Annotated in this window: 53 protein-coding genes (2 of these 53 running past the window's edge); 19 read left to right on the top strand and 34 right to left on the bottom strand. The window is 32.2% G+C overall.

What is annotated here, in order from left to right:
- A protein-coding gene (yjbM, locus tag DFR54_RS08940) for a GTP diphosphokinase (protein ID WP_206172101.1) crosses the window boundary here: on the bottom strand, nucleotides 1-371 show its 5' portion. The gene continues 301 nt to the left of window position 1, outside the view; only the first 371 of its 672 coding nucleotides appear in the window; it begins with the start codon at nucleotides 369-371; the stop codon falls past the left edge of the window.
- Nucleotides 372-512: 141 nt separating this feature from the next.
- On the opposite strand from yjbM, the gene DFR54_RS08945 reads away from it, so the two are divergent.
- Nucleotides 513-1,109 (top strand): CYTH domain-containing protein, encoded by a 597-nt coding sequence (locus DFR54_RS08945; RefSeq protein WP_114289919.1) that lies wholly within the window; start codon nucleotides 513-515, stop codon nucleotides 1,107-1,109.
- A 94-nt stretch (nucleotides 1,110-1,203) separates the two neighbouring features.
- Nucleotides 1,204-1,815, top strand: coding sequence for a DsbA family protein (locus tag DFR54_RS08950; RefSeq protein ID WP_086341171.1), 612 nt, complete (start codon nucleotides 1,204-1,206; stop codon nucleotides 1,813-1,815).
- A gap of 50 nt (nucleotides 1,816-1,865) precedes the next feature.
- On the opposite strand, the gene pepF is transcribed toward DFR54_RS08950, so the two are convergent.
- Both pepF and DFR54_RS08960 read right to left on the bottom strand, forming a co-directional pair.
- Nucleotides 1,866-3,677, bottom strand: a complete 1,812-nt coding sequence (pepF, locus tag DFR54_RS08955) for an oligoendopeptidase F (RefSeq protein ID WP_114289920.1) — start codon at nucleotides 3,675-3,677, stop codon at nucleotides 1,866-1,868.
- 25 nt (nucleotides 3,678-3,702) lie between these two features.
- Nucleotides 3,703-4,839: a competence protein CoiA gene (locus DFR54_RS08960; protein WP_114289921.1), complete on the bottom strand. Its 1,137-nt coding sequence runs from the start codon at nucleotides 4,837-4,839 to the stop codon at nucleotides 3,703-3,705.
- A gap of 103 nt (nucleotides 4,840-4,942) precedes the next feature.
- On the opposite strand from DFR54_RS08960, the gene queG reads away from it, so the two are divergent.
- On the top strand, nucleotides 4,943-6,088 hold the full coding sequence (gene queG / locus DFR54_RS08965; RefSeq protein WP_114289922.1) for a tRNA epoxyqueuosine(34) reductase QueG: 1,146 nt from the start codon (nucleotides 4,943-4,945) through the stop codon (nucleotides 6,086-6,088).
- Between the two features lie 52 nt (nucleotides 6,089-6,140).
- Here the strand turns inward: queG and DFR54_RS08970 are convergent, their stop codons facing one another.
- Nucleotides 6,141-8,078, bottom strand: coding sequence for an ABC-F family ATP-binding cassette domain-containing protein (locus DFR54_RS08970; protein WP_114289923.1), 1,938 nt, complete (start codon nucleotides 8,076-8,078; stop codon nucleotides 6,141-6,143).
- A 187-nt stretch (nucleotides 8,079-8,265) separates the two neighbouring features.
- Here DFR54_RS08970 and DFR54_RS08975 point away from each other — a divergent pair, with 187 nt between their 5' ends.
- The gene (locus DFR54_RS08975) at nucleotides 8,266-8,910 is read left to right on the top strand and encodes a redox-sensing transcriptional repressor Rex (protein ID WP_086341164.1); all 645 of its coding nucleotides are present in this window, start codon (nucleotides 8,266-8,268) and stop codon (nucleotides 8,908-8,910) included.
- A 43-nt stretch (nucleotides 8,911-8,953) separates the two neighbouring features.
- On the opposite strand, the gene DFR54_RS08980 is transcribed toward DFR54_RS08975, so the two are convergent.
- On the bottom strand, nucleotides 8,954-9,598 hold the full coding sequence (locus tag DFR54_RS08980) for a CPBP family intramembrane glutamic endopeptidase (RefSeq protein WP_114289924.1): 645 nt from the start codon (nucleotides 9,596-9,598) through the stop codon (nucleotides 8,954-8,956).
- A 172-nt stretch (nucleotides 9,599-9,770) separates the two neighbouring features.
- On the opposite strand from DFR54_RS08980, the gene groES reads away from it, so the two are divergent.
- Together groES and groL are read left to right on the top strand one after the other, a co-directional pair.
- A complete protein-coding gene (gene groES / locus DFR54_RS08985; RefSeq protein WP_086341162.1) occupies nucleotides 9,771-10,055 on the top strand; it encodes a co-chaperone GroES in 285 nt (94 codons plus the stop codon).
- Between the two features lie 23 nt (nucleotides 10,056-10,078).
- Entirely contained in the window at nucleotides 10,079-11,704 is a 1,626-nt protein-coding gene (gene groL / locus DFR54_RS08990) for a chaperonin GroEL (protein ID WP_114289925.1), read from the top strand.
- A gap of 85 nt (nucleotides 11,705-11,789) precedes the next feature.
- Here the strand turns inward: groL and DFR54_RS08995 are convergent, their stop codons facing one another.
- From DFR54_RS08995 to DFR54_RS09005, 3 genes are read right to left on the bottom strand one after another with little or no spacing between them, the layout of a single operon-like run.
- Entirely contained in the window at nucleotides 11,790-12,290 is a 501-nt protein-coding gene (locus tag DFR54_RS08995) for a nucleotidyltransferase (RefSeq protein ID WP_114289926.1), read from the bottom strand.
- Nucleotides 12,291-12,306: 16 nt separating this feature from the next.
- Nucleotides 12,307-13,170, bottom strand: a complete 864-nt coding sequence (gene aac(6'), locus DFR54_RS09000; RefSeq protein ID WP_114289927.1) for an aminoglycoside 6'-N-acetyltransferase — start codon at nucleotides 13,168-13,170, stop codon at nucleotides 12,307-12,309.
- Entirely contained in the window at nucleotides 13,171-13,539 is a 369-nt protein-coding gene (locus DFR54_RS09005) for a MerR family transcriptional regulator (protein ID WP_114289928.1), read from the bottom strand. It lies immediately after the preceding gene.
- Nucleotides 13,540-14,020: 481 nt separating this feature from the next.
- On the opposite strand from DFR54_RS09005, the gene DFR54_RS09010 reads away from it, so the two are divergent.
- The 3 genes from DFR54_RS09010 to DFR54_RS09020 all read left to right on the top strand — a co-directional run bounded on the left by DFR54_RS09010 (nucleotide 14,021) and on the right by DFR54_RS09020 (nucleotide 15,771).
- A complete protein-coding gene (locus DFR54_RS09010) occupies nucleotides 14,021-14,554 on the top strand; it encodes an HdeD family acid-resistance protein (RefSeq protein WP_242542836.1) in 534 nt (177 codons plus the stop codon).
- 59 nt (nucleotides 14,555-14,613) lie between these two features.
- Nucleotides 14,614-15,075, top strand: coding sequence for a Dps family protein (locus DFR54_RS09015; RefSeq protein WP_114289929.1), 462 nt, complete (start codon nucleotides 14,614-14,616; stop codon nucleotides 15,073-15,075).
- A 105-nt stretch (nucleotides 15,076-15,180) separates the two neighbouring features.
- Complete coding sequence (locus DFR54_RS09020) at nucleotides 15,181-15,771, top strand: type 1 glutamine amidotransferase family protein (RefSeq protein WP_114289930.1); 591 nt, start codon at nucleotides 15,181-15,183, stop codon at nucleotides 15,769-15,771.
- Nucleotides 15,772-15,815: 44 nt separating this feature from the next.
- Here the strand turns inward: DFR54_RS09020 and DFR54_RS09025 are convergent, their stop codons facing one another.
- From DFR54_RS09025 to DFR54_RS09045, 4 genes are all read right to left on the bottom strand, one after another.
- Nucleotides 15,816-16,667 (bottom strand): DUF368 domain-containing protein, encoded by an 852-nt coding sequence (locus tag DFR54_RS09025; RefSeq protein WP_114289931.1) that lies wholly within the window; start codon nucleotides 16,665-16,667, stop codon nucleotides 15,816-15,818.
- Nucleotides 16,668-16,732: 65 nt separating this feature from the next.
- On the bottom strand, nucleotides 16,733-18,013 hold the full coding sequence (locus tag DFR54_RS09030; RefSeq protein WP_170126947.1) for a S41 family peptidase: 1,281 nt from the start codon (nucleotides 18,011-18,013) through the stop codon (nucleotides 16,733-16,735).
- A gap of 10 nt (nucleotides 18,014-18,023) precedes the next feature.
- Entirely contained in the window at nucleotides 18,024-18,464 is a 441-nt protein-coding gene (locus tag DFR54_RS09035; protein WP_114289933.1) for an NUDIX hydrolase, read from the bottom strand.
- Nucleotides 18,465-18,807: 343 nt separating this feature from the next.
- The gene (locus tag DFR54_RS09045) at nucleotides 18,808-19,581 is read right to left on the bottom strand and encodes an AraC family transcriptional regulator (RefSeq protein ID WP_114289935.1); all 774 of its coding nucleotides are present in this window, start codon (nucleotides 19,579-19,581) and stop codon (nucleotides 18,808-18,810) included.
- Between the two features lie 242 nt (nucleotides 19,582-19,823).
- Here DFR54_RS09045 and adhE point away from each other — a divergent pair, with 242 nt between their 5' ends.
- Nucleotides 19,824-22,409 carry a bifunctional acetaldehyde-CoA/alcohol dehydrogenase gene (gene adhE, locus DFR54_RS09050; protein ID WP_114289936.1) on the top strand — a complete coding sequence of 862 codons (2,586 nt, stop codon included), beginning with the start codon at nucleotides 19,824-19,826 and terminating at the stop codon, nucleotides 22,407-22,409.
- A gap of 52 nt (nucleotides 22,410-22,461) precedes the next feature.
- Here adhE and DFR54_RS09055 read toward each other — a convergent pair whose 3' ends face one another.
- The 5 genes from DFR54_RS09055 to DFR54_RS09075 form a co-directional block, all read right to left on the bottom strand.
- Entirely contained in the window at nucleotides 22,462-23,793 is a 1,332-nt protein-coding gene (locus DFR54_RS09055; protein WP_114289937.1) for a GntP family permease, read from the bottom strand.
- A 110-nt stretch (nucleotides 23,794-23,903) separates the two neighbouring features.
- Nucleotides 23,904-24,683, bottom strand: coding sequence for a 3-hydroxybutyrate dehydrogenase (locus DFR54_RS09060; RefSeq protein ID WP_086341149.1), 780 nt, complete (start codon nucleotides 24,681-24,683; stop codon nucleotides 23,904-23,906).
- A 22-nt stretch (nucleotides 24,684-24,705) separates the two neighbouring features.
- Nucleotides 24,706-25,365 carry a 3-oxoacid CoA-transferase subunit B gene (locus DFR54_RS09065; RefSeq protein WP_114289938.1) on the bottom strand — a complete coding sequence of 220 codons (660 nt, stop codon included), beginning with the start codon at nucleotides 25,363-25,365 and terminating at the stop codon, nucleotides 24,706-24,708.
- Between the two features lie 2 nt (nucleotides 25,366-25,367).
- A complete protein-coding gene (locus DFR54_RS09070) occupies nucleotides 25,368-26,021 on the bottom strand; it encodes a CoA transferase subunit A (RefSeq protein ID WP_114289939.1) in 654 nt (217 codons plus the stop codon).
- A 24-nt stretch (nucleotides 26,022-26,045) separates the two neighbouring features.
- Nucleotides 26,046-27,236, bottom strand: coding sequence for an acetyl-CoA C-acetyltransferase (locus DFR54_RS09075; RefSeq protein WP_114289940.1), 1,191 nt, complete (start codon nucleotides 27,234-27,236; stop codon nucleotides 26,046-26,048).
- A gap of 242 nt (nucleotides 27,237-27,478) precedes the next feature.
- Here DFR54_RS09075 and DFR54_RS09080 point away from each other — a divergent pair, with 242 nt between their 5' ends.
- The 4 genes from DFR54_RS09080 (at nucleotide 27,479) to DFR54_RS09095 (ending at nucleotide 31,814) form a co-directional block, all read left to right on the top strand.
- A complete protein-coding gene (locus DFR54_RS09080) occupies nucleotides 27,479-28,405 on the top strand; it encodes a LysR family transcriptional regulator (RefSeq protein ID WP_114289941.1) in 927 nt (308 codons plus the stop codon).
- Nucleotides 28,406-28,597: 192 nt separating this feature from the next.
- A complete protein-coding gene (locus DFR54_RS09085; protein WP_206172103.1) occupies nucleotides 28,598-29,041 on the top strand; it encodes a MaoC family dehydratase in 444 nt (147 codons plus the stop codon).
- 1 nt (nucleotide 29,042) lies between these two features.
- Nucleotides 29,043-30,236 carry an enoyl-ACP reductase FabV gene (fabV, locus tag DFR54_RS09090; RefSeq protein WP_114289942.1) on the top strand — a complete coding sequence of 398 codons (1,194 nt, stop codon included), beginning with the start codon at nucleotides 29,043-29,045 and terminating at the stop codon, nucleotides 30,234-30,236.
- Between the two features lie 21 nt (nucleotides 30,237-30,257).
- Complete coding sequence (locus tag DFR54_RS09095) at nucleotides 30,258-31,814, top strand: acyl CoA:acetate/3-ketoacid CoA transferase (RefSeq protein ID WP_114289943.1); 1,557 nt, start codon at nucleotides 30,258-30,260, stop codon at nucleotides 31,812-31,814.
- A gap of 110 nt (nucleotides 31,815-31,924) precedes the next feature.
- Here DFR54_RS09095 and DFR54_RS09100 read toward each other — a convergent pair whose 3' ends face one another.
- On the bottom strand, nucleotides 31,925-32,818 hold the full coding sequence (locus tag DFR54_RS09100) for a LysR family transcriptional regulator (RefSeq protein WP_114289944.1): 894 nt from the start codon (nucleotides 32,816-32,818) through the stop codon (nucleotides 31,925-31,927).
- 38 nt (nucleotides 32,819-32,856) lie between these two features.
- On the opposite strand from DFR54_RS09100, the gene DFR54_RS09105 reads away from it, so the two are divergent.
- The 3 genes from DFR54_RS09105 (at nucleotide 32,857) to DFR54_RS09115 (ending at nucleotide 35,094) form a co-directional block, all read left to right on the top strand.
- Nucleotides 32,857-33,546: an AAA family ATPase gene (locus DFR54_RS09105; protein WP_114289945.1), complete on the top strand. Its 690-nt coding sequence runs from the start codon at nucleotides 32,857-32,859 to the stop codon at nucleotides 33,544-33,546.
- Between the two features lie 104 nt (nucleotides 33,547-33,650).
- The gene (locus tag DFR54_RS09110; RefSeq protein ID WP_170126948.1) at nucleotides 33,651-34,070 is read left to right on the top strand and encodes a GNAT family N-acetyltransferase; all 420 of its coding nucleotides are present in this window, start codon (nucleotides 33,651-33,653) and stop codon (nucleotides 34,068-34,070) included.
- Between the two features lie 109 nt (nucleotides 34,071-34,179).
- The gene (locus tag DFR54_RS09115) at nucleotides 34,180-35,094 is read left to right on the top strand and encodes a hypothetical protein (protein ID WP_114289947.1); all 915 of its coding nucleotides are present in this window, start codon (nucleotides 34,180-34,182) and stop codon (nucleotides 35,092-35,094) included.
- A 35-nt stretch (nucleotides 35,095-35,129) separates the two neighbouring features.
- On the opposite strand, the gene DFR54_RS09120 is transcribed toward DFR54_RS09115, so the two are convergent.
- From DFR54_RS09120 to DFR54_RS09190, 15 genes are all read right to left on the bottom strand, one after another.
- Nucleotides 35,130-36,086, bottom strand: coding sequence for a DHH family phosphoesterase (locus DFR54_RS09120; protein WP_086341138.1), 957 nt, complete (start codon nucleotides 36,084-36,086; stop codon nucleotides 35,130-35,132).
- Nucleotides 36,087-36,100: 14 nt separating this feature from the next.
- On the bottom strand, nucleotides 36,101-37,426 hold the full coding sequence (locus DFR54_RS09125; RefSeq protein WP_114289948.1) for a DRTGG domain-containing protein: 1,326 nt from the start codon (nucleotides 37,424-37,426) through the stop codon (nucleotides 36,101-36,103).
- Nucleotides 37,427-37,652: 226 nt separating this feature from the next.
- Entirely contained in the window at nucleotides 37,653-39,065 is a 1,413-nt protein-coding gene (locus DFR54_RS09130) for an MFS transporter (RefSeq protein WP_114289949.1), read from the bottom strand.
- 73 nt (nucleotides 39,066-39,138) lie between these two features.
- A complete protein-coding gene (locus DFR54_RS09135; protein WP_114289950.1) occupies nucleotides 39,139-40,812 on the bottom strand; it encodes a ribonuclease J in 1,674 nt (557 codons plus the stop codon).
- 13 nt (nucleotides 40,813-40,825) lie between these two features.
- Nucleotides 40,826-41,716, bottom strand: a complete 891-nt coding sequence (gene dapA / locus DFR54_RS09140; RefSeq protein ID WP_086341134.1) for a 4-hydroxy-tetrahydrodipicolinate synthase — start codon at nucleotides 41,714-41,716, stop codon at nucleotides 40,826-40,828.
- 11 nt (nucleotides 41,717-41,727) lie between these two features.
- A complete protein-coding gene (locus DFR54_RS09145; RefSeq protein WP_114289951.1) occupies nucleotides 41,728-42,780 on the bottom strand; it encodes an aspartate-semialdehyde dehydrogenase in 1,053 nt (350 codons plus the stop codon).
- 160 nt (nucleotides 42,781-42,940) lie between these two features.
- Nucleotides 42,941-43,429: an ECF transporter S component gene (locus DFR54_RS09150; protein ID WP_114289952.1), complete on the bottom strand. Its 489-nt coding sequence runs from the start codon at nucleotides 43,427-43,429 to the stop codon at nucleotides 42,941-42,943.
- A gap of 137 nt (nucleotides 43,430-43,566) precedes the next feature.
- Nucleotides 43,567-45,282 (bottom strand): ABC transporter ATP-binding protein, encoded by a 1,716-nt coding sequence (locus DFR54_RS09155; protein ID WP_114289953.1) that lies wholly within the window; start codon nucleotides 45,280-45,282, stop codon nucleotides 43,567-43,569.
- A gap of 44 nt (nucleotides 45,283-45,326) precedes the next feature.
- Nucleotides 45,327-48,536, bottom strand: a complete 3,210-nt coding sequence (locus tag DFR54_RS09160) for a DEAD/DEAH box helicase (protein ID WP_114289954.1) — start codon at nucleotides 48,534-48,536, stop codon at nucleotides 45,327-45,329.
- An 11-nt stretch (nucleotides 48,537-48,547) separates the two neighbouring features.
- Nucleotides 48,548-51,676: an AAA family ATPase gene (locus DFR54_RS09165; RefSeq protein ID WP_114289955.1), complete on the bottom strand. Its 3,129-nt coding sequence runs from the start codon at nucleotides 51,674-51,676 to the stop codon at nucleotides 48,548-48,550.
- A 12-nt stretch (nucleotides 51,677-51,688) separates the two neighbouring features.
- On the bottom strand, nucleotides 51,689-52,822 hold the full coding sequence (locus tag DFR54_RS09170) for an exonuclease SbcCD subunit D (protein WP_114289956.1): 1,134 nt from the start codon (nucleotides 52,820-52,822) through the stop codon (nucleotides 51,689-51,691).
- Between the two features lie 125 nt (nucleotides 52,823-52,947).
- Complete coding sequence (locus tag DFR54_RS09175) at nucleotides 52,948-53,559, bottom strand: TetR/AcrR family transcriptional regulator (RefSeq protein ID WP_114289957.1); 612 nt, start codon at nucleotides 53,557-53,559, stop codon at nucleotides 52,948-52,950.
- On the bottom strand, nucleotides 53,559-54,368 hold the full coding sequence (locus DFR54_RS09180) for an ABC transporter permease subunit (RefSeq protein ID WP_114289958.1): 810 nt from the start codon (nucleotides 54,366-54,368) through the stop codon (nucleotides 53,559-53,561). The genes DFR54_RS09175 and DFR54_RS09180 overlap by 1 nt, the downstream gene beginning before the upstream one ends.
- Nucleotides 54,369-54,380: 12 nt before the next feature.
- Nucleotides 54,381-55,259 (bottom strand): ABC transporter ATP-binding protein, encoded by an 879-nt coding sequence (locus tag DFR54_RS09185; RefSeq protein WP_346243195.1) that lies wholly within the window; start codon nucleotides 55,257-55,259, stop codon nucleotides 54,381-54,383.
- Between the two features lie 160 nt (nucleotides 55,260-55,419).
- Nucleotides 55,420-56,049 carry a lysophospholipid acyltransferase family protein gene (locus DFR54_RS09190; RefSeq protein ID WP_086341116.1) on the bottom strand — a complete coding sequence of 210 codons (630 nt, stop codon included), beginning with the start codon at nucleotides 56,047-56,049 and terminating at the stop codon, nucleotides 55,420-55,422.
- A gap of 128 nt (nucleotides 56,050-56,177) precedes the next feature.
- On the opposite strand from DFR54_RS09190, the gene DFR54_RS09195 reads away from it, so the two are divergent.
- Both DFR54_RS09195 and DFR54_RS09200 read left to right on the top strand, forming a co-directional pair.
- Complete coding sequence (locus tag DFR54_RS09195) at nucleotides 56,178-56,921, top strand: tRNA1(Val) (adenine(37)-N6)-methyltransferase (RefSeq protein ID WP_114289960.1); 744 nt, start codon at nucleotides 56,178-56,180, stop codon at nucleotides 56,919-56,921.
- Complete coding sequence (locus DFR54_RS09200) at nucleotides 56,911-57,189, top strand: GIY-YIG nuclease family protein (protein WP_114289961.1); 279 nt, start codon at nucleotides 56,911-56,913, stop codon at nucleotides 57,187-57,189. Before DFR54_RS09195 ends, DFR54_RS09200 begins: the two co-directional genes overlap by 11 nt.
- A 21-nt stretch (nucleotides 57,190-57,210) precedes the next feature.
- On the opposite strand, the gene DFR54_RS09205 is transcribed toward DFR54_RS09200, so the two are convergent.
- Nucleotides 57,211-57,671 carry the 3' portion of a class I SAM-dependent DNA methyltransferase gene (locus tag DFR54_RS09205; RefSeq protein WP_114289962.1) on the bottom strand. Its footprint extends 280 nt past the window's final position, so the window shows 461 of its 741 coding nt (coding positions 281-741); its start codon lies off the right edge, out of view — the gene reads right to left on this strand; its stop codon occupies nucleotides 57,211-57,213.

Consider the following 57,671-nt stretch of genomic DNA (forward strand, 5'->3'; position numbering starts at 1 on the left):
ATGACTACGTGATAAGAGCGATAACCACTTGCCTTTTTATTTTCAATATAATCTCTTTCATGAATTACCTTAAAGTCTTTGCGTTTTCTTAATAAGCCAACAACTTCATAGATATCTTCAACAAACTGGCACATAATCCTGATACCTGCAATGTCTTGAAGATCTGTTTCTAATCTCTCAGCTTCAATATGCCTTAATTTTGATTTTAACATAATACTATCTTCAGTTTTAACACGACCAGTTACAAATTCAATTGGCGTGTGTAGGTTATTTTCTTTATATTGTTGTCTAATACTTTTTAGTTTTACTTTTAATTCTGAAACAGCTTGTTCATATGGGGCTAAAAACAATTTCCATTCATTTTCTATCATTTTCTCTCCACACCCTTATTCTTAAACATACATCGCTTATTTTATCATAAATGACAGCAAAAAGTTAGTAACTAAAGGCAGTTACTAAAAAATTGAGTTTCAGAAAGAAAGATAGTAGACTAACTCTACTGAGGTGATTTTATGGCAAAGGAACTTGAGATTGAATATAAGAATCTCTTAACTAAACTGGAATACCAAAATTTACTAGAAATAACTAATTTAACTAAAGAAAATATTCATGAGCAAACTAATATTTATTTCGATACAAAGAACGGAATACTAAAAGAAAAAAGACAAGGTTTGCGAATTAGATTATTACCACAAAAAATCGAATTCACTTTAAAAGTACCACAAAAAAACAGCTATACCTATTTAGAAATAACTGACATTTTAAATGTTTTTGATTTAGATAAATCATTAGAGGAACAAATAGATTCATCAAAAAGTGAAGTGTTAAATTATTTAGCCAATGAAAATATCCTTGTTACTGATTTAAAGGAAATTGGTTCATTAACCACTAAAAGAGCAGAAAAAAAATTAGACCAAAATACTCTTCTTGTATTAGATGAAAGTCATTATTATGGTGTCACAGATTATGAACTTGAAATGGAAGTCCTTGATTCGACAATAGGTCAAAAGACTTTTGAAAATTTTTTAGCAGAAAATAACATTCCAGTTAGACCTGCTAAAAAGAAAATTGCTAGAATGTTTGAAAGAAAACAGCAAATTGCTGAATAGTAACTTTCACAAGCGTTTCTCTTTCTCTTTTTACTAATATTTGATAGATTATAGATGATCGTATGGAATAAGTGTGTGGTTAGGAGGCGTTAAGATGATTGAAATATACCTTTTTGTTAATCCCTTAGATGAATCTAGTTTAAAAAGCGAGAAAAAATTTCTAGAAATCATTAAACATGAAAAAGAAAAGATACATTTCAAAGTAATTCCACTACTCAATCCAAGAGTCCTTCAAAATTACATACTACGTCAGAATCTACCCATTCATGACCTAGATAATAGAAATAAACTATTTAACTCTATCTATTCTGCCTGTCTAGATTACAAAGCAGCACAGCTTCAAGGCAAACGTTTAGGCAGAGAATTTTTAATTGAGCTTCAAACACGAGTTGGTTGTCAAAAACAAACCTACTCTAAATATCTTGTTAGATCCATTTTAAATGATTTAGGTGCCGATATGTCTTTATTTTTAAATGACCGTTCCTCTAACCTTATCATTGATTTCTTCAAACTAGATCAACAAGTAGCTAATGAAATGGGAATTGAAGATTTTTCAGATGCAGTTATTTTTAACTATAATTGCGAACGTGATTTTGGTGTTCTCATTGAAGCAGATACACCTGATGACATTATTCGAGATTTATTTAAAACAGATTGTATTGAAGGTAGACTCTCTAAAAACAGTGATCTTTTTCATTTATACTGAACATAACAAACAAAAGAGCCTGTAACTTCTGTTACAGGCTCTTTTATTTGTTAAAATGTTTCTACTAATGCTTCTAATTCGTTTAATCTTTCTTCAAAGACTTTCATCGCATCTTCAATATAAGCAGCTTGTGTCATATCAACACCAGCTTTTTTCATCACTTCAATTGGGTAATCACTACTTCCTGCTTTTAAGAATCCTAAATAGTTTTCTAAAGCATTTTCCTCACCCTTAAGAATTTTATCTGCTAAAGCTGCAGCTGCAGAGAATCCTGTTGAGTATTGGAAGACATAGTAATTGTAATAGAAATGAGGAATACGACTCCACTCATAAGCAATTTCTGGGTCTTTTTCAACTGAAGGGCCATAATATTTAGCATTTAGGCCAGCATAATACTCACTTAAGAATTCACTTGTTAGAGGAGTGCCTTTAGCATCTTCTGTGTGAATGAAATGTTCAAATTCAGCAAATTGAGTTTGTCTAAAGATTGTTCCTTTGAATCCATCTAAATAGTGGTTTAAGACAAAGGCACGGACTTTAGGATCTGTTTCTGTTTTTAATAAATACTCAGTTAATAAGTTTTCATTTGTTGTTGAAGCAATCTCTGCAAGGAAAATTGAATAATCACCATACACATAAGGTTGTGTTTTACGTGTGTAATAACTATGAACACTATGTCCCATCTCATGAACTAATGTATACAGATGATTTAAACTATCATGCCAGTTTAAAAGAATATAAGGTTTTGTGTCGTAACTTCCAGATGAGTAGGCACCACTACGTTTTCCTTTATTTTCAACGACGTCAATCCAGCGATCTGCATAGGCTTCCTTAACAATTTCAATATACTCTTCACCAAGTGGCTCTAATCCTTTAAGAGAAATTTCTTTTGCTTCCTCATAAGAATGTTTAATTGGAGCATCTCCTAAAACTGGTGTATACATATCGTACATATGTAAGGTATCAACATTAAGTAATTTTTTACGTAAAGCCACATAACGATGTAATAATGGTAAGTTTTTATCAACTACATCAAGTAATGTATCATAAACTGATTCTGGAATATGGTTAGCACTTAAAGCTGCTTCACGAGCTGAAGAGAAGTTTCTAACTTTAGCATTAAAGTTATGTTTTTTAACATTAGCTGTTAAAGTACTTGCAAAAGTATTTCTAAATTGTTCATACACACTGTACATTCCTTTAAAGGCTGCTTCTCTAACTTCACGGTTAGTACTTTCCATTAATTGGCCGTATAAACCATGTGATAGCTCAACATCATGACCATTTTCATCTTTAACAATTGGGAATTTTAAATCCGCATTGTTTAAAACTGAGAATGTATCACTTGAAGCTGATAACACTTCACTAGCATTAGCTAATAATTCTTCTTCTTTCGCTGATAAAACGTGTGCTCTTTCATCAGTCATTTGTTTAACAAAATAACGATAAACTTCTAAGTCTTTATTTTCAGCAAAGTAACCATCAATTTCTTCATCTGATAAAGTTAAAACTTCTGGTTGGAACCAAGCTAGGGCTGCTCCTGATTGAGCCGCTAAACTACTTGCTCTTGCATATAGACCTTGATAAGTTGTGTTACTTGTATCTTGGTCATTTTTTAAATGTGAATACACATAAATTTTTTCAACTTCACGGTAAACACTTAATAAATAGTCGATTGCTTTCAAGAAGCTATCTGCTCCATTTTTTAGTGTTCCTTGATAGCTTGGTGCTTCTTCTAATTTTTTTGTTAAAGCTTCAAAAGCCGTATCAAAAGCTGCATCACTTTCAAAAATTGGTGTTAAGTCCCATGTTTCTTTTTCTGTTAAATCTGAACGATTTGGTAATTGTTTTGTTTCACTCATTAATTCATAACTCCCCTCTCATAATTTACTTACTTATCATAACATATTTTAAGGGTAACCATAAAATTTCCCACTTTACTTCTTTAGTAGGTTTTTCATTAATTAAATGATAAATTGATTTTTTATCTTTTTTTATTATTTTTTGTTCTTCTAAAACAAAACAATATAAAGACAAACAATAACCAAGTAACCTAGTAGTTTTAATCAAAGAAAACTCTTCAAAGTCGTAGTCACTCACCACATAACTCAATATATCATTAGCACTTCCAGATTTATACTTCAAAAAATAATCATACACTAAAAAACGTAAAATCAGCTCCTTTTCAAATAAAACCGGCGTCAAAAAACTAGGTAAAAAGCACATCTTATTCATATTTCTGAGATTTTGTCCTTTTGAGTAGAAAAATGACTGTAACTCCATAGTTTTTGGCAGCTTTTGATTTAACTGACGATTCCATTTACATCGTTGCTCATAATAATTACTCGCAGGATTCGTTTGCATTTTTGCCTTTACTTCTTTTTGTGCAGCATTCAATATGTTTAAAATACTTAATTGATTTAAATCAAATTCTTCTTTCTCAAAAAGTAGTTCAGATGAAGCATAGATAATAAAATAATCTAAATATATTTTACGATTCTCAACAGAACATTCCCACATATAAAATCCTTTCGACTCTGAAAAATAAATAAATTGTTTTTGTAGAGCCGATAACTTATTTTTTAAATGAAACTTTTCTCCTAACAACCAGATAACTTGATACCCATTATTTAAATAAGACTCCGTTCTCTCTTTAAATCGTTCAAGACTAAGAGCGCTACACTGAAATTCAATGGCAATTTTTTCTTGAATTAGCACATCTGGCCGTTGGTTTAATTCAGGTAAAAAAGCTTCCACTTCATATTCAATACCATATTTGTCACAATTATTAGCTATTAATTCTTTTCCTTTTAGATGTTCTTCTGATTCATTTTCCGAAAACAAATCACAAGTTTCACGGGTTTTATGAGCAAAATGCGATCTATTAACTTTCCCACTTTTGATAATAACTTGAGAGTGGCAACCTGGACAAAACCATTTTTCCTTTTTAGCTTTTTTTATTTCTTCTGAAGTAAGTTTAGAAATAAAGCATTTTTCTTTTAGATCATTTTCAGCAACTAACATAATTCCCCTCCTTAACTAAAATATTCGTGAGAATTTAAAAGTTACTTGAATTTTTTTTAGAACTCCGTAATACTTAAAGAAAAAGATAAGGAGGTAGATTTAGATGTATGAGACGTTAAAACAACAAATCATCACAGCTAGTAAGGACATCGGAATTGATAAAATCGGCTTCACAACTGCTGAGCCCTTTGACCATTTAAAGGAAAGCTTACTAGAGCAAAAAGAAAATAATCATACAACAGGGTTTGAACATCAAAATATTGACGAAAGATTATACCCAGAATTAATTTTTGATAAACCAAAATCAATCATCTCTATTGCCTTAGCTTATCCATCTCGTATGAACACTCGTCCAGAAAAAATCAGAGGTGAAAAAAGAGGGAAATTTGCTCGTGCCTCTTGGGGAGTTGACTACCATAATATTTTAAAAGATCGCATGGAAAAATTAATTGAAGCCATTAAAGAGTTAAGTCTTGATAATCCAGATTTGACATTTAAGCCAATGGTAGATACAGGTGAATTAATTGATGTTGTTGTTGCTCAAAGAGCTGGCCTTGGTTTTATTGGTAAAAATGGCTTATTGATCACTGAAGAGTTTGGCTCTTATGTGTATCTTGGAGAGATTATTACTAATATTCCTTTTGAAGCAGACACCCCAATCGAAAATCAGTGTGGGACTTGCACCAAATGTATTGACCAATGCCCAACCTCTGCCTTACTTGGTGACGGGAGAATGAATGGTCAACTTTGTCTGTCCTATCAAACCCAAACAAAGGGGATGATGCCCGAAGAATTTAGACCTAAAATTAGAACGATTATTTATGGTTGTGATATCTGCCAAGAAGTCTGTCCTTTTAACAAAGGTAAAAATTCTCACTTTCATGAAGAAATGGAACCTGATCCAGAAGTCGTTCAACCACTATTAAAACCTTTATTAACTATCTCAAATAAAGAATTTAAAGAAAAATTCGGTTACTTAGCTGGCTCTTGGCGTGGTAAAAAACCGATTCAACGAAATGCGATTATCGCTCTAGCTAACGCTCGTGATAAAACAAGTGTCCCAAATATTTTAAGATGCTTAGATGAAGACCCTCGTCCTGTTATTCGTGGCACTGCTGCTTGGGCACTAGGCATACTAGGAAAAGGCAACGAAGAAGTTTTACTTTTCTTAGAAGAACATCTTGAAAAAGAAAGTGATGAAGAAGTCATCACTGAATTAGAAAAATCGATAATTAATATAAAAGAATAGATTGTACTCTAAAAAAACTGTGAACTAAGTTAAAATCTTAGTTCACAGTTTTTTAATATTCTTCTAAAGCAAGTGACGCTTCTTCCCATTCTTCAAGTAATTCTTCTTGTCTAGCAAATTTTTGATTAAGCGTGTCATTTAATTGTTGCAAAACTTGATGGTCTTCTAGATTTTCTGGAAGTCCCATCTCTTCTTGTAATGTTTCAATAGACTCTTCTAATTCATGCATTTCTTTTTCAAGAGTTTCTACTTGTCTCATTAACGTACGTTCTTCTCGTTGTTTTTGTTTATCCATCTCGAAGTTTTTCTTCGTATCTGTTTTGATTTCTGAAACTACTTCTTCTTTTTCATCAAGTAACTCTTTTAACTGCTCTTCTTCTAGCTTTTTCTCTAAATAATAATCATAGTTTCCATGATAGAGCTTACTACCCTCTTCAGATAACTCTAAAACACTTGTTGCGATACGATTAATAAAATAGCGGTCATGAGAAACAAATAAAATAGTTCCTTCATAATCTATTAGGGCATTTTCTAACACCTCTTTACTATCAATATCCAAGTGGTTAGTTGGCTCATCTAGAATTAAGAAGTTATCTTGATTCATAGATAGTTTTGCTAATGCCACACGAGCTTTTTCTCCCCCGCTTAATAAAGGAATTGTCTTTTTAACATCTTCCCCTGAGAATAAGAAACTTCCTAAAATAGTTCTGATTTCTTTTTCTGGCGTCGTTCGATGTTCTGACCATAATTCTTCTAATACAGTTTGCTGAGAGTTTAATTTAGCTTGTTCTTGGTCGTAATAACCAATAGAAACATGATGTCCAATTTTTTTATCTCCTTTAATAAAAGGAATATCATCAATAATTGATTTTAATAAAGTTGATTTACCAACTCCATTAGGTCCAACTAAAGCAATAGCTTCTTGTTTTCTAATTTGAAAATCCACTGGCTCACATAAAATAGTTTCATTGTATCCAATAGCGGCACTATTTACTTCTAAAACTTCACGACCTGATTCTCTTTCAATACCAAATAAGAAATGAGCTGATTTTTCATCTCCTTGAGGACGTTCAATTCTATCCATCTTCTCAAGTTGTTTTCTACGACTTTGTGCTCTTTTAGTTGTAGACGCTCGGACTAAATTTTTTGCTACAAAATCTTCTAATTTATTAATCTCTACTTGTTGTTTCTCGAATTCTTTCCATTCTCTTTCAAGACGTTCTGCTTTTTGCTCTAGGTAGCGACTATAATTTCCTTTATAACGACTCATTTTTTGACGGCTAATCTCATAAACTTCTTGAACAATTTTATCTAAAAAGTAACGGTCATGAGAAACCATTAAAAGGGCCCCACGGTAATTTTGTAAATAATTTTCTAACCAACTTAAGGTTTCAATGTCCAAGTGGTTAGTCGGCTCATCTAGCACTAATAAGTCTGGTTTTTCAAGTAATAACTTAGCTAAAGCAAGACGTGTTTTTTGTCCTCCTGATAAGTTACTAATTTGGTGATCAAAATAAGTTTCATCAAATCTAAAGCCATGAAGGACTGACTTAATCTCTGATTCATAACCATAACCATTTAATTCATTAAACTCATGTTGCAAGCGGTCGTATTCATCTAAAACTTGCTCATATTGTTTTTCATTATTTTGAATTTCTTCATTTGAAATTTGTTCTTCTAAAAATCTTAATCGTTTTTCCATTTTTTGAATAGACTCAAAAACTGTTAGCATTTCTTCCCAAATTGTTTTAGAAGATTCTAATCCTGTATGTTGGTCTAAATAACCAATTGTTAAATCTTTTGTTTTAGAGATAGTTCCTAAGTCTGCTTCTTCTAACCCTACTAATATTTTAAAAAAAGTTGATTTACCAGTACCATTACGGCCAACTAAAGCAATTCGACTTCTATCTTGTATTTCCATGTGCATATTTTCAAATAACACATCATCTCCAAATAGACGGGCTACTTGGTTTGCTTGTAATAAAATCATAAGCTTCTCCACCTTTAATATACTGAGCCTAGTTTATCATATTATATAGTTATTTATAAAGTTCAATTGTGATTATCATAGGCTTTCCTAAGCTAATAAATTGCAATTCAAACGTTCTAAAGGTATTCTATGTAAAGTGAAGTTTATAACAATGAAACATTATTTATATATAAGTGAGGGAAATAAAATGAAAGAAACTAACATTCCAAAGGCTACTGCAAAACGCCTACCATTATACTACCGCTATTTAAAATTCCTATTTGACTCAGGAAAGAAAAAAGTCTCTTCTACAGAACTAAGTGAAGCTGTGAAAGTTGATAGTGCTACTATCCGTCGTGACTTCTCATATTTTGGAGAATTAGGTAAAAGAGGTTACGGGTATGATGTGGAAAGCTTAATGAATTTCTTTGCTAAAACATTAAATGAAGACGAATTAACAAACGTTGCCTTAATCGGTGTTGGTAACATGGGACGCGCTTTAGTAAACTACCGCTTCCACCAAAGTGATAGCATTCGCATTAGCGCTGCTTTTGATGTCAAAGAAGATATTGTAGGACGCATTATTGATGGTGTACCTGTTTATTCTTCTGACGAATTAGTTAAACAAATCAAAGAACAACATATCGAAGTTGCTATTTTAACTGTACCAAATGAATTTGCTCAAGAAAATGCAGACCGCTTAGTAGAAGCAGGTATTAAAGGTATTATGAACTTTACTCCTGTTCGATTAAATGTTCCAAAACACGTTCAAATTCAAAACGTTGACTTAACAAATGAAATGCAAACATTAATCTACTTCTTATCTCATTACAAAGAAGACGATAACGAATAAAAAACTAGTGTGCTAAGTATCAAAACTTAACACACTAGTTTTTTTATTTAATAAATACTAATTGCAGAATGACAACAAAAGAGTTCATTCCTGCATGAGCAATAATAGCTGTTAAAAGCGAGCCGGTTTTCTTATAAACTAAAAAGAATAAAAACCCTAGACTTCCGTATCTTAAATAGTGACCGTCATTGTGAATAGCTGCAAAAAGAAACGAACTAATAATAGCTGATACCCAAATATTTAATTTTTGATTTAAGAAATTAATAATACTAAACCGAAAAACAAATTCTTCCATGATTGGGCCGCCAATCATGACAGCAAGCATGAAAAAAGGTGAATTTCTAATAATCGCTGCAATATTTTGCGTATTTTCAGATTCCATCGGCATTTTGAAAACAAAAACTTCTATTCCTACAACAATCATTTGTAGAAAAAAACTTCCAACAATAGCAATCAACCCTAAGCTAATAATCAGACCATAATCATCTTTTTTTTCTGATAATGTATTTGACTTATTGGTTTTTACATTAATAGCAGTCAAAATAATAGCACCTAAAATATACATCACAGCTGTTAAATTAGCTAACATAGTATTAGGAATAAATGGTAATTTTGAAAAGAATGCTGGACTCATTAACACACATGCATAAGCAAAAACTGTCCACAAAGTATTTTTATTAATTGACATATCATACCTCCTGATAAATTTGTCTCTTTTATGATAACATAGAAAAAAGATTTCATTAGCATAATTCTTGCAAAAGAGAAAAAAAATAGGTATGATGATGAAGTAGGTTAGCACTCAATAACAAAGAGTGCTAACAATTAACTTTATTCTTTATTTTATGGAGGGATATCAATTGTTAAAACCATTAGGAGATCGTGTCATTATTGAAGTTCAAGAGGAAGTAGAACAAACTGCAGGAAGCTTCTTGCTAACGTCTGCTTCAAAAGAAAAATCTCAAACAGGATCAATTATTGCTGTTGGAGAAGGTCGTTTCTTACCAAATGGAGAAAGAATTTCTCTAGAAGTTGAAGTTGGCCAAACAGTTATGTTTGAGAAGTACGCAGGACAAGAAGTTAAATACGATGGTAAAGATTACCTAATCGTGCACGAAAAAGATATTATCGCAATTGTTCAATAAAAAATCTATGAGGTGAAAGAATTATGACTAAAGATATTAAATTTTCTGAAGACGCACGTAGTTCTATGATGCGTGGTGTTGATACATTAGCTGATATTGTTAAAGTAACATTAGGACCTAAAGGACGTAACGTTGTTTTAGACAAATCATTTGGTTCACCACTAATTACTAATGATGGTGTGACTATTGCTAAAGAAGTTGAATTAGAAGACCGTTTTGAAAATATGGGAGCTCAATTAGTAGCTGAAGTTGCTTCAAAAACAAACGATATCGCTGGTGATGGTACAACTACTGCTACTGTTTTAACACAAGCAATCGTTCGTGAAGGACTTAAAAATGTTACTGCTGGTGCAAATCCAATCGGTATTCGTCGCGGGATTGAATTAGCAACTAAAAAAGCTGTTGAAGAATTACACGCTTTATCTAAACAAGTAGATTCTAAAGAAGCGATTGCTCAAGTTGCTGCTGTTTCATCTGGTAGTGACACAATCGGTGAATTAATTTCTGAGGCTATGGACAAAGTTGGTAACGACGGTGTTATCACTATTGAAGAATCTAAAGGAATTGAAACTGAATTAGATGTTGTAGAAGGTATGCAATTTGATCGTGGTTACTTATCTCAATACATGGTAACTGACAACGATAAAATGGAAGCTGTCTTAGACAATCCTTACCTTTTAATTACAGATAAAAAAATCTCAAACATCCAAGACATTTTACCTTTATTAGAACAAATTTTACAAGAAGGTAAACCATTATTAATTATTGCTGACGATGTTGATGGAGAAGCTTTACCTACATTAGTCTTAAACAAAATCCGCGGAACATTTAATGTTGCTGCTGTTAAAGCTCCAGGCTTTGGTGATCGTCGTAAAGAAATGTTACAAGACATTGCTACGTTAACTGGCGCTACAGTGATTACTGAAGATTTAGGTTTAGACTTAAAAGACACAACAATTGAAGCTTTAGGTACTGCAAGTAAAGTTGTTATTGATAAAGATAACACTGTTATTGTTGAAGGTGGCGGAAATAAAGAAGCTATCGAAAACCGTGTTTCATTAATCCGTTCTCAAATTGCTGAAACAACTTCTGATTTTGATCGTGAAAAACTACAGGAACGTTTAGCTAAATTAGCTGGCGGAGTTGCCGTGGTTAAAGTGGGAGCTGCTACAGAAACTGAGCTTAAAGAATTAAAATTACGTATTGAAGATGCACTTAACGCTACACGTGCTGCTGTTGAGGAAGGTATTGTCCCTGGTGGTGGTACTGCATTTGTTAACGTCTTACCAAAATTTGCTGAAATTGATGCTACTGGTGACGAAGCTACTGGTGTGAAAATTGTTTTACGCGCTTTAGAAGAACCTGTTCGTCAAATTGCTGAAAACGCTGGTTTAGAAGGCTCTGTTATTGTTGATAAATTAAAACAAGCTCAACCAGGAGTTGGTTACAACGCGAAAACCGATGAGTGGGTAAACATGATTGATGCTGGTATTGTTGATCCAACTAAAGTAACTCGTTCTGCTCTACAAAATGCAGCAAGCGTTTCTGCTTTATTATTAACAACAGAAGGTGTTATTGCTGACAAACCAAGTAATGATGCACCTATGATGCCAGGAATGGACCCATCAATGATGGGCGGTATGATGTAATTTCTTTAAAAGACTTATATTGATATAAAAGAAACCACATGAGATTTTTGTTCTCATGTGGTTTTTTGATGTAAGTCTATTTTTCTTACTGTGCTCTTAATTGTTTTATCAAATATTCTACCTTCTCTAAATCCTTATGATTATTGTTATCTGCTCTATAACTATCTTTACTCGAAGCTATATAAATTTTAAGATATGCTTCTATAGACGGCGTTAAAAATTTTGTTCCTTCTAATTTATTTACTTCTAATTCATCTAAAGAAACACCTGCAAAACTAGGTAAAGTATCAATCACACCAAATTCCACAGAGATATTATTTTTCGAAAATTCATGTTCATGTAAATCTATTAAGTTATAATCCATCTCTTTCATTACTTGTAAGACAGTTTCCCAATCATCAATTCTTTCATCATCTGGAGCTTCCCAACCTCTTGAATCACCTGGTACATGTATATCAATATCTCTTGAATCCCAATTTTTTTGAGTAACAAATTCAAGCCCTAATGATCCCATAAGTAAAGGAGTTATTCCTTTTTGATTTAATTTCTTCGTTATTTTTAAAAATTCATTTAATTTATTATTCATGTTAATAACCTCATTTTCAACCTATTTCCTTAACAAAATGAATATTACGACTGACTTCTCTAAATCCAATCTGTTGATGAAGTAAATAACTTTCTACATTCTCTAACTCGCAGTCACTAGCAAATTCCTCGCAATTTTTACTTTTAGCCCACTCTTCCCCTTTTATAACTAATGCCTTAGCAATTCCTTTTCTACGATAAGGGCACTCAACAAAAACGCCTTCTAAATAACCACAAGGACTATTTTTCACTCCCTCAACATAATCATTTCGAATTTCAAATTGTGCAAATCCCACAACTTCTTGATTATCTAGAGAAAGATAAATCATTGACTGACTGTTATTATATAACTCTTTAAATTCTGTTTCTAATTCTTCATAAGAACTATTTAAATAAACATTTTGGGCTAATTTTATTAAATCAGCTAAATGATTTAATTGGAATTCCTGAATCATATTTTCTTGTTTCTTTGCCCTTTTTCGGATTTCTTCACTTATAATTTCTTGAATAGATGGATAAGTGTAAGATTCAGGTTCTCCTTCCAAAAAGATAACCTCTTCCATTTCATGTTCTAGTTGATTTGAAAATTCTTTAATATCAGCTAAAAATACTTGCCCGTAATCCTCAATCCCCTCTTTTTCAATTCCTAAAATAAATAAGGGTTCAATCGTAAATTTTGTTGCTCCTGTTTCTTCCATTAATTCTCTTTTAGCGCATTCTTCAATGGTTTCGTTATTCTCTCTATGACCACCAGGGATTTCATAAGTCTTTCTATCTTTATGCCTAACATATACATTTTTATTTTGATATGTTGAAACAATCATCCCAATAATTATGTCCTCATCTTCAATCTCACCTATCTCATAAATCGTCATTTTCATCTAGTTAGCTTCCTCTCTATAAAGTAGCTCTTTCAACTGTTTATTCACTTGTTTAAGCGCTATCTTTTCTTGATTTAATCTTTCAATCTCAGATTCAACTCTAATTAACTCAGTATCAATCAAATCAACATTAGCTTCCCATTGTTTCCTTGTCCCACAATGTTCTTTATTTTCTTTAATTAGTTTTATCACTTTAATCGATAATCCCATATCTCTTAATTGTCTGATATTTTTAAAATCACATTCCTCTAATTCTGTAAAACAATATTTTTTATTAACCTTTTCAGGAGATAATAATTTTTCATCTATGTAATATCTAACTGTTTCTTTTGTAGTATCTTGCTCAGTAACAAATTGTCCCATATCCATATATTATTCTCCTATCTACTTGCCGTGTGGTATACAACACATGATTTAATACTAGTATACCAAAGAAGGAGTGATTTATTTTATGAAAATTCTACTATTCATTTTGTCTATAACTTACGCACTACTCATGTTTGCTGCTGCTATCAAATTAATTTCGGTTCATCAACACCCTCTAGTTTTCTCCTGTAATATAATCGGTTGCCTGACTTTATTATTTTATGTATTTGATTATCATCTTTTGTACATCGGCATCTTACTTCTTTTTATTTCAGCACTTTTAAACGGTTATTATATTTTAAACAGCATTACCATTTCTCATGTTATGATTCGATTAATATTTTCCATCTTCATGATTTACCTAAATAATGTCATTCATTAAACTAAGGTCTAATTTAATATCTATTAATTAGTAACTTATTCCAGTTATCATTAGTTTTTTCAAAATATGAGTGTTAAAATTAAGATAAGGAATAAGAAAGGAATGAAAGATATGTCAGCTTATCACGAAAAGAAGTTTGATTGGAGTTCATTTATCATCGGTATTTTAATGACTGGGGTCGCCCTTTTCTCTTTCAGAACGCCAATTACAAATTTAGCAGCAATTGTAATAGTTTTTGCATTTTCGGCTATTGTTAAAGGTATCATACAACTAATTGGTCACAGTCAATTAAAACACTTTACTTATTATCAGTCTAAACGCTTAGTTTTTCTTGGTGTCATTAACATTATCATCGGTATTTTCTTATTATTTAATATGACTAGCAGCATTGTTGCCTTACCCTTTGTTTTTTCTATTTGGTTTATTATTGAATCTGTTGGTGAGTTGCTACTTGCTAGTATCTACCGAGATATTTCAAAAAGTTATTTCTGGTTAATGATTATTTCTAGTGCACTTAGTATTATTCTTGGCTTTATTTTATTATCTGAGCCACTTATTGCTGCCTTAAGTATTTCTTGGCTAGTAGGAACTTACTTTTTAATTGCCGGAATTCTTTATATTGTGAGATCTTTTTAAAATTTTTTCAAATGTGTTATACTAAAATAAGAACAACATTCAATAAAGGAGAGGATACAATGAATCAAGAGCAAACAAAAGCAGTATTGAATCAATTAGTGGCAGATTTAGTCCAATTTTCAACAGTTATTCATCAAACACATTGGTACATGCGTGGGCCAGGATTTTTAACCTTACATCCTAGAATGGACGAGTATATGGAAGAAATAGATGGCCAACTTGATGAGGTTGCTGAGCGCTTAATTACAATCGGTGGTGCGCCTTTTTCAACCTTAAAAGAGTTTAGTGAAAACACAAAAATTCCAGATACAACGGGAACTTTTGACAAAACTATGGCAGAACATCTTGAAAATTTAGTAACAGGTTTCCGTTATCTACGAGATCTTTATTCAACTGGTATTAAAACTGCTGGTAGTGAAGATGACCAAGTAACTGAAGATATGCTTATTGAATTTAAAGGTGCTGTTGAGAAAAACATTTGGATGCTTCAAGCAGAGCTAAACAAAGCTCCTAACCTTTGATTTATTAACCTGACTAATTAAATTTAGTCAGGTTTTATTATTTCTTATCTAGAACATACGTTCTTTTTTGTGATATAATTAAGTACAATAGAAGGAGTGTACGAGATGAAAACAGCAATTTTATTTTTAGTAAATGAGTATGCAGATTGGGAAGGAGCTTACCTTTCAAGTATTTTAAACACGAGCAAAGAATGGGAAGTTAAGACAGCATCTATTGAAAAACAAGTAACTTCAATTGGAGGGTTCAAGACGACTGTAGATTATTTAATTGATGAATTATCAGAAAAAATAGATACTTTCATTTTAATTGGTGGCAATAATTGGCAAATTTCTAATGATACCTTATTAGAAAAAGTAACAACCTTTTTAAATAGCAATTTGATCGTTGGTGCTATTTGTGGAGCTGTGGATTATCTAGCTAAAAATGGTTTGTTAACACCTTACAAACATACTGGAAATGCTCTGTTTTTCTGGCAAGAATATGAAAAATATACAACTCTTGAAAACTTTTTAGAAGTTCAATGTGTTAGTGATAAAAACTTAGTTACAGCTAACGGGACAGCGGCTATTGATTTCACAGAAGCTTTACTTGAAAAATTAAACTTCGAAACAGAAAAAGTTCGTCACAGAGAAATCGGATTACAACGTCTTGGTTACTATGATTACGTAGAAAAATTTGGAAATCCGTTTCATTAATAAAAAATCTCTATTTTAGTTTTTAAGCTAAAATAGAGATTTTTTTATTTATATTTTTCTTCCAACTGACTCATCCATGAACCTAAAAGTGCTCCTAAAACGAGCATAACAAAACACATACCATATTGAAGGATTCCAAAATCAGTATAATCTTTTGGAATAATCATAAGCGTTGAAGAAAAAACAACACCTAATATAAAATGAAATAATTTTGAATAGGCAATGCCAAAAATATAATCCATGACTTTTGATAGTCCTAAAACAATAATAATCGCACCCACACTAAGTGGTAAAATAACGCTGAAATCAATCGTTTTAATACCATCAGACATGGCTTTATACATGCCCATATAAACTAAAAAATTTGATGGACTTAATCCTGGTACAATAAGTCCTAAACCAATTAATCCACCAGCAATCATCCAAGTCCAAGTATTTTGAACAACTTGACCATTAAATAAAGATTCTCCATAAACTAAAAAAATAAAAGATAAAATAAAGGTTACTCCCATAATCACCTTGTCTACATCGTTCCGACCCTTTTTCCCTGCTTCTTTCCATAAAGAAGGCAGTGTACCAACAATACAACCAACAAAAAACCACAAAATAATCGTTTCATATTTTCCAAGTAAAAAACTAACTCCAAAAGAAAGTAAAAAGACTCCTGTCACACCACCTAAACCAATAGGTAAAAAATAAAGCACATTCTCTTTAAAGTTTTTTGTAATATGAGCTAAAAAGGAAATAATTCGTTCATAAATCCCAAAAATCGCTGCTAGCACTCCACCACTAACTCCTGGTAAGATAAATCCTGAACCAATAAACATTCCCTTAATAAATCGTAATAACCAATCTTTGTTGTTTGTTTTGTTCATAATCGTCTCCTTAAAATTCATTCAAACTTTATAATAACTGATATTATTTTAAAAACGCAAAAAATATACTCAGTTTAATCAATTATTTATGACAGAGCAAAATTCAACACTGAATCAACATTATTTATTTTATCTTCCAATTTTTCTTGTATAAATACATCTGGCTTTATACCAATATTATGATGTATCTTCCCATTCGGGTACTCCACCCTTTTAGCCGTTATCATAAACATACCACCAGTTTTAAGCTTAATCCAAGCAGGTTGTCCTGTTGAGCCTGCTGTGTTTTCTCCAATCAAAAGTGCTCTTTTATTACTATCAAAATTAATAATGAAATTTTCTGCTGAGGAATATGTCATTCGATTTTGTAATATTTTAACTTTCACTAGTTTTAAAAGTCCTTGATACTGTTTAAAGTTGCTTTTTTCAATAGTTACTTCTAAGTATTGATGTTTTAAAACTTCATAGAATTCTTTATATTCTTTTTTAGCTGTGTCATCCTTTATGTTATATAAATTCATTGTAGCAGAAGCCACTCTTTCACTATTTATTACTTGGTGATACGCTTTTTCCATTTCGATAGCTTCATCAATAAATCCTTGATAAATCGCATCTGCAAAACCAGAATTACCACCTAGATTATTTCTAAGATCAAATATAATTTCTTCTGCTTTTAAATAGTCTTTTGCATATTTATAAAAATTAGTTACTACTTCTTCTGTCATAAAATGATTAATTTTGACAAGTATTTTTTTATTTATTTTAGCTATTAATATTTCCTCAGAGTCATGTAATATTTTAGCTTCTTTAGGTAATTGCTTAATATAAGTTGACTTTCCCTCATACTTTTTATCTATTAATTTGAATTCATTTTTTGAATTATCAATAAACTCAAGATCTAATATGTCCTCCTCGATTAAAAAAGAAGTTTCACTTTGTAGTAAATTAATAGAGAACTCTCTATTAGATCTCCAGCCATATGTTATACAAAGGTCCCTGAACTCTGTATCACTAAAATTATTCAACTTCTTAATTGGCTTAAATAAATACTCTTGATACTTATCCTCACATTCAACAATAACTAAGTTATCTTCAATAATAGCCAATTTAAAAGGAAAATAGGTGAATGTTTCTTTTATTTTCTCTGGCAGATAAACTAATGTATGTCCGTCATTTAATAAGCTGCTCAACTTCATTAATTTCTTGTAAAAATTATTTAAATCTATGTTTCCACTCACTTTTAAGACTAAATTAGTTATTTCCTTATCCCATTCTTTTAGTAACTCATCTTCCCAATAAGGAAATAAATTTAATACATAATGATTGATTTTTAAAATATCTGAAATTTGATTTTCTACCTCTTTCATCAGCATTACCTCAATCCTTATTCACAAAATGTTTTAACTGATTATCTTTTAACTGAACTATTTCATTTAAAACAACTGGTTTTAAGTTATTTACCTCATTTTCTTTTTCCCAATGAACGTTTACTTTTTCCAAGCATTTTATTTTCTGACTAGGCTCTTTTAAAGTCAATTCATAGACAAAAATAATCTGCTGATAAGGTTTATTTTCATACGTAAAAAAATTCTCAACTATAGCCACTAAACGATTAACTTCAACATCTAAATTCGTTTCTTCTTTAAATTCTCTAATCACTGCTTCTTCAGATGTTTCACCAATTTTAATAGCTCCACCACTTAATGTTTGAGTGCCATCTACTTCTGTTGAAACAAGTAAATCACCTTGATGTCTTAATAAACCACAGGCTCTCACATCAAACTTCGACAAGCCTAATTCAACTCTTATATCTGTCATGTCTATACCTCCTTAAGGACAATAATATTTTTTTACCGATATGAAATGAGAGAATTAGTAAGCTTAAAAGAAGTGCTCCTTTAAAAAAGTTTACCCAAAAAACTAAATAAGGAGCAGCTATTAGCCAAACAACTAATAATAATAATATAACCACACATTGATGGCGAAATTTCATTTTACGGATTAAAATCCATGTCATAAACCCTTCTCTAAGCTGTCTTGTAGCTAAATATTCTTTATATAGTCTCATATTAAAAACTTCTCTCCTTTCAATCTAATATCCCTTAAGTTTATCATATAACTAAAAAAGAGATAAATTGATTTAACAATTCATCTCAATAAATTAAACTTTAGCATAAAAAGTTGTCGCAATATAATCACCTTTATAGGTTTGGCGATACTGATTTGGACTAATACTCGTTTGTTTTTTAAAGATTCGACTAAAATATGCTGGGTCAGTATAGCCGACTTCTTCACTTATTTCACCTAAAGAAAGTGATGTTTCTCGAAGTCTTTTCTTTGCCTGTTCTACTCTGTACTGAGTCAAATAAGCAACATAAGTCATCCCTACTTCTTTTTTAAACAACTGACACAGATAAGCTTTATTTAAGTGCATAAAGTTAGCTAAGTCATCTAGGTTCATCTCTGTATGGAAATGGTTATGAATATATTCAATCATCGGTAAAATCGTTTCATTATTCGTTTGACTATCTTTTCCTACTCGGTGCTCTAGTAAAGAAACTTGATTTAAAGAAATAATGGCACGATGAATACTCGTTAAAGCTTCCTCTTCCTTAAGAGGTTTGACTAAATAATCAATAGCACCCATTCGCATAACTTGTTGAATATTCTGAAAACTTTCCTTCTCATCAAAGAATATACATCTTAGATTGGGATGCATAGCTTTTAATTCTTTAATAATGGCATAAGGATTGTCGTCATTTAAGTTTAAATCAATTAGCAATATTTCAGGTTCATGGTTTTTCCCAACCGCAATTGCTTCCTTGTAATTAATAGCATCAGGAAGTTGAATGACATTAACAAAATACCTTAAAAATAATCTATCTAGAGTTCCATTTAACTCCACATCCTGCGTGATCTTTAATACATGACACATAGTACCCCTACTTTCTTCGCTTCAAACTTCACAAACTAAAGAAACAGACCTAATAACATGTAATTTACATACGTTTATTATAGCATAAATCATACTCCTTTAACCTTATTTATTAAGCAAAACCTTAATTTTATCCAAATATAGTCAAAAAAAGTCCTAACTCTTATTTTGTGAAAAATGATACTGTTAATGTGTAATAAGAAATGAACAACACAATCAAAATATTATTTAGGAGGATTATAATGAGTAAAGAAAATGCTAAAAAAGAAGTCGTCCAAGATGTGATTGATCAACTGATCCAAAAAGCTCACGTCGCCTTAGAAAAAATGGAAACGCTTAACCAAGAACAAGTTGATAAAATTGTTTATGAAATTAGTTTAGCGGCTATTGACCAACATATGCCATTAGCTAAGCTAGCTGTTGAGGAAACAGGTCGTGGTGTTTATGAAGACAAAGCGATAAAAAATATGTTTGCCTCAGAAAGTATTTGGAATAATATTAAACATAATAAAACAGTTGGCGTAATTAACGAAGATAAACAAACTGGTATTGTAGAAATTGCAGCTCCAATTGGAGTACTTTGCGGAGTAACTCCTACAACTAATCCAACATCAACAACTATTTTTAAAGCGATGATTGCTTTAAAAACTCGTAACCCAATCATCTTCGCTTTTCACCCGGCAGCACAAAAATCTTCTGCTGAAGCAGCTCGTGTAGTACGTGATGCAGCGATTAAAGCTGGCGCTCCTGTTGATTGTATTCAGTGGGTAGAAGAGCCTTCTCTTGAAGCAACTAGTTCTTTAATGAATCATGAGGGAATTGCCTCTGTTTTAGCAACTGGTGGTTCAGGCATGGTGAAAGCTGCCTACTCAACTGGGAAGCCAGCGATTGGGGTAGGACCAGGAAACACACCTGCTTATATTGAAAAAACAGCAAAAATCAAACGAGCTGTTAATGACTTAATTGTCTCTAAAACTTTTGATAATGGAATGATTTGTGCCTCTGAACAAGGCATCATCGTTGATAAAGAAATTTATGATGAAGTTAAAAAAGAATTCCAGGCTCATCAAGTTTATATCTGTTCAGGTAAAGAAAAAGATTTAATCGAAAACTATGTGATGAATGAAAGTAAAACAGCAGTCAATCCTGAAGTCGTTGGAAAACCTGCTACTGAAATCGCTGAAAAAGCGGGACTTAAAGTGCCAGCCGGAACAAAAATGATTATTGTCGAACTTGCTGGTACTGGAAAAGAACATCCCCTATCTCTTGAAAAATTATCTCCTGTACTTGCTATGGTTAAATCGAATTCTCATGCAGAAGCCTTTAAACTAGCTGAACAAATGCTTGAAACAGGTCTTGGTCATACAGCATGTATCCATACAGAAGATGAAGACTTACAAATTGCTTATGCTTTAAAAATGAAAGCTTGTCGTATCTTAGTTAATACACCAACTTCTCAAGGTGGTATTGGGGATATCTATAACGAAATGATTCCGTCATTAACTCTTGGTTGTGGTTCATACGGTAAAAACTCAATTTCTCAAAACGTAACAACAGTTAATTTATTAAACTACAAAACATTAGCAAAAAGGAGAACTAATATGCAGTGGTTTAGATTACCAAATAGAATCTTCTTTGAAAAGAATTCAATCCAATACTTACAAGTGATGGAAGATATTGAAAGAGCCTTTATCGTTTGCGACCCTGGTATGGTACAACTTGGTTATGCTGATTTAATTATTGAAGAACTTAGAAAACGTAACAACAAAGTTCATTTTGAAATCTTCTCAGAAGTTGAACCTAACCCTTCAACAAATACGGTTTATAAAGGAACTGAACAAATTGTTAACTTTAAACCTGATACGATTATCGCTTTAGGTGGTGGTTCTGCAATTGATGCGGCTAAAGGAATGTGGTTATTCTACGAACATCCAGAAACTGAATTCTTCGGGGCTAAACAAAAATTCTTAGACATTAGAAAACGAATTTACAAATTCCCTAAAGCTGAAAAATCTCGCTTAGTTTGTGTACCAACAACTTCTGGTACTGGTGCTGAAGTGACACCATTTGCAGTTATTACAGATAGTGAAACACATGTGAAGTATCCACTAGCAGACTATGCTTTAACACCTGATGTTGCGATTATTGACCCACAATTTGTTTTATCAGTACCTAAATCAATTTCTGCTGATACTGGAATGGATGTTTTAACTCACGCTCTAGAATCATATGTCTCAGTTATGGCAAGTGATTATACAAGAGGCTTAAGTATGGAGGCTATTAAATTAGTTTTTGCTAACCTAAGAAATTCAGTAAACAACCAAGATCCTATTGCTCGCGAAAAAATGCATAACGCATCAGCTATTGCTGGTATGGCTTTTGCTAATGCTTTCCTAGGAATTTGTCACTCAGTTGCTCATAAAATCGGTGGTGAGTACAACATTCCACATGGCCGTACAAATGCGATTCTATTACCGCATATCATTAGATATAATGCGAAAGACCCACAAAAACATGCTATCTTCCCTAAATACGATTACTTTAGAGCCCATGAAGATTATGCTCAAATCGCAAAAGATTTAGGTTTTAAAGGAAATACGACAGAAGAATTAGTGGATAGTTTAGTAACTGAAATTATTAAACTTGGTAAAGATGTTGGTATTGATATGAGCCTGAAAGCTCAAGGTGTAACTCAAGAAGTTCTTAATAATACAGTTGACCGTATGGCAGAGTTAGCTTATGAAGACCAATGTACAACAGCTAATCCAAAAGAACCACTAATCAGTGAATTAAAACAAATTATCATTGATGCGTATACAGGAGTGTAACCAAAAAAGAATGGGCTGTGACATACTTATGTCACAGCCCATTCTTTTATTTTTAAAACATTAAACCTGTCACAATAATGATTACTTCTGCAATTAAAGTTCCTACTGATACAGTGATAAATGTTTGTTTGAAAGCATTCTTATGATTTAATCCTGTTAAAGCTAAGAACGTTAAGAAGACACCACTTTGCGGAACAATTGTTAAAATATTCGAAGCAACTGCTGCTACTCTATGAATCATTTCAGGATCTACACCTTTATCAAGATAGAATTGAGCAAAGTTTGGCATAACAATTCCTAACGCTCCTGATGATGAACCTGTAATAGCTGACATTGATGACGTTAAAACAGTTAAACTAATTAATGGATTTCCTGGAATATTTAAAATTAAATCAGAGAAGAATTTAAATCCTGGTGCAACCATAACAACTGCTCCAAAAGCAACAGCAGAAGCTGTAGCAAAGATTGGTGCAATCGAGCCTGATGCACCTAGATTAAAGGCTTTAATTTTTTCAGGAATAAATCCTCTAAATAAAATAACCGCTAAAATAATCGCTGCTAGTAAAGCAATATAGATAATGTTTTTCTTCAAGAAATCACCTCCAAAAATACTACCTGATAAAGCTAATACAATAAGTAGTAACAATGGAGAAATACTTGGTAAAAAGTTTGGTAATTCTTTTTCTTCAATAACTTCTTCTGTCACTGTAACATAAGTTGAATAAGTTTCGCCTTTAGCAATACTTTTATCTAAACAACGTTTCATATAAAACAAACCAAAAGCCACACAACCAATTGAACCTAAAATACTAGGAATAGCTGCTGCTGTTAGAGAGGTATTCAAATATTGAATTGGAATAACATTTTGGATTGCAGGTGTTCCTGGTAAAATAGTCATAGTAAAGGTTGCAATCCCTAACCAAAGTGGCACTTGAATTAAGTTCCATGATAGATCCATTTTTTTGAATAAGCTACGTGCTAAAGGAAGTACCGCAAACATAACAACAAATAAGCTAATACCACCGTAAGTTAAAATCGCACTTACTGCAAAAATCGCAACTAATACTTTATAAGGGCTATCATAACCTACTTTTTTCAAAATATAATCTGCTATTGAAGTCGTTGCCCCACTCATCTCCATTAGTTTAGCTAAGATTGAACCTAATAAGAAAATAGCAAAATAATTTAAAATATAAGTCGATAAGGCACCCATGTATTGATTAGCTTCTTTTCCTAATAAAGAAGTCACTGGGTCCATTTGGTTAAATAAAATAACAATTGCAGTTGCAAGCGGTGCTGCGATAATAATATTAATTTCTTTTAACGAAAAATAAATAATCGCTACAACACCAAGTAAAACACCAATTGAGCCGATAATTTCCATAATCATTTTCCCCTTAATTGAAAAACAAAGGACACAAGTTTATTACCAGTTATTCAAATGAGAATATTAAGCAATTATTCCTATGTCCCTTATTTATTCAAATCTCTTTCTTATTGAGCTGTATATCCACCATCTAATAGACAAGCTTGACCAGTAATTCCTTTAGCTTTATCACTAGCTAAGAATGATACGTAGTCTGCAATTTCTTGAACATCGATTAAACGTTTTTGAGGTACTAATGGGTATAATACTTCTTCCAATACGTTTTCTAGTGGAATATTACGAGTTTTTGATAAGTCGTCAAATTGACCTCTTACTAAAGGTGTATCAACATAACCAGGACAAACAGCATTAACAGTGATACCTGAGTCTGCAGCTTCTAAAGCAGCAACTTTTGTTAAACCAATTAAACCATGTTTAGCTGAGTTATAAGCTGATTTACCAGCAAAACCAATCACACCATTAATTGAAGCCATGTTAATAACACGTCCATGTTTTTGAGCTTTCATTGTTGGGAAGGCACGTTTAATAGCAATAAATGGTGCTACTAACATGACTTTTAACATAAACTCAAATTTTTCAGTTGGGAAATCTTCAATCATTGATACATGTTGTAAACCAGCGTTATTAACTAAAATATCAATACGACCGTATTTTTCAACAACTGAATCAATTGCAGAGTTGATAGCTTCTTCACTTGTTACATCACAAACAACACCAAATGCTTCGTAACCTTCTTTAGTGTAACCAGCTACAACTTCATCTAATTTTTCTTTATTAATATCTGAAAAGGCTACTGCTTTTCCTTCTTTTAAGAAAGTTTCACCGATTTGTTTACCAATACCACTTGCTGCTCCTGTTACGAAAACTACTTCTTTTGAAAATGTCATTTTAAAATCCCCCATATATTTTTTATTTTGTTTTATTAATTAAGGTTGCTTCTGTTGCTGCTTGAACTTCTTCAAAGGTATAATCTGGATGTATCTCAATCGCACATAATCCTTCTTCTTGGTATTCAAAAACACCCATCTCAGTAACTACTAAACTAATAACATTTTTAGCTGTCAATGGCAATGAACACTCATTTAAAATTTTGTGTTTTCCTTTATTTGTGTGCTCCATTGCAACAATTACTTTTTTAGCTCCAACTAATAAATCCATAGCTCCACCCATACCAGGAACCATTTTTCCAGGTATTAAGTAGTTAGCAATACTTCCATGTTGATCGACTTGAAGTGCTCCTAAAACAGTAGCCGCAACGTGTCCTCCTCTGATAATCCCAAATGATGTTGAGCTATCAAAGAACGCTCCTCCTGTTTCAATTCCTACAGGTTGTCCCCCAGCGTTAACTATTGTTGGATCAATATTACCTTCTGAGGCTGCTGTTAAACCAACAAATCCATTTTCAGATTGTAGAGTAATTGTTACATCCTCTGGAATATAGTTAGCTACTTGTGTTGGAAGTCCAATACCTAAGTTAACTAAGGTATTGTTTTCTAATTCTTGAGCCACACGTTTTGCAATTCGTGCTTGAACTTCTTCTTTTGATAATTCTTTTTGTCCAGTTGCCATAATTATTCCCCTCCCTCCACAATATAATCAACAAAGATACCAGGAGTATGTACAAAGTTAGGATCTAAATCCCCTGATTTAACAATTTCACGAGCTTCAACAATAGTTGTTGTTGCATTTGCAGCCATCACTTGATTGAAGTTGTTTTCTGAACCAATGTATTGAAGATTCCCACCTTCATCAACTTTATTAGCAAATATTAATGCCGCATCTGCTTTTATTGGTTTTTCTAGTAAATAGTCTTTCCCGTCAACAGTGAATAGTTCTTTACCTTCTGCAACTAGAGTACCAATTCCTGTTGGTGTTAAAAAGCCACCTAAACCAAATCCTCCAGCTCTTATTTGCTCAACTAAAGTTCCTTGAGGAATCAATTCTACAATAGTTTCACCTTCGTTCATTTGACGTCCAGCTTCTCGGTTTAACCCTATATGAGAAGCAATAATTTTTGAAAATTGTTTTGTCATAACCATTTTTCCTACACCTTTGTCAGGTAGTCCTGCGTCGTTACAAATTAGAGTTAAATTTTTTGTTCCTTTTGCAACTAAAGCATCTACTATTCTCTCTGGTGTTCCATTTGCCATGAATCCTCCGACCATAACAGTATCGCCATCTTTAATCAGATCGACTGCTTGATCTAAAGAAATAATCTTATTCATTGCTTGTTCCTACTTTCCTACAAATTACTGTTCATTTTTAACGATGACTGCTGTTCCTTGTCCGCCACCAATACATAATGTTGCTAAACCTTGTTTTGAACCACGTTTTTTCATTTCATGAATTAATGTAACAAAAATTCTCGCCCCACTTGCTCCAATTGGATGCCCTAAAGCAATGGCACCACCATTAACGTTTACAATTTCAGGGTTTAATTCTAAGTCTTTTAATACCGCAATTGATTGAGCTGCAAAAGCTTCGTTTGATTCAATTAAATCTAAATCAGCCACAGTCAAGTTTGCTTTTTCTAAAGCTTTTCTAGAAGCTGGAATTGGTCCAGTTCCCATTAATTCTGGTGCAACACCAGCACTTGCGTAACTAGTAATTGAAACTAAAATAGTTAAACCTAATTCTTTAGCTTTTTCTTCAGTCATTAACATAACCATTGCTGCTCCGTCATTAATCCCAGAAGCATTACCTGCTGTAACAGTTCCTTCATTTGGAATAAAGGCTGGTCTTAATTTTTGTAATGTTTCAAATGTCGAGTTAACTTTTGGATATTCATCTGTATCCATAATGATTGGATCTTTCTTGCGTTGTGGGATTGATACAGGAACAATCTCATCTGCAAAACGTTTAGTTTCTAATGCTTTAGCAGCTTTTTCTTGGCTAGCCTGAGCGAATTCATCTTGCTCTTTACGAGTTATATTGTATTTTTTAGCAATATTTTCAGCTGTAATTCCCATATGGTAATTATTAAAAGCATCTGTTAAACCATCATTTACTAATGTGTCTACAACTTTTCCATTACCTAAGCGTTGTCCAAAACGGTGATTTGGTAAGACGTATGCTGCTTGTGACATATTTTCAACACCACCAGCAATGACAATTTCAGCATCTCCTAATAAAATACTTTGAGCTGCTAATTCAATCGCTTTAAGTCCTGAACCACAAACCATGTCTAAAGTAAAAGCCGTTTTTTCTTGTGGAATACCTGATTGAATGGCAATTTGTCTTGCAACATTTTGACCTAAACCAGCATGTAAAACATTTCCTAAAATCACTTCATCTACTAATTCTGGTTTAACTTTAGTCGTTTCTAAAATTTTCTTCATAACTGTTGTTCCTAAATCAACAGCTGAAACATCTTTAAATGCTCCTCCAAATGCTCCAATTGGTGTTCTTAAAGCTTCAACAATAACAATGTTTTTATTCATCGTAACAATTCAATCCTCTCTGTTATTTAAAACGCTTTCTACACTTACAAGGTAACAAGAATATTTTAAAAGTTGAAATATATAAAATTTAGATAAGTATAAAAAAAATTTATACTTATACTTGAAAACCTTTGTATTATAAGGTTTAATGGTTGTGTAAAATAAAATAACTATAAGTATACATAATAGTTATTGATTCTATTACTTATAATTATAGACTATGAAAAGGGATGTGCCTGATTATGGACATTAAACAGCTACGATATTTTATGACGATTGTTGACAACAATTTCAACCTCAGTCGTGCCGCTGAATTACTCTATGTTTCTCAACCAACCTTAAGTATGATGATCAATGAATTCGAGCGAAAAGAGGATGTCATTCTCTTTAAAAGAAAAAGAGGGCGTATTTCAGGACTCACTTATTTAGGGGAAAATTATTATAAAGATGCCTGCGAAGTTTTAGACCTTTATAACAAAATGTTCACCAATCTCCACAATGAGCATATAGAAGATTTGAAAGGAACCATTAATATTGGAATTCCACCTTTAGTTTTATCTTTAGTTTTTTCAACCATTATGCCAAAAATGATTTTAGACAATCCTAATATAAAATTTAATATTAAAGAGTCAGGAGCTTATCAATTAAAAAATGACTTACTACTAGGTAATGTTGACATTGCTGCCCTACTTTCTCCAACAGGATTAGCAGATAACTTGATTGAAACCTATGAGATTCAACGCTCTGAATTAGCTGTCTTTTTGTCTCCTAAACACCCTCTTGCTAAGAAAAAAATACTAAGTTGGAAAGATTTAAACCATCAAAAACTGGCTATCTTTGATTCTAGTTTTATGATTAATCATTTACTGATGGACGCTTTTGAAAGACACCAAATCCATCCAAATATTATTTTAACGTCAGGTTCATGGGATTTTATGTTAAATGCCACTAAAATTAATCACGATATTATGACTATTTTGCCAAATCCAACAAATGACTCATATAATTTAAAGGACGTTAAATGTATCAAATTGGAACAACCTATTATTTGGAAAGTTGTTTTAGCAAGATTAAAAAAAGAAAATTATAATAAAATAGAATCCTATATAAATGATTCTATGATAGAAGCTTCTCGTGAAAAACAACACATAGATTCTCAAATAAGTTGAAGTGAATGAGCTACTGTATATTTTTAAGTTATAGCCTATATAAAAAAAGAGTATTAGATATATCAGTTAAAAGGTATTATATTCGAGTTGTCGAAAGGAGCAACGCGAAAAACTATACGTAACTGTTATATCTAATTCTTTTTTCGTTATCATGCTCACTTTTTAACAAATAATTTTATAGGAGTGGAAATTTTGAAAAAAACGTATCCTTGCATTACTCAAGAAACAATTAAGATTGGACAAGTAGCGGAGAAATCAAAACGTATTTCTGAAGAAGATGTAGACATGTTTGCTCGTACAACTGGTGATATGAATCCGGCTCACACAGATGAAGAATATGCTAAAGACAGTCTCTTTAAAACAAAAATCGCTCACGGTATGTTAGGAGCTGGTCTAATATCAGCGGTTTTAGGTATGGATTTACCTGGACCTGGAACTATTTACTTAGGACAAGATTTAAAATTTATGAACCCTATTTTCTTTGATGATGTCATTGTGGCAAAAGTTGAAGTAATCAATCTAATCGATAAGAAAAAATTTATTATAGCTGAACTAAAAACTACAGTTGTTAATCAAGATGGAAAAGTATTAATCGAAGGTATTGCAACAGTTATACCACCTAAAGGAGATAAATAAAATGAAATTAGAAATGAAATTAAAAAACAACGCAGCAAGATCTGTAAACCCATACGGATGTAAACAAGAAGTATTAAATCAAATTAACTATGTCAAAGAACAAGGTAGTTATGAAGGACCTAAAAAAGTTTTAGTTTTAGGTAGCTCATCTAGCTACGGATTAGCAAGCCGCATTACGGCAGCTTTTGGTGCTCACGCAGATACCATTGGCGTTTCTTTTGAAAGAGGACCAAAAGATAAAACAATGTTAGGTACTGCTGGGTGGTATAACAATATTTTCTTCAGAGAGTTTGCTGAAAAAGAAGGATTGATTGCTAAAAATTTCATTGGAGATGCTTATAGCTTAGAAATGAAAGAAGCTGTCATTAACTATATTAAAGAGGAATTTGGTGGCAAGATTGATTTACTTGTTTATAGCTTAGCTGCTCCAAAAAGAACAGACTATAAGACAGGTATCACTTATACTTCAGCTCTAAAACCAATCGAAAAAACTGTGACTGGTGAAAATATTAATCTTGAAAAAGAAGAATTATTCACTCAAGTAGTTGAACCTGCTACAGAAGAAGAAATCGAAGGCACTGTTAAAGTTATGGGCGGCGAAGATTGGGAATGGTGGGTTGAACTTCTTAAAGAAGAAGGTTTGCTTGCTGAAGGATTTAAAACAACTTTATATTCATATATTGGACCAAAAGCAACTCATGCCTTTTATCATGAAGGTTCACTTGGTGTCGCTAAAAAACAAGCTGAAGAATCATCAAATCGCATTAATGAATCACTTAAAGAGCTAAATGGAGAAAGTTTAATTTGTGTTTCTAAAGCTGTAACAACTAAAGCCAGTGTCGTTATTCCGATTTTACCTAAATATTTAATCTGCTTATATAAAGTAATGCTTGAAAAAGGAACTCACGAAACACCAATTATGCATAAAGATCGTATTTTTAGAACTATGTTTTACGGTGAAGAACGCGAATTCGATGACAAAGGTCGCTTACGTCCAGATAGTTGGGAACTAAATGAAGAAGTTCAACAAGAAGTAAGTGCATTAATGGAACAATTAACTCCTGAAAACTTTAAATCAGATTTAACAGCTTACAACCTTTTCAGAAAAGAATTTCTGAATATTAATGGATTTGAAGTTGATGGTAATACGATAGATGAAGTGAACTTTGAAGATTTACAAAAAATGAAACCTTAAATAAAAAGGAGAATTAGGATTATGTCAGTTAAATTTATTAAAGCAGTAGATGTTCCAGAATTAATTAATGACGGTGACACTTTAGCTGTTGAAGGATTTATTGGAACAGGTGTAGCAGAAGAAATTCATGAAGCTGTTGAAAATCATTACAAACAACATCAACATCCTAAAAACTTAACTTTACTTTATGCAGCAGGAATTGGAGACGGCGCATCTAGAGGTTTAAACCACTATGCCCAAGAAGGGTTAATTAAAAGAGCTGTTGGTGGACACTGGGGGCTTGCACCAAAATTACAACCTTTAGTTTCTGAAAATAAAATTGAAGCCTATAATTTTCCACAAGGCGTTATCTCTCAAATGTTTCGTGATATTGCTGCTAAAAAGCCTTTCTTAATTACAAAAGTTGGCCTTGGTACTTTTGTTGACCCAGATATTTCAGGAGGTAAGCTAAACGATATCACCACAGAAGATTTAGTAACAAAAATGACTTTTGACGGTGAAGACTACCTTGCTTACTCCCTACTAAAACCAAATGTAGCTATTTTAAAAGGAACTTATTCTGATGAGCGTGGAAATATTGCCTTTGACGAAGAACCCCTAACTCTTGAAGCTACTTCCTTAGCTATGGCAGTTAAAAATGCTGGCGGAATTGTTATTGTTCAAGTTAAAAAATGTGTCCGTTCTGGCTCCCTTGATCCTAAACTTGTCAAAATCCCTAGTTTGTTAGTGGATTATGTGGTTGAAGTGGAGGATGAAACTAAACATATGCAGACCTTTAACACACAATTTAACTCTGACTTTATTCAATCAAATGTGATAAAATCAGAAAATTCCCAAGCAGTTCCCCTTAATGACCGTAAAATTATCGCTAGAAGATCGGCTCAATTAATCCCTGCTGATGCTAAAATTGTTAATTTTGGGATCGGTGTTCCCGAAGTTATCTCAGCAGTTTTAAAAGAGGAAGGCTCAAGTGACCGTTTTACAACAACTATTGAACCAGGTAGTTTTGGCGGTGTGCCTGTTGGCGGTCTTGATTTTGGTGCTGCTATTTCTCCTGAATCAATCATTGACCAGTCTTATATGTTTGATTTTTATGACGGTGGCGGAATAGATATTGCCTTTTTAGGCTTAGCTGAGTGCGATAAAGATGGCAATATTAATGTGTCTAAATTTGGACCTAAGATTGCTGGTGCTGGTGGGTTTATTAATATTACTCAAAATACGAAAAATGTTGTTTTTTGTGGTACTTTCACAGCAGGCGGTTTAAAAACAGAGATCTCCAATCACGAATTACATATCACTCAAGAAGGTAAAAAATCTAAATTTGTTGAGTCAGTTGAACAAATTACATTCAGTGGTAAAACAGCTATTAATAATAAACAAAATGTTTACTACGTTACTGAAAGAGCTGTTTTCAAATTAGTTAAAGACGGTGTTGAATTAATCGAAATCGCTCCTGGCATTGACATTAAAAATGACATCTTAGATCACATGGCATTCAAACCCTTAATTTCAGATGATTTAAAACTAATGGACACTTCTATTTTCAATGAAGATAAAATGGCTCTCAAGTATTAATTCCCATTAATCCTTACAAGCTTTCTACGAAACAAAATTTATAATAGATGGATTTCCGCTTCGGCGAAATTAAAGGAGTGTGACAAAAATAAGTCACACTCCCTTTTGCTTTATTCATTTTTAAAGAAACTAACAAAAAAATCTTCTACATAGTCTGCTAACTGATTGTGTTGAATATTTTCTAAACGGCAAACATTTACTGACCAACTAAAAAAGGGATCAATCGAGCGACATAAAAGCGTATTTTGTGTGTAGTGCAGAACAATTGGTGCTGGTAATATAGTGACAATATCAAGAGACTCACACATACTAGCTAGTAAATCCCAAGCCCCTGATTCAAAAAAGATATTCGGGGTCACACCTGCCACTTGGAAATTTTTCTTAATTTGATGATGAATCATAAAAGAGCTGTTTAATAAAATAAGTCGCTCACGGCCAAGATCTTTATAAGTCACAGGTTCATCACTCAATGCAAATTTGTGGTCTTTATTAAAAATCGCTACTACTTGATTATCAACAATAGTGGTACTTCTAATATTTTGAGTGGTAATCGGATCAATTAAAAAAGCAATATCAATTTCTTGAAGTAGTAGCATTTTTTGAAGTTCGTAAGCTCCTGCTTCTACTATTTCTAATTGAATAGTTGGATTTTCCATAATAAAATGAGGAATTGCTTTTTTAAATAAAACAGTTAAAATAACTGGTGGAATCCCTACTTTAATAGTTCCTTTGACAGCAGTTTTATTAATTCTTAAATCAGTCATCAAATGATTATATTGATTTAAAACAGTTAAAGCGTTATCATAGAATTCCTTACCGATTGGCGTTAAATCCACTAATCGACCTTTGGAACGAACAAAAAGCTCAACCTCTTCTTTTTCTTCAAATTCTTTAATGAATTTAGTCAAACCTGGTTGAGAAATTAGTAATATTTTGGCAGATTGTGATAAATTAAAATTGTTTTCAACAATTGTGGTAAAGTACTCCAAGTGCTTAATATCCATAATAACCTCCACTAAATTTATAATAAGGACAGATAAAAATGTATCTCAAAGACATTGTAGCTAATTATTTACCAAATATAAAGTTAAATCATGACTTCTTAATTATTGGTGTAACAGGAAATGTGGCTTCAGGCAAGTCAACCTTTGCTTCTTACCTAAAAAAAGAATTACAAAAAACCTTTCTTTTTGATCAAATTGAAACGATCTCAACAGATGATTTTTTATATACCAATGACTACTTAATCCATCATAACCTTTTCAATAAAAAGGGTTGGTTAGAGTCTTATGATTTTAATAAAATCACCAACTTTTTTAATGACTTAAATCAAAATGAAAAAGCAGTTTTAAACGGAAAATACAATCAACAAATTGGTGATATGAATCAAACCAATTATTTAATTAAAAAGCCTACTGTTTTAATTCTTGAAGGGACTATGGTTTTAACACCTTTATTCGAAGAATATATTGATTTATCTATTTTTTTAGAGGTTGATTTAGAAACAAATTATAAATGGTTTAAAGGGCGTTCTTTAGAAAATCTAAAATATAAAAAAGAATATGCACACCTAAGTGTTGATGAAGCTTCAGAAGTTATTGAAACGATTTGGTCTGATGTTAACTTAAAAACCTTTTTTAATTACATCGAACCCTATAAAGAAAATGCCACGATTAAAATTAGTGTTAATGAATTTCATGAAATTGAAAAACTAGCTTTTCAAGGAAACTAGTGAAACTTCCTTAGTTTTAGCCGATTTAGACTATTTTTTTTAGTAGTTTTAAGGTATCCTATAAGTATCTCATGAGCACATACAAAGAGAAGGAGTTTTCATACATGAAAGATTTTACACACCCTAAGTTTCCAACGATTCATATTAAATTATTAAAAGGTGAGCACACTGAACAGTTAACAAAACTTTTAGATGGCTCTACACTTGAAACAGAAACTCTTTTAAATTTTATACCTGAGAATTTAACAACTGATGAAAAATATTTATATGGTATTTTTGATGAATCAAATTTAATCGGTGTCATCGACTTAATCGAGGATTACCCAACTAAACAAGGTGCTTATATTCACCAATTCTTTATTAGTGAAGAAGTGACTGATAGCTTACTTGCTGAGACACTTTACCAAGCACTAGAAAAAACGGCTCAAGAAACAAATATTATTTCTCTTGAGTTAAATAAAGCTATTTCAGATCAACCTTTATGGAATAACTTAGGCTTTACTGACAACAAAAAAAGTATTTAACACTGATAACCTCGCATTAAAAATGTGAGGTTTTTTAATTTAAAAAAAGATGTGTTTTAGGCATTACATGGTAAAATTATTATTATTTAAGTTATTAGGAGGGGTTGTTATGTCATTTCGTAAAAATCTAACACGTCAAAGTGTTTACCACTCTGTTTTTATTTTTACAATTATTTACTTTATATTGATGTATTTTCAAAAAAGAATCTTACTGGGGCTTTTCCAAACTCAGCTATCTTTCTCCATTCCAAATATAATTGCTCTTATTACTAGTGATAATACCCTTGATGAGTTGGTAAGTAGAGGAATAAATGGAGCTATTCTGACTGGTTGCTTTTTAATTATTGAAATTCTACTTTTCATTATTTTAATCATTCATTTTCTTTGTAAATTGTGGCGAGTTCACTATATTGAACAGCTTAGAAAATTTGATTTTCTACTTGTTTTAGGACTTCTAATTTTATTAGTTGGTAGCTTTTACTATGCTTACGTGTTAGGAACAACTTCTCTAGATACTTATAATACTATTTCAACATCACTTAACCGAGTAACACCTAAACAATTGCAACTCCTTAGTGAGAAGTGGAAAGATTTTATTTTTAATTATCAATTTTCATTAGGTTATTTACCAAGAGATGTATCCATGGTGATTGATCACGTTAAACAGTTAATTTCTAATGTAAAAGAAATCGCTCAAATTCCTGATGTGATTAATCATTACTTAAATCAATTAAGTCAATTTAAATTCCATTATTTCTTATTAATGTGTAGTGGGTTTGCGACTCTTTTAATTTCTCAATTATTTGAATACCGTTTAATTTTAAAATCATTTAAAGAATTTAAAATTAAGAAAAAAGCAGAAAAAATTGAAAGAAAACAACAAGAACAAGTTCTTAAAACAGAAATGATACCAACAGAAGTAACAACAACTGATCAGCTAACAAAAATCTTAGTCGAACAACAAGAATTAATGGCAAAAATCATTGATTTACAAAGTGATATGCAAGAAAATATGAAAAAATAAAAGGATAGTTACTCGTTTTGGAGTAACTATCCTTTTTATTTATTCACATAATCTGCTACTAAATCTTGGATTTCTTTATAGATTTCAGCAACTTCATCTAAGTTACTTGCATTGGCACCACTTGCTAAAGGATGCCCTCCGCCATGATGACGTTTGGCAATTGTATTAATAATTGGGCCTTTCGAACGTAATCTTACACGGTAAAAGCCTTCAGGTTGAGCAACAAAAATCCCCCAAGCTTTCATCCCTTTCACTTTTCCAGGAATTGGAATAATCGCTGGTGTTTCTGAATCTACCACACCAAAACGGTCCAACACTTCTTGAGACAGTAAAACCATTCCCGCACCGTTTTCATCAACTACAACATTTTCCATAACATAACCTGATAATCGTAAGACATTTTCTGGCATCTCTGTCATTTCACGGTTTAATTCGGCTACATCAAAATCAAATTCTCTTAATTTACTCGCAACATAAAGAGTGTGACTTGTTGTTGCTGGGTATTTAAAACGCCCAGTGTCCCCAATAATTCCAGCATATAAAAGACGAGCTGCTTCTGTTGTCATGACTAGTTCTTTATCAAATTCAGCATAAAAATCATAAATCACTTCACTCGCACTACTAGCCTCTGTATTAACCCATGATAAATCCCCGTATGGCTCGTCATCTGGATGGTGATCCATTTTAATTAGTAAATCACCTAATTTGTACTGCTCTCCACTTATACGAGGTTCATTAGCTGTATCAGTTGCAATCACTAAAGCTCCCTCATACATTTCATCAGTGACTTCATCCATTTCAATTAAATAAGATAATTGATTGACATCTCCACCAACTACATATATTTCTTTTTCTGGAAATGATGCTTTTAAGATTTCAGCAAGTCCCCCTTGAGAACCAAGTGCATCCATATCTGGGCTTTGATGACGATGAATCATTATTCTAGGATATTTTTTTATTGTCTCTAGAATTTCTTTTGTTATACCACTCATTAACTTACTTCCTCCTAAGCTTGCTCCATTAACTGACAAACAGTCATCGCCTTAGCCACAACTACATTATCAATAAAGACTTCAATATCTATTTTAGCAGAACGTCTGCCTACTTCAATGATTCGTGACTTGAACTCAATTTCACTATCAATTTGAATTAATTTAAAATAATACAAACTCATTTGCTCAATCACTGAATTGTAGTGATATTTTACAGTCAAAGTTCTTTGAGCTACTTTTGAAATAACTTGGTTTAAAACACCAAAAGAAACTGTCCCCATATTATTAACCATTTGAGGTGTGACAACAAATGAAAATTCTGGCAAACCATCTTCACCTTTTCCTTCTTTTTCAATCACTTCATCTGTAATTAAATCTGATAAAGTATTTGAAACTTGAGGTTGTCTTTGAGCTAATTGCATAGCTTTCATCACATCTCTTCTTGAAACAATTCCAATTAAAGTTAAATCATCCTCGACAACTGGAACAATCTCTAAACCATCCCAAATCATCTGATGCCCAATACTTGCCACACTCATGTGTTGTTTAGCTTTTCTAGGGTCTTTAGTCATTAATTTTTCAATTGGTTGAGTTAACGCTTTATTAACCACATCTTTTGAAGTGATAATTCCCATTAAACGATTTGTTTTATTAATAACTGGAAAACGTGAAAAGCCACTTATTTCTGTTAATTTTTGATAATCTTCCACTGTATCTTTTACATTCAAGTAATAGGTTTTTTCAAAAGGTGTTTCAATATCCTTAACCGTCATAATATCTTTTTTAATCATTTGGTCACTAATGGCACGGTTAATGGTTGTCGCAACAGTAAAGGTGTCATAAGTTGTTCTAATAATCGGCATCTCTACTTCATCTGCTAAAGATAAAATATCTTCAGAGACATCAAAACCACCTGTTAATAGAACTGCTGCTCCATTCTCAAGAGCTAGGCGTTGAACCCCAGTCCTATCTCCGACAATCATTAAAGAACCTGATGTAATGTAGCGCAACATATTTTCTTCTGTCATAGCACCAATAATGAATTTTTTAAGAACTTTATCTAATCCTTTTCGGCCTGCTAAAATATCACCTTCAATAATTTTAGAGACTTCTCCAAAGGTGAGTCTTTCAATATTTTCTTTCACTTTTTTCTCAATTCTAATAGTTCCAACACGTTGAATCGTTGAAACTAAACCAATATTTTCAGCTTCTTTTATTGCTCGATAAGCAGTCCCTTCACTAACTGAAAGAGCTTTGGCAATTCCTCGAACAGAAATCTTTTCACCTACTGGTAGTGTTTCTATGTATTCAAGAATTTGATCATGTTTTGTAACTGCCATTGTTTTCACCTAATTCTTTCTTCTTTATCTTGCTATAGTTTGAACACACTGTTTCAATCCACGAAGTATTAACTAATTAACATTCTATCATGATTTTGCCTTAAAATAAATTCACACGATTATAACAGTTCTTTTAATGACTAAAATAGATAAAAAACTTTATTTTTATCACAAGTTTGACAATAAAAAAAACTGAAAGAATTCCCTTCAGTTTTTAAGTATGCCATTATTTTTCTCTTTTATAAAAACGCCAAGCTGTCATCACTGTTGCAAGTAAACAAATACTAAATGATAAGATATAAGTAATGTGCATTCCGTAAACAAACACATCTGGTCTGCCTTCTATAAAACCAACTACTCGCTCGCCCATTTTGAAACTCATAGATTGATACAAAATAGTTGTTGAAATCGAAATACCGACTACCATACCGAAATTTCTTGCTAAAGCATTCATACTTCCAGCCACACCGTATTCTGTTTTAGGTACACTGGACATAATAATCGTATTGTTTGGCGCTTGGAACATCGCGTTTCCAGCACCTACTAAAGACATAATAAGTAAGAATAAAATAATTGGAGACCCCTCACCTAAAATTAAATAACCTATTTGACCAGTTGTTAATAAGATTAACCCAATCAGAGTTATTAAATAAGGACCCTTTTTATCTGTCAGATAACCACTTAAAGGAGCTCCTACTACCATAACAAGTGGGAAAACCATCATTAATAAACCCGCAATATTAGCTTCAAGTCCTAAAACATTTTGCAGATAAAAGGGATTAACCACATTCGCAAAAAAGTTAGTTACAAAGATCATTGTTGCAGTTAGTAAACTAACAGTAAACGTCTTATTACTAAATAAGCTAAAATGGACTAATGGTTTCTCATGAGTCGTTTCATATCTATAAAAGACATATAAAGAAATTAAAGAAACTATAATCATGCCCCAGATAATTGGTTCACGAAAACCAATTTCTTGCCCCACAAACACGCCACCAAAGAATAACAGAATAAACAATGCAAATAAAATAAAGCCTACAAAGTCAATACTCTCACCAGACTTAATTTCTTGTTTTGGCAGGAAGTACCAGCCAAATAGTAACGTAATAATACCAACAGGAACATTAATCCAAAAAATATACGACCAACCAAAATGGGAAAGAATTACTCCCCCAATACCAGGACCTGCAATAGCACCTAAAGAAACAAAAGAGCCAATTAATCCTAAAGCACGACCACGTTCTTCAATAGGAAATATTTCAGTAATTATTCCATTACTTGTAGCCATGGTCATACTAGCACCAATTGCTTGAACCACACGAGAGACAAGTAAAAGAGGCAAACTCCCTGGAATACCACAAAGAAACGAGCCAATAATGAAAACAATTGTCCCAATTTTAAAGACTTTTATTTTTCCAATACTATCTCCAACTTTTCCAAAAAACAGTAAGAACACACAAATTGCCATTAAATAAATGGAAACAATCCACTCGGATAAGTTCATTGCAACACCTAAATCTTCTGAAATAACAGGTAAAGCAATATTAACAATACTACCATCTAAGGTAGACATAAAAGTAAATAAACCAACAGCAGCTAAACTGAACCATCGGTATTTCAATGTTTTTTCTTGATTCATTTTATACTTTCTCCTTATTTACAAAATAAATGTAGGTCAGCTTTGATGCGCCAACCTACAAATAAATATATTACTATTTTCTTTTTTGACTAGATTCCATGATAACAGGTAAAATCACTGGTCTTCTTTTCGTTTGATCGTATAGATAACGACTTAGTTGTTCTCTAATTTCTTGTTTTAAAACGCCCCAATCGAAATCTTGTTTCTCTAGATTTTCTAAGACAACAGTTTCAACAATATTAGCACTTTCAGTCATTAAATCTGTGCTTGTTTTCATGTAAACAAAACCTTTTGATGTAATTCTTGGTTTTGAAATGATTTTTTTAGCACGACGATTAATCGTTACAACAGCGATAAAAATACCATCTTGAGATAATATTTTACGATCTCTTAAAACAATATTTCCAACATCTCCTACACCTAATCCATCGATTAAAATGTTTTCAGCATCTGTTGTACCAGTCATACGTAAGCGTCCTTTTTCAAACTCTAAAATATCCCCACGACCTGTAATAAAGATATCTTGGTAACTCATTCCAACTTCATGAGCTAAATCGGCATGGGCTGCTAATAAACGATATTCACCTTGAACAGGAATAAAGTACTTAGGTTTCATTAAGTTAAGCATTAATTTAAGATCATTTTGATTACCATGACCTGATACGTAAAGATTATCGGAAATAGTCTTAACTGTTCCACCTGCACGGTAAATCATGTCTTCAGTTTTAGCCATTGTTGTTTCGATTGAAATAGAAGGAGTTGTTGTGATATAGATTAAATCTCCTTCTTCAATATTAATGGTTTTATGACGACGACTTGCCATTTTTTGTAGAGATTGTAACGGCTCACCCATACGTCCTGTTTCTAAAATAATAATTTGATCTGGACGTTTGTTCTTCATTTCTTTTTCAGTAATTAATAACTCTTCATTTGGTAATGTTAATTTACCTAAACGAATAGCTGTTTTAACGATTTGTTCAGCGTCTTTTCCTGTTAGAACAACAAAGCGCTCTGCTTTGTCTGCTGCATCAAAAATTTGTTGAACACGTTGGATATTACTTGCCACACTAGCAACAATAATACGTCCATCCCAGTAGCGAATAGTATCATATACTTCTTCTGCCACTTGGTTTTCTGAAGCGATTAATGATGAATTTTCAGCGTTACTTGAATCACTTAATAAAGCAAAGACACCGTCTTTTCCAATTTCAGCTAAACGAGCAAAATCTGTTGCATAAGGAGCTGATGCACTTTGATCAAATTTAAAATCTCCTGTATAAACAATATTACCTTCTGCTGTTTTAATTGAAATTCCGATTGAATCTGGGATTGTGTGTGTTGTTCTAAAGAAACTAATCACAGCACTTCCAAAATCAATTTCAGTGAACTCATCTACTACATGAAATTCATTGAAATCTTTCGTATTAGCATAATTTTTTACATTAATTTTTGCTAATTCAGTTGTTAGCTCTGTACCAAATACTGGAACTGATACGTTCTCTAGTAAATAAGGTAGCGCTCCAATTGCATCAGCATGTCCATGACTTAAGAATACTCCAGCAATTTTATCTTTATTTTCTAAAAGATATGAGAAATCTGGAATAACCATATCAATTCCTAATTGCTCATTTTCTGGGTATTTTAAACCACAGTCTAATACAAAGATTTCCTTCTCTAGTTCTACAACGTAGATACTTTTTCCATTTTCTCTAACGCCACCTAGAGGGACTATTTTTATTTGACTCACTCTTTCCACCTCTTTATTTTTTTACGACTTGATTGATTTCAGTCATTATTCTTACTATTTCTTCAGTATTACATGAAACAAGAGGTAATCTTGGCTCGCCTACATCTAATCCCCATTCATTGTAAATAGCTTTTACTGGGGCAGGTGATGGCGCTGAGAAGACAGCATCAAACACTGGATTTAATTCCTGATGAATAGTTGCTGCTTCTTCAATTTCTTTGTTTTCTAAAGCTTGATACATCTCATACATTTTGTCTCCTACAATATGAGAAGACACAGATATAATCCCTGCTCCACCAATTAATTTACATGGTAAAGCTAGATGATCTTCTCCTGAATAAACAAGAAAATCATCTGAGACATTTTTGACAATTTGCGTGAAAGCTTCTAACCCTTGACACTCTTTTGTTCCAATAATATTTGGTAATTTCTCTAATCTTAAAGTTGTTTCAACACTCATATTAACACCTGTTCTACCTGGCACATTATATAAAATAATTGGTAAGTCACTTGCCTCAGACAATGCTTTAAAATGTTGATATAAACCTTCTTGACTAGGTTTATTATAGAAAGGTACGACACATAGTCCTGCTGCTACTCCTTCTAATTGGGCAACTTTTTTAATAAAAGAAATGGAAGCTCTTGTATCGTTACTTCCAACACCACAAATAACAGGCACTCGCCCAGCAACTACGCGAATCGTTTCCTTGTATAAGTCTATTTTTTCTTCTTCAGATAAGGTGGGAGATTCACCGGTTGTCCCACCAACCACAATACCTTCTGTATGATGCTCTAATAAATAATTTACCACATCAGATACTTTTTCCATAGCTAAAGCACCTTTTTTATCAAAAGGAGTAATCATAGCTGTTAAAATACTTGCTTGATTTATTTTTTTAGTCATCTCTATCTCTCCTATCTAGATACTTTCACTAAATTCATTTCATGGAGTTTCTCAGCAATCTGAACTGAATTCCATGCTGCTCCTTTTAGTAAATTATCTGAGACGACCCACATATGAAATCCAGTAGACACATCTAAATCACGACGAATACGCCCAACAAAGACTTCCTTTTTGCCTACTGCTGTTAAGGGTTGAGGATAAAGCTGTTCCTTTGGATTATCTTCTAATACAATACCATGAGACGTTTTTAAAATCTCTTGAATATCAGATACTTTCACACCTTCTTTTTCAAGCTCAATATAAATAGATTCTGAGTGACCTGACATCACAGGAACACGAACACATGTAGCACTGACACTCATACTTTCATCTGACATGATTTTTTTAGTTTCATTAATCATTTTCCACTCTTCTTGTGTGTAACCATCTTCACCAAAAACATCAATTTGAGGTAAGGCATTAAAAGCTAGTGGATAATGTTTTTTATCCCCTGAACAAGGTAAAATATTAGCTTCGATTTCTTCTTTACCTGCTAACATATCTGTTGCTTGTTGTTTTAATTCATTAATCGCTGAAACACCAGCACCACTAACAGCTTGATAGGTTGATACAATGATGCGATTTAAACCGTAAGCTTGCCTTAATGGCTCTAAAGCCACCATCATTTGAATAGTTGAACAATTTGGATTAGCAATAATGCCTTTATGGTCATTTAAATGATGAGGGTTTACTTCTGGAACTACTAAAGGTACTTCCTCATCCATTCGAAAAGCACTTGTATTATCAATAACCACACAGCCTCGTTTTACAGCCTCTGGAGCGAACTCTTGAGATATAGACCCTCCAGCACTAAATAAAGCGATGTCAGTGCCTAAAAACGCCTCAGACGTCAATTCCTCAATGATGTACGTCTCTTCTTTGAAAGTTATCTCTTTTCCAGCAGAGCGCTTTGATGCTAAAAATTTAATCCCTTTTATTGGCAGAGTACTAGACTCTAACATTTCTTTCATTTTAGTCCCCACTGCTCCCGTAGCACCGACAACTGCAACTGTATATCCCGACATATAACATTCCTCCATTTTTACACAATTTCCCGATTATACTTAAGTTTTATTTTAGCACAAAAAAAGGTGTTGTAACAGAAATGTTCAGCTTCTGAAATACCCTTTTCTGTGTAAATAAAGGACTGTGACTTATTTCAGTCACAATCCTCTTAAACACAAACTATTTTATTAAATCCATACGGTCTAAAACTTTCACTAAAAGCATAGACACAACCATTCCAAAAGCATTTTGAATAATATTACCAATGATTGACGCAACTCCTGCTACATTCCCATAAAGAAAACTTGTTGCAAAGAAATAACCCACAACCATAAATATAGATGCCACAACTAAAAATAGAATTCTAGTTTTAGTATCTTTACTACCTGACCATTTTCCAGCAAGATAGCCCTGCCCACCGTGAATAACGACTGAAAAAATAATCCACTGCGGATAACCTAATAATAAATCAAGCATTCCACCACTAATTCCTCCAACAATCATACCTGCTGGGCCACCTAAAAGCATAGCAGTAGTATAAATGCCGACTTCCAATAGATTCACGTAGCCTTTAGTCATTGGAACAGGAAATATAAAAGTCAAAGCTAAAACAGTTGTTAGTGCCGTTAACATAGCTAGTAAAGCAAATTTATCTTTAACAATCTTCATAAAAAATCCCCCAAAATTATTGCGTTATCTTATCTTACCTTAAAATAAAGTGATTATACATAGAAAAATAAAAAAGGTTGTAATAAAAATAGAATTTTTCAAAACTACTTTCATTACACACCTTTATTTAAAATGACTTAATCTCTAAACTGAGCATCATACAAACGTTTATAAGCACCAGCTTGAGCCATTAACTCCTCATGAGTCCCATCCTCAGCAATGCCCTCTTCGTTAACTACAATAATACGTGTTGCTTGTTTAATGGTAGCTAAACGGTGGGCAATCATTAAAGTAGTTCTACCCTCAGATAATGACATTAATGATTCTTGAATTACATTTTCAGTCTCCGTATCAAGAGCTGATGTAGCCTCATCTAAAATAAGAATTGGCGGATTTTTAAGGAACATACGAGCGATAGCCACACGTTGCTTTTGACCACCAGATAATTTCACACCACGTTCACCAATGACTGTATCTAGTCCTTCTGGCATATTATTAATCACTTGATTTAAATGAGCTAATTTTACCGCAACTTCAATATCTTCCTCACTAGCTCCTAATTTACCATAAGCAATATTTTCTCTAATTGTACCTGGGAATAAAAAGACATCTTGTTGAACAATTCCAATTTGTTTTCTTAAAGAATTCATGGTTAAATCTTGGATATTCATACCATCAACTGTAATCTCACCAGACTCAATCTCATAAAAACGAGGTAGTAAATGACAAAGGGTTGTTTTCCCAGCACCACTTGGCCCAACAAAAGCAACGGTCTCACCTTGATTAATAGTTAAAGACAACTGATCTAACACCTTTGTTCCATCACTATAAGAAAAATCAACATTATTATAAGTAATATCACCTTTTAGAGCAGGGACATCAATAGCATTCTCTGAATTTTGGATACTTGGTGTTTTATCTAGTTCATCTGTTAATCGTCTGAAACCAGCAAAACCTTTCGGATAACTTTCTAACATCGTATTAATTTTTTCAATTGGACGAGCAAATACATTTGATAACAGAATAAAACCAACGAAGTTACCATTAGTAATGTCACCTTTGATTGTATAGTATGAGCCAAATAAAAGAGCAAACAAACTAATCAAACGAATTAATAAATAGTTATATGAAGAACTTAGAGCCATTGTTTTATAAAAAGCCAATTTAGATTGACGGTATAATTGATTTAACTTACCAAATCGTTTTTTTTCAAAGTCTTCATTGGCAAAAGCCTGAGTTACACGAATACCACTAACACTAGCTTCTATTCCTGCGTTAAACTCTCCTAAATTTTCATAAATTTGTGTGTTAACCTTTGTCATGCGTTTGTTAAAGTAAGCAAGAGCTACTGTAATAAAAGGTACCATAATAGCTGTTGCAAGAGCTAACTGCGGATGAATATTAAACATTAAAAGAAAAGAACCTACTAAAGTCATAATCGTAATAAATACATCTTCTGGCCCATGATGAGCAAGTTCTGAAATTTCAAATAAATCTGTTGTTAATCGAGTCATTAATTTACCAGTCTTTTGATTGTCATAAAACTCAAAAGGCTGTTTTTGAAAATGAGCAAATAACTCATCTCTCATGTCTGTTTCAATATTGGCACCTAACTTATGACCAAAATAAACAACAATATATTGCAAGGCTGTATTCACCATATAAAAGAATAAAAGCAAAATACTCACCATAAAAATTAATCTTAGATTTTCTTTAGGCATAATTTTATCAATCACCTGATTAACAATTACCGGAAAACTTAGCTCTAAAAGTGCGGCGATAACAGCACAAGTAAAATCTAATATAAATAAAGCCTTATAAGGCTTATAATATGCAAAAAAACGTTTTAACAACCCATTCCCTCCAAATATAACTATAAAAATATGATACTAGTTTTTTACAGACCCACATCTAATATATCTTGTATATCTTCAATAGTCATTTTACTTAATTCTTTCACATCTTCTGAGTTCAAGACTTGTTGGAACAATTCTTTTTTCTCTGTCTGTAGTCTGTTCATTTTTTCTTCAACTGTTCCTTCAGAAATCAGACGCCAGACCTCGACTTTTTTCTTTTGGCCCATACGATGAGCTCGTCCTGTTGCTTGGTCTTCAACTGCTGGATTCCACCACAAATCATAAAGAATAACTGTATCTGCTCCAGTTAAGTTAAGTCCAGTCCCCCCAGCTTTTAAGGAAATTAAGAAGACGTCTTTATCACCACGGTTGAATCGATCAACCATCTCTTGACGTTTACTAATTGGCGTACTTCCTCTTAAATAAAAGGTTGAGATTTCTTTTTTAGCCAACTCTTCTTCTAGAATATCAAGCATTCCTGTAAATTGAGAGAATAATAAAATTCGTCGACCATTTGATTTAGCTGTCTGAATAATATCTAAAGCTTGAATCAGTTTTCCAGAGTCTCCTTCATAATCCTCAATAAATAACTTAGGATGACAACAGATTTGTCTTAGTCTAGTTAAGCCAGCTAAAATCGAAATCCGATTTTGATTTAATTCCTTTTTGGACATACCAACTAAACTTTTTTGCATCTGTCTTAAGTGAGCTACGTACACAGTTTTTTGCTCTTCTGTTAAATGACTGTAAAGGTCTGTCTCAATCTTATCTGGTAAATCTTTAAGGACTTGTTTCTTCTCACGTCTTAAAACAAATGGTTGAATCATCATAGCAATACTTTCTGTTGGCAGTTGCTTAAATCGTCTTAAGGGTGGGAAAAAACCTGGCATTAAAATTCTAAATAATGACCATAATTCTTCTAATTTATTTTCAATCGGCGTTCCACTTAAGGCGAAATAGTGGTCTGCTTTTAATGTTTCTATGGTTTGAAAAGTCTTAGTTGCTGCATTTTTTATCATTTGCGCTTCATCTAAGATTAAACTATGGAAAGTTTGCTCGTTGTAAATATCAAAATCTTGTCTTAAGGTTGCGTATGAGGTCACTAAAATATCCACATCTTTATGAGCCTCAACTATTTCTTCACGCTCTAATTTACTACCAATCACAACAGCTACTTTTAAACTTGGTGCAAATTTTTCAATTTCAATTTGCCAGTTATATAATAAACTTGCTGGAGCAACAATTAACGAGGGACTTGTTAGCTTACCTTCTTCTTTTTCAGATAACAAGTAAGTAATAGTTTGAATAGTTTTCCCAAGTCCCATATCGTCAGCTAAAACACCACCAAATTGATAGTGACTTAACATCTTCAACCATTTAAATCCTGTTACTTGATATTCCCTTAAACTAGCATTTAAGCCTTTTGGTAAAGAAACTTTAAAATCATTAGGATGTGTTAAGTCATGAACCATTGTATTGAATTTATCTGTTGTTTCCACATCAGACATTTCTGATAAAGCATGATTCACTATTAACCCGCGATATCTAGGGACTTCTAATTTTCCTTTTCTTACTTTGATATCCCCTCTTAGTTGTTGCAAGACTGTGCTTGTTTCTCTAAAACCTTGCTCATCTAAGAATAATAATTGACCGCTTTTTAATTGATGGTAATCTTGTTGTTTCATTAAACTAACTAAGACATCATTAATTTCAGATTCTTCAATATTTGAAATATCAAATTTAATATCTAGCCAAGAACCATCTTCTTGAATACTTACTTTTGGTTGGTAGTCTATTGTATTTAAAAATAGATTGCCAATATTTGGTGCAATGCCAACTTCAGCATATTTTCTAATAGTCGGTACTTCTTCACGAATAAAAGAATACAATTCTTGCTCTTTCGGTAACATTTTAATAAATGCGTGCTGCCTTTTTGCATAGCCAAAATGTTGTAACAATTTCTCAATACGTTTTTCTTGCACTTGATTTCTAATGACATGAGATTCTTTGCCTGTGTCAGTTGTATACTCACTATTACTTGAAAAAATAACATCTCCATAAACATAATCAACTCTAGCAGTTAACTGTCCCCCATCCTCTTCCATCCAAATTTTTGTTCTAAGGGGCACTCGAATCATTTCACTTTGTAAATCATCTGAAACAAAAATTCGAGCGATGGCGTCTAGATTAGGTAAAATATAAGAGAATAATTCCCCAACATTATTTTTGGTAAAAAGAACTTCTGGCTCTTCTAAGCGTTTTAATAATTGTAGTAACAATTCATATCTATCAGCTTGTTCCTTTGTTAACTCATAGATAGAATGTTTACCAATTGCCCATTGATATTTTTCTAAGTACATCTCTAAAGAGTCTTCGATTACTAGTTTATAATCACTTGTTCCAACTGGTATTACCTTAATATCAATTGGTAATTTTTCCTTTTTAAAAATAATAGTTTGCTTTTTATCCTCTGGTGTATTAAAAACTAAGCGATCCGTTTGCATCAATTCTGAGACAAATAATTTGGTTACTCGGCTATTTAAAATTAAATACCTGCGATTAATCTTTCCTTTTTGTTGAACACTAACTTGGTCCACTAATTCTTGTGAATCTCTAACTTTGAGTAATTCTTCTAATAAAAATGTATCTCTTTGAGTAAATGAGTTATCACCAATTTTATAGCTTTTATCAGTTAGCTTATAATTATTTTTCTTCTCATAACTATCTAAAAAATCTAAAATATTTTTGACGACATAAGTTTTACTACCTGGAAAGCGACTTCCTATTTTTAACGAAACACCTATTACCGATTGTTCTGGATGAAAGGATAGGGTTTCAACCACATCAATGTTAAATTCAATCTTTAAAGGATCGCTTGTTACTAATGTTTTTTCAGTTTCAGCTTCTTGAAATCTCTCAAAGCTTTTTGAAAAAATATCAGCGTGTGTTGGTGGTTGATAGGCTTTTTGGGTATTCACTTGCTTTTTAATATATCTATTCTGCCCATTATTTCTTAGTGCCAACTCCACAGCTACTGTATGTTTGCAAAATCCATGTTGTTGCCAATAAGGGCATTGACACACATCTTCTTCTTTTGCTGTCCCGTCTAACTCTATATGAAATACTTCTGAACCAACAACATCTGCATACCAAACTTGCTGCTCTTCATTTTTACTAATCGATACAACACGACCGTCTTTAGCGTATTCTCTTCCTTCTTCTACTACTTTTTCAGGGATTGACCATTTCATTTTATCACTTCCTATTCGAATTCTAGTCGTGTCTTCACTTTACTTTTTCCATTTTCAGAGATAATTTGTAACTGTTGCGGTATACGTTCTTTTAGTTCTCTAACATGAGAGATAATGCCGATTATTCTACCTTCACCCTCAATATTTTCAAGAGCTCTAATAGCCATCTCTAGTGCATCTTCATCTAGTGAACCAAAGCCTTCATCAATAAACATGGCATCAATTTTAATGCCCCCTGCTTCTTCTTGAATAATTTCAGCTAATGATAAAGCAAGGGATAGAGCAGCAATAAAGCTCTCACCACCTGACAAAGTATTGACACTTCGAATCGCTCCTACATTATCATCGTAGATATTAATTTCTAAGCCTGTTGCTTTTTTAGAGGAACCTTGTTCTTCTTTAATTTCAAATCGGTAACGACCATTTGTTAGTGTTACTAATTTTTCATTTCCTCGTTGTAATATTTTTTTCAGATACATTTGTAGAACAAAGCGCTCCATACTTAATTTACTTGGTCCATCTCCTGATAAAATATCTGCTAGTTCTGTTAACTCTAATAATCTTGCTTGAGCTTCTTTTTTAGATTCGATTTCTCGTTTTACTTTTACTACTATTTCTTGATTTTTTTTCATCATAAGCTCTAATATGTTAGTTTTATTTCTAACTTCTTCTAACTCACTCATTAATCTTTCTTGTTCGACTAAAAGAGGCTCTATTACAGGTTCTTCTTGGTTTTTAATCAGTTTAGTTAACTCTTCTTGTCTACTTAATAACACATGGCGTTTATTTTCATAAGTTTTAATAGCTTCTTCTAAACTTTCTAACTGAGGCAAATCACTTAATAGATTTTCTAATGTTTTTTCGCTCAGTTTATTTTCTATTAAAAACTCATTTATCTTTTGTTCTGATAAAATTTGCTTCTGTTTATTAACTTCAAGTTCTTTTAAATCATTAGTGATGGTTGTTTCAAGAGTTGCTAATTCTAATTTTAGATTTGTTAATGCATTTTCTGTTGACCTTACTTCTTCATGCCACTTAGTTGTTTCAGACATTAAACGAGTTTGTTCTTCTAACATCTCATCTAATAATTTCCACTCACTAGGTAATTGTTTTAAAATATTTTGGTTGATTGTCTCAACTTCAATTAACTGATTATTTAAAGAACTAACTTCAGTTTCTTGATGAATTAAAGTTTCTTTTAGAGAGTTTTCTTCTCTTTCAAGTTTAATGAGCTCTTCTTTTTCCTCACTGATTTTAGTCAATTTATTATCAAATGCATTTAGTTCTATTTTGATTTCGTTTTCTTGTTCTTTTGCTCTTTCTAACCACTGAGTTTCTTCTAACTCTTTAAAGTAAGATACTAATATTTCTTGTTCTTCTTTTAGTAGTTCTTTACTTTTAGCTAATTCATCCTCTTTAAAGCTGACTTGGTTTTTTAACGTTGTTACCTGCTCTTTTAACTGATTAAGTAATTCATCTTGTACCTCAATATTTTTTTCAAGTTCATTAATAGCTTCTTCTGTTAGTTCATGACTTTGAGCAGGATTAGGATGTTCTGTTGAGCCACAAATTAAGCAAGGTTCCCCATCAATTAGTTTTAAACTTAATTTAGCAATTTGAGCTTTGGCCCAGTCACTCTCTAATTGTCGGTAAGCTTGACTTGAGTTTTCTAAGTCAGTTTCTTTGTTAGCTGATTTTTTCATTAAATTAGCTAGTTCTTCTTCTAATTTTTTAGTTGTTAATCTTTTTAACTCATAACTTTCAATTTCCTCTAGTCTATCTGTAATAGTTCTTAAATGTTCTCTAGTATCTGATTTTTTTTGCAAAATTTCAGATTCTTTTGAAATATTAGTTGTAAAAACAACTTTAGTTTTAACTAACTCAGCTTGTTTTTCTAATTGCTCATTATAAGTTTGTTTTGTTTTTTCAAGTTGTTCTTGTAAGCTGATTAATTTTTCTTCAGTTAACGTTTTCTCTTCAAATAAGGGAATACTCGTTTCAATTTTGTCTAGTTTTTTTTCTTTTATTTGAATGGCTTCTTTATCTGATTGAAGTTTAGTAAGTGTATTTTCTAGGACGTCAAATTGTTGTTGCAGCTCCTTTTTAGTCGCTTTATTTTCAACTATTTTGATTTGGCGATTGTTTAGTTCTTCTTTTAAGGCTTCATCAGATTCTACAACAGATTCGATTTTTTCCGCCTTTTTAAGCAAACTTACTTTTTCTTTATCTTCCTTGATTTCAGTTTCTTTAAGTTTTAATTTATTTAACTCGTTATCAATTTGTTTTTTTTCTCTAAATTGTTCCAACAACTTTTCTGCCATATTAAGTAAGTCTTGATTCTCTTTTACTTTTTCTTGGCTTATTTTTAATTGCTTTTTATTAGTTTTATCTTTTGTTATATACACTTCATGTTGCTCTTCATAAAGGTTAAGTAATTCTTGAAAATTCTCTTCTGCTGCTGCTTTTTCTAACCAGTCATTTTCCCACTCTAACTGGTTAATTTCAGCTGATAAACTATGATCTAAACCTTTAAATTTTGCTTCTTCTTCTTTTTTCTTGGTCTTTAATAATTGAGCAACATCACGATAAAAATAAGTGTTGAATAGTTTACGTAAAACAACTTCTTTTGAATTACTATCTGCATTTAAAAACCGTCTAAATTCACCTTGGGGTAACATCACGATTTGAGAAAATTGTTCTCTATTTAATCCTACTAAATTAGCAATATACTTATCAACTTCTGAAATCTTAATAATCTGATCAATTTCATTTTTCTCACTATCAAAAACAGTTAATCTAGCTGAATTTTTTTGTTCTCTAAAGCCTTCACCTGACACTTTTTTAACTAATTGCTCTGGTTCTCTTTCTATTACATAAGTTTGGTTATCTTGTTTAAACTCAAAAGTCACCTTAGTTTTATTTTCAGAGTCCGCAAAATTTGAACGCATCTCTTTGCCTTCTCTTAATCCGCCTGATGTTTTTCCGTAAAGAGCGTACATCATACCATCAAAAATTGTCGTTTTTCCTGAGCCAGTTTTTCCTGAAATTAAAAATAGAGTATGAGCATAATACATGGAAAAATCGATTTCTGTTGCTTCATATGGGCCAAAATTTTCTAACTCTAATCGAATTGGTTGCATTTTTTCTCTCCTCTATTTCTCTTTTCTATTCTCAATAATAGCTTCATTAAGCCATTCTTTTTGTTGATTTGATAATTCTTTATCTGTGACTTCTTTAAAATAATCAGCAATTAACGCTTCTGGTTTTAACTTAGCCATTTTTTCACTGTTTTTATCTAGAGACAGTTGTTTCAATTCATTATTGGCTCTTTCTAAACTAATAATAAATGGATATATTTTTCTTAATTCATTTAGAGCATTAGGAATAATAGCAGTATCTGTTAAAGAAATAGCTACGTAATCTTCACGATTCATTCCTTCATAAAACTTAGGTGAGGTTAATTCTTCGAAAGAAGCTTCAATTTTTCTAACATCACGTAAAGGTTTCATTGGAATAAAATGATTTGTAAATTCAGTTTCATCTAACTCAATAATACGAACACCTTTCTCTTGTTTTTCTTCAGATAAAGAATATTTTAATAAGGCTCCGCTATACTGAATTGTTTCAACTTTTTTTATAGCATTTTTATCATGTAGGTGACCTAATGCTACATAATCAAAAGCTTCTAATATTTCAAGAGGGACACTATCTAATCCGCCAACTTCTACAGGTGTTTCCGACTCACTTCTTAAAGAACCTGCTGCAAAAAAATGCCCCACTAAAACGTGACTTTTATTTTCGTCAAAAATAGTTTTCATTTTTTCAACAACTAATTTCATCCCTGATTGAATATCTTTGATACTAGGGTCATCAAAATATTCTCTCACATGAAATGGTTCAAAATAAGGCAATAAGAAAAACTGTGTATTATTTATTTCTACAGGCTCAAAAGCTTGTTCTAGTTGGGTATGTAAATGAAATTGTTGTGCTTTTAGCCACGGACTGCCAGTATCAAGTCTTGTGGCACTATCATGGTTTCCTGAAATAGCTAAAACCGGAAATTTAGAAACTAAATTCATCTCTAACATCATGTCATTAAATAAAGCCACTGCTTCAACAGAAGGAACCGAACGGTCATATAAGTCTCCGGCAATAATAATAGCATCCACTTCTTCATCTTTAGCAATCTTCATGATTTGTTTAAAGGCATTCTTTTGTTCCTCTAACAAAGAAAAACCATTTAATTTCCTACCAATATGCCAATCAGCAGTATGTAAAAATTTCATTTAACTTCCTCCTAAAAAAGGTCTTCTTACCATTATAACAAAATTTTAAGTTTTATATCTTAATTAATGTCTTTTGAGAGTAAAAAAAGATATAACAGCAAAATTCGCTACTATATCTTTCAATACTATTCTCTTAAAAATCCTTTTTCTAAAATTTCGATTTGCTGGCTAGCTTCTTTTATCAACTCATCAAAGAAACCTAAATCAGTGATAGTCTCTCCAGCCATTTCTTGTTTTGCTTCTGTCTCAATTTGATTAAATACCGTTAAAATTAACTTCACAACAGCTTCTTCATTAATTCCTTTTTTGACTGGCATTTGTCTAATAATCACTGCAATCATTTCATAACTATCAATTTTCATGGTCTCAATGTAAGCAAGTATTTTTTGCTGTAATCCTTCTGGTAGGTTATCTAAATGACTATATACCTCAAGCATTAAATTCATTTCAAACTTATGTGTTTCAGCGATTTCGAATTTACGCTTTAAGGAATAATCAAACAACTTAATCAAGCTGTCATTAGGAAACTCCCGGTAATCAAATAATCTTTCTAATTCCCTAATTGCAGTAAATACGGCTTCACTATATAAGTTTTTCTTTGATTTAAAATAATGAAAAATCAACCCTTTTGAAACGCCAGCCTTTTCAGCTATAGTATCAGTTTTAGTTTTATAAAAACCATTAGTAGCAAATTCTTCAGTGGCTACACGTAATATGTCTAACTGCTTATCTTCCATTAAATATCTAAATCCTTTCTCTCATATATAAATAGAGTCGCCCCTACTAACAAAGCACTGACTAAGAATAAAATAATGACTAATTCCCAGTTAAAGTCTGCTTCTAAAAGAGCTGCCGGACCTGCTTGAGCCATTGGAGAGATGTCTTTTAAAAAGGATAGCTCTTCCTTTAAATCTCCTACTATCCCTAATAAATAAAAAATAAAAACAATTCCCATTCCTAGACCTAGATTTGCTCTTTTAATCAGACTAGATAAGACAAATCCTAAAGTTAAAAAGAAAACTAATACAAAAAATTCTGTTACAAACACTTTAGATAATGCACTCATCACATCATCAGTCGCAAGCTTTCCTTTATTAACAAATAAAGTGATTCCTAAACTTGATACATAAGTGATTAGCCAGAAACAGCTTAAGATACTAACTGAAGCAAGTAGTTTTTCTATAACAATTTGTTTTCTACTAACAGGTTGAGCGTATAAAAATTCAATAGTCCCTTCTGTTTCTTCTTTTACTAACATTTTATTGCCTAAAATAATGGCATATATGCTTGAAGCAATAAATAAATATTGAAATACATAAGCAAAAAAACCTGTTACTTCTGCTAAACTTGGACCACTATTTAAATGAAACGCCTTTAACATACTCTCAGGCAAAGCGTCTAATTTAGTTGTCATCATCTCATTCATTGCAGAATTTTCCATCGAAGGAAAAATACTCATAAACCCAATAATAATCACTGCTAAACTAATCGACCAAACAAGTAAACTTTTTTTATTATTGTGCCACTCGATTTTAAATATAGTCATCTTTGCTCACTCCTACTCATACATAGATAAAAATTTATCTTCTAAATCTAAAGGTTTAATTTCTACATCAATTATTCTTTTTTGGCTTAAATAAGTTAAAAGCGGATTAATATCTTGTTGATAAATAAATTCAAAGTAAGATTCTTTTTGATTAACTTGCGTCGCACCAATTTTAGTTAATTCTTCTATTGTCACTTCATTTGATGTTAGTGAGACTTTCTTTTCTAAGTCTTTTCCTTTATCAATCATTTCAACAGCAATGATTTCACCATTTTTAATAAAAGCTGCGCGATCACAGTGAGCTTGAATTTCATGTAAATCATGACTTGATAAAAAGATTGTCATTCCTTCTTTGCTTTTTTTCTCTAACAAATCAAATAAACGGTGTTGAATCATTGGGTCTAGTCCGTTAGTTGGTTCATCTAAAATAAGCAACTTTGGATTTTGTAAAAGAGCTGATACAATAGCAACTTTCTTTTTATTTCCCAGAGATAAATCAGCAATTTTTTTATGTGGTTCAATTTCAAAATATTTAATATACTCATCAATTACTTTTTGATCACTTTTTAACTTATGAAATTTAGCTGTGTAATTAAAAATATCTAAAGAAGTCATATCTTGATAATATCTCACATCACTTGAAACATATCCCACTTCTTTTTTAATCTCAAGGCTATCTTTCACACAGTCTTTTCCAAAAATTTTAGCTTCACCTGTTGTTGGATAAATAAAATTTAATAGCATTTTTATAGTTGTTGATTTTCCTGCGCCATTTGGTCCAATAAAACCAAAAATTTCTCCATCTTCAATTGAAAGTGATACATTATTTACTGCTTTAACACCTTTATAACTTTTTGTTAATCCGTTCATTTCAACAATCGCTGGCATCATTAAGCACCTACTTTATATATTATTGACTTTATAGTCAACGGTAGTTTACTCCTCCATTGACTATAAAGTCAATAGCAAAAAAAATAAGAGACTGTGACCAAAATAAGTCATAATCTCTTATCCGTGTAACAGAAGTAGCTTCTGTTACAACCTCAATCTATTATTTTTCTTTTTTTACTGGCTTTTCATAAACAAAATCTGGGTTAATTTGATTATCTAACTTATCAAAAGCTTCCTGCATTCGACGTTCGACTTCTTCAATACCTTCTTTGTTTAATTTTTTAATATCTGAAATATCAATTGGCTCGCCAAAAGCTAAAGTAACACGTTTTTTACTCCATAAAGCGCTAAATTTAACTGGCCCTTGATAGACAGCAGGAACAATTTTTACCTTAGCCATCTTAGCGATTACAGCAGCTCCCCCTTTTAAGTCATCAGAATAACGACTACCACTAGGGAAAACCATGACACTTAAATCAGTATTTTTTAAAGCTTTAACTGGTGTTTTAATGGCACTTGGACCAGGATTATCACGGTCTACAGGAAACACATGACATTTTTTTAAGACATAGCCTAAAACTGGGTTTTCAAATAATTCTTTTTTAGCCATAAACGAAAATTTCTTTGGCCAAGCCCCCATAGCAAAGTACAAAGGTTCATACCAAGTTCTATGTGGTCCAACTAAAACATAGTTTTCTTCAGTTGGTAAATTTTCACGTCCAACGTAACGAGCGTTTGTATTAATAAAAAAAGTTAAGAAACGTACAACATATAATAAAAATCGATACATATCTGTTTGATCCTTTCTGTTAATTCCTTATCAGTATGCCCAAATTTCCTTCAACATGCAAGTTTTTCTTATTTAATTTAATCTTTTGCATGCTATAATAAAAGTTGCAATTTGAGAGGAAGTTTTTCATGAATGATTTATTATTAGAAGGAGAGCGAGTGGACCAACTTGTCTCTCAAGGTGTTCAAATTATCCAAAGCCCTGATGTTTTTTCTTTTTCACTAGACGCTGTCCTTTTAGCAAACTTTGCTTCGATTCCTAAAAGAGGAACAATCGTAGATTTTTGTTCTGGAAATGGTGCTGTCGCTCTATTTATGTCTCCACGTACTAAAGCTCATATTACCGGCATTGAACTTCAAGAAAGATTAGCTGATATGGGAAAAAGAAGTATCGTCTTAAACAATTTAGAAGAACAAGTTGAAATGAAACAACTGGATATTAAAGATATCTTATCAGAAATTAAAAGTGATTCTGTTGATTTTATTACTTGTAACCCTCCTTATTTTAAGGAACAGCCAAATAGTAAAAAAAATCCTAATCCTTATTACGCTATTGCTCGTCACGAAATCCATCTACAACTAGATGATGTTTTCCAATCAGCTTCTAAAATTTTAAAAATGAATGGTAAAATTGCCATGGTTCACAGACCAGATCGTTTAATTGATATTTTAGATAGTATGAGACGACACAGAATTGCTCCTAAAAGAATTCAATTCATTTACCCAAGAGAAGAAAAGGATGCTAATACTATTTTAATTGAAGGTATTAAAGATGGTAAAACCGATGGACTAAAAATATTACCACCACTTTATGTTTATGGTGATGATAATCAGTATTTACCACAAATTAAGGAAATGCTTCATGGCAACTAGTAAAGAACACTTCTTTTATGTTTTGCATTGTAAGGATAATACTTATTACGCTGGTTACACAACAGATTTAAGTCGTAGATTAGAAGAACATAATAGTGGTAACGGAGCTAAGTACACACGTCTTCCTAAAAGACGACCAGCTAAAATGATTTATCATGAGAGCTTTGAAACAAGAAGTGAAGCCACAAAAGCAGAGTACGCTTTTAAACAACTAACTAGAAAACAAAAAGATATCTATATTAAAAATAATAAAAACTCCTCTATCTAACATGATAAAGGAGTTTTGTTATTATTTCTTAGCAAAAAATGTTACTAGAGAAGACTCATCATTTTTTTCATAACCTACTGTGTAAGTAATATCCGTAAAACCAACCTCTGCTAAAATAGCTTTAAATTCCTCAATTCCATACCAATAAAGAGTGAAATGAGATAATTCTGTTTCTGTTACAATCCCTTGTTCAACTAACTCATAGCGGTGAATGTAGGAAACTTTCTGTTCAAACCAATCCATACCTCTAGCAGTACTTGTAAATAAAACCCCTGAATCATCAGATAAGAGAAATTCACTAGCACTAACTTCTGCTTCTTTAAACCAAACAGGTAATTCAATATCTAGCATTAACAGTCCCTTATCAGATAAGTGATTTAAAAATGATTTCAAAACATCCTTAATCATAAATTTAGGTAATAGACAAAAACTACCTGTTGGCATCATGATTGCCTCATATCTAGTTTCAATCTCTAATTTAG

It is taken from the genome of Vagococcus fluvialis (assembly GCF_003337315.1).
Taxonomy (GTDB): domain Bacteria; phylum Bacillota; class Bacilli; order Lactobacillales; family Vagococcaceae; genus Vagococcus; species Vagococcus fluvialis.

What these genes read in the sequence shown, in the direction of transcription:
- DFR54_RS09065 (WP_114289938.1), bottom strand. Translation starts at nt 25,365, where the DNA reads ATGGCAACTGGACAAAAAGAATTATCAAAAGAAGAAGTTCAAGCACGA.
- DFR54_RS09115 (WP_114289947.1), top strand. Translation starts at nt 34,180, where the DNA reads ATGTCATTTCGTAAAAATCTAACACGTCAAAGTGTTTACCACTCTGTT.
- DFR54_RS09035 (WP_114289933.1), bottom strand. Translation starts at nt 18,464, where the DNA reads ATGACAGATATAAGAGTTGAATTAGGCTTGTCGAAGTTTGATGTGAGA.
- DFR54_RS09080 (WP_114289941.1), top strand. Translation starts at nt 27,479, where the DNA reads ATGGACATTAAACAGCTACGATATTTTATGACGATTGTTGACAACAAT.
- DFR54_RS09005 (WP_114289928.1), bottom strand. Translation starts at nt 13,539, where the DNA reads ATGGATATGGGACAATTTGTTACTGAGCAAGATACTACAAAAGAAACA.
- DFR54_RS09170 (WP_114289956.1), bottom strand. Translation starts at nt 52,822, where the DNA reads ATGAAATTTTTACATACTGCTGATTGGCATATTGGTAGGAAATTAAAT.
- DFR54_RS09125 (WP_114289948.1), bottom strand. Translation starts at nt 37,426, where the DNA reads ATGGCAGTTACAAAACATGATCAAATTCTTGAATACATAGAAACACTA.
- DFR54_RS09060 (WP_086341149.1), bottom strand. Translation starts at nt 24,683, where the DNA reads ATGACATTTTCAAAAGAAGTAGTTTTCGTAACAGGAGCAGCAAGTGGT.
- DFR54_RS08960 (WP_114289921.1), bottom strand. Translation starts at nt 4,839, where the DNA reads ATGTTAGTTGCTGAAAATGATCTAAAAGAAAAATGCTTTATTTCTAAA.
- DFR54_RS09190 (WP_086341116.1), bottom strand. Translation starts at nt 56,049, where the DNA reads ATGTATCGATTTTTATTATATGTTGTACGTTTCTTAACTTTTTTTATT.
- groL (WP_114289925.1), top strand. Translation starts at nt 10,079, where the DNA reads ATGACTAAAGATATTAAATTTTCTGAAGACGCACGTAGTTCTATGATG.
- DFR54_RS08995 (WP_114289926.1), bottom strand. Translation starts at nt 12,290, where the DNA reads ATGAATAATAAATTAAATGAATTTTTAAAAATAACGAAGAAATTAAAT.
- DFR54_RS09055 (WP_114289937.1), bottom strand. Translation starts at nt 23,793, where the DNA reads ATGGAAATTATCGGCTCAATTGGTGTTTTACTTGGTGTTGTAGCGATT.
- DFR54_RS09110 (WP_170126948.1), top strand. Translation starts at nt 33,651, where the DNA reads ATGAAAGATTTTACACACCCTAAGTTTCCAACGATTCATATTAAATTA.
- DFR54_RS09145 (WP_114289951.1), bottom strand. Translation starts at nt 42,780, where the DNA reads ATGTCGGGATATACAGTTGCAGTTGTCGGTGCTACGGGAGCAGTGGGG.
- DFR54_RS09015 (WP_114289929.1), top strand. Translation starts at nt 14,614, where the DNA reads ATGAATCAAGAGCAAACAAAAGCAGTATTGAATCAATTAGTGGCAGAT.
- DFR54_RS09195 (WP_114289960.1), top strand. Translation starts at nt 56,178, where the DNA reads ATGAATGATTTATTATTAGAAGGAGAGCGAGTGGACCAACTTGTCTCT.
- DFR54_RS09020 (WP_114289930.1), top strand. Translation starts at nt 15,181, where the DNA reads ATGAAAACAGCAATTTTATTTTTAGTAAATGAGTATGCAGATTGGGAA.
- DFR54_RS09100 (WP_114289944.1), bottom strand. Translation starts at nt 32,818, where the DNA reads ATGGATATTAAGCACTTGGAGTACTTTACCACAATTGTTGAAAACAAT.
- DFR54_RS09130 (WP_114289949.1), bottom strand. Translation starts at nt 39,065, where the DNA reads ATGAATCAAGAAAAAACATTGAAATACCGATGGTTCAGTTTAGCTGCT.
- DFR54_RS09165 (WP_114289955.1), bottom strand. Translation starts at nt 51,676, where the DNA reads ATGCAACCAATTCGATTAGAGTTAGAAAATTTTGGCCCATATGAAGCA.
- DFR54_RS09025 (WP_114289931.1), bottom strand. Translation starts at nt 16,667, where the DNA reads ATGAATTTTAAGGAGACGATTATGAACAAAACAAACAACAAAGATTGG.
- DFR54_RS09200 (WP_114289961.1), top strand. Translation starts at nt 56,911, where the DNA reads ATGGCAACTAGTAAAGAACACTTCTTTTATGTTTTGCATTGTAAGGAT.
- DFR54_RS09045 (WP_114289935.1), bottom strand. Translation starts at nt 19,581, where the DNA reads ATGTGTCATGTATTAAAGATCACGCAGGATGTGGAGTTAAATGGAACT.
- DFR54_RS09120 (WP_086341138.1), bottom strand. Translation starts at nt 36,086, where the DNA reads ATGAGTGGTATAACAAAAGAAATTCTAGAGACAATAAAAAAATATCCT.
- DFR54_RS09075 (WP_114289940.1), bottom strand. Translation starts at nt 27,236, where the DNA reads ATGAATAAAAACATTGTTATTGTTGAAGCTTTAAGAACACCAATTGGA.
- pepF (WP_114289920.1), bottom strand. Translation starts at nt 3,677, where the DNA reads ATGAGTGAAACAAAACAATTACCAAATCGTTCAGATTTAACAGAAAAA.
- DFR54_RS08945 (WP_114289919.1), top strand. Translation starts at nt 513, where the DNA reads ATGGCAAAGGAACTTGAGATTGAATATAAGAATCTCTTAACTAAACTG.
- DFR54_RS09160 (WP_114289954.1), bottom strand. Translation starts at nt 48,536, where the DNA reads ATGAAATGGTCAATCCCTGAAAAAGTAGTAGAAGAAGGAAGAGAATAC.
- DFR54_RS09175 (WP_114289957.1), bottom strand. Translation starts at nt 53,559, where the DNA reads ATGGAAGATAAGCAGTTAGACATATTACGTGTAGCCACTGAAGAATTT.
- adhE (WP_114289936.1), top strand. Translation starts at nt 19,824, where the DNA reads ATGAGTAAAGAAAATGCTAAAAAAGAAGTCGTCCAAGATGTGATTGAT.
- DFR54_RS09095 (WP_114289943.1), top strand. Translation starts at nt 30,258, where the DNA reads ATGTCAGTTAAATTTATTAAAGCAGTAGATGTTCCAGAATTAATTAAT.
- DFR54_RS09150 (WP_114289952.1), bottom strand. Translation starts at nt 43,429, where the DNA reads ATGAAGATTGTTAAAGATAAATTTGCTTTACTAGCTATGTTAACGGCA.
- DFR54_RS08950 (WP_086341171.1), top strand. Translation starts at nt 1,204, where the DNA reads ATGATTGAAATATACCTTTTTGTTAATCCCTTAGATGAATCTAGTTTA.
- DFR54_RS08980 (WP_114289924.1), bottom strand. Translation starts at nt 9,598, where the DNA reads ATGTCAATTAATAAAAATACTTTGTGGACAGTTTTTGCTTATGCATGT.
- DFR54_RS09185 (WP_346243195.1), bottom strand. Translation starts at nt 55,259, where the DNA reads ATGATGCCAGCGATTGTTGAAATGAACGGATTAACAAAAAGTTATAAA.
- DFR54_RS09070 (WP_114289939.1), bottom strand. Translation starts at nt 26,021, where the DNA reads ATGAATAAGATTATTTCTTTAGATCAAGCAGTCGATCTGATTAAAGAT.
- fabV (WP_114289942.1), top strand. Translation starts at nt 29,043, where the DNA reads ATGAAATTAGAAATGAAATTAAAAAACAACGCAGCAAGATCTGTAAAC.
- DFR54_RS09180 (WP_114289958.1), bottom strand. Translation starts at nt 54,368, where the DNA reads ATGACTATATTTAAAATCGAGTGGCACAATAATAAAAAAAGTTTACTT.
- DFR54_RS09010 (WP_242542836.1), top strand. Translation starts at nt 14,021, where the DNA reads ATGAAAGATATGTCAGCTTATCACGAAAAGAAGTTTGATTGGAGTTCA.
- DFR54_RS09030 (WP_170126947.1), bottom strand. Translation starts at nt 18,013, where the DNA reads ATGAAAGAGGTAGAAAATCAAATTTCAGATATTTTAAAAATCAATCAT.
- DFR54_RS08975 (WP_086341164.1), top strand. Translation starts at nt 8,266, where the DNA reads ATGAAAGAAACTAACATTCCAAAGGCTACTGCAAAACGCCTACCATTA.
- DFR54_RS09105 (WP_114289945.1), top strand. Translation starts at nt 32,857, where the DNA reads ATGTATCTCAAAGACATTGTAGCTAATTATTTACCAAATATAAAGTTA.
- DFR54_RS08970 (WP_114289923.1), bottom strand. Translation starts at nt 8,078, where the DNA reads ATGATTTTATTACAAGCAAACCAAGTAGCCCGTCTATTTGGAGATGAT.
- queG (WP_114289922.1), top strand. Translation starts at nt 4,943, where the DNA reads ATGTATGAGACGTTAAAACAACAAATCATCACAGCTAGTAAGGACATC.
- dapA (WP_086341134.1), bottom strand. Translation starts at nt 41,716, where the DNA reads ATGACTAAAAAAATAAATCAAGCAAGTATTTTAACAGCTATGATTACT.